Genomic DNA, 57,671 nt, shown 5'->3' with positions numbered 1-57,671 from the left:
TACTTCCTATACTTTTAAAATGGATTATTACTGGATGATGGGTGATAACCGTCATAAAAGCCAGGACAGCCGTTTCTGGGGATTTGTGCCTGAAGATCATATCGTGGGCAAGGCTTCACTGATCTGGTTCAGCTGGGAAGGCGGACCAAGGTGGAAGCGCATATTCAGGTGGATCAACTAGCGTGAGTGGTGAGTAGTCAGTGGTGAATGGTGAGTGGGAAAACCGGTTACAATAATTTTTTGTATATTTAATGAACTGAATCCTTACGGCAGCAATGCGGTGAGGATTTTTTATCTGCAATAAAAAACGATACTACAATGCGCCAGCAATATAATTTTTCATTTGAAGTGTATGATTCGCTTAATGATCTTCCCATGGCCGACCAGGAACTGGTACAACAAGCAAGGCAGGTAACGGCCAATGCCTATGCACCTTATTCGCATTTTAATGTGGGCGCTGTGGCCAAACTGGCCAATGGTCAGATCGTTACCGGTACCAACCAGGAAAATGCCGCTTACCCGGTGGGCATCTGTGCCGAAAGGGTTTTACTATCGGCAGCGGCTACACTATTTCCCAACATTGCTATCAACACCCTCGCCATCAGCTACGATAATAAGAATGGTAAAAGCAATCACCCTGTGTCGCCCTGCGGCATTTGCAGGCAAACGTTACTCGAATATGAAGAGCGTGTTAAGCAGCCCATCCGCCTTATTTTGAGTGGCCTGGAAGGAAAGATATTTGTGATCAGTAAAGCAAGCCAGTTACTGCCTTTGTCTTTTCGCGGAGAGGACCTGCAGGGGTGAGGAAGAAATGTTCAATGTTGAACGTTCAATGTTCAATATACAAGTATTTAAAACACACTGGCGCAAGTCTTTCCAGCCAAAGGCGGGAGTGACTTGTGTCTATTAATTTTAGCGGTTTGTAACCGCGGCACTACCTTGCCTAAAATAAAAGACCGTCTGTATCGTTAGTGATTTAATGTTCAATGCTCAATATTCAAGTATTTAAAACAGCCCTGCATTTACTTGAGCATTGCAAATTGAACATTGAGCATTGATCATTTGTATTCTCTTTAAAACAGCGTTTGCACCCCGCTGCCATACCTTGCTTCATGTTCCAACAGCCATTTCTTTCTCCACAGATCGCCGCCATACCCAACCAAACTGCCATTGCTGCCAATAACACGGTGGCAGGGCACAATAATAGAAACATGGTTGCTGCCATTGGCTGTACCCACCGCACGGATGGCCTTTACATTACCAATACGTTTGCTCAGCTCCATATAGCTGATGGTTTTTGCATAGGGGATATTACATAATTCGGTCCACACGGTATGCTGAAAGCCGGTGCCTTCCTGTGCAATAGGTATGGTAAATACCATCCTGCTACCGGCAAAATATTCATCCAGTTCCTGTATGCACTGTTGTAAAACTGCATCCGGCGGAATGGTAAATGAAATATTGCTTTCATCCATGGCCGTGCCCTTCCAGCTGTTCACAAACAGTAAATGTGTCAACGCTGCGCCATTACTGCGCAGTTCGAGTATGCCTACGGGTGAGTTGTAAAATATTGTGATCGTTTCCATTACTTAAATTGTTTACCCGATCTTGCAGCCATTCTTTACAGGTAATGAAGGTTGCAGCAACACCACATCATTTGCTTCGTTGTACACGCCCAGTACCAGGCATTCGCTGAAAAAATTGGCAATCTGTTTTACAGGAAAATTCACCACCGCAATTACCTGTTTGCCTATCAAAAGTTCTTTTTGATAAAGCGCCGTGACCTGTGCCGATGATCTTTTAACGCCCAGCTCACCAAAATCTATTCTTAACTGGTAAGCGGGTTTACGTGCATTAGGAAAATCATTTACCTCAATGATAGTACCTACCCGCATATCTATTTTTTCAAAGTCGCTCCAGCTGATCATTTTGTATTTTTATAGCCGTAAATAAATTATAATTGTTATCTAAATTAAGTAAAATGCCTGTAGAAATAAGAAAAGCCCTTACCGCTGATGTAAAACTCGTTACCCCGTTGTTTGATGCCTATCGTGTATTCTATCAACAGCCATCTAATGTACAGGCGGCTGCGGATTTTTTGCAGCAAAGACTGGACAATGCCGAGTCAGTTATTTTTATAGCAATGGTTGATGGTGTTGCAGCAGGTTTTTGCCAGTTGTTCCCGATCTTTTCTTCAGTAGGATTAAAACGCACCTGGCTTTTGAATGACCTGTATGTGAATGAAACGGCTCGTGGCAAAGGTGTGGCATCAGCATTATTGCAACAAGCAAAGGAGTGGGGATTGGAGACTAATTCAAGATGGTTGTTGCTGCAAACAGGTGCTGATAATATTACAGCGCAATCTGTTTATGAAAAGAATGGCTGGAAGAGAGTAGGGGATTATTTTTATGAGTTGCCTTTGGAATGATTTTATACAGTAAACAGCTTATAATATTTTCTGGAGTTTTACGTATTTCGAAATTCCGTCTTCTGATCGTATCGCCATCGTATCTTTAATTAAAAATACCTTCCCGGATAATTCGAAATCCGGGTAAAAAATATGTATGGAATCGCCTTTGAATACATACTTGTAAGATTCAAAATGTTCAGTATAAAATATCGAATCGTAAGTGAATTTAACTGTAACAAATTCTTTATCGGTAGTACCCCATACACCCATTACCTGTTTTTTAGAAACAACAGCAATAGCATCAACCGGCGTTGATTGTTTATTGTTTGCTGTATCGATCTTCTTTGCAGCATCTTTTTTAACCGGCGCAATGGGCTGAGCAGTATCATTGCTGCTGCAGCTACAATAAATACAACAGCAGATGAAAGCAAAAAGCAGGGAATGTTTTTTCAAGCTGTTGAGATGAAGGTGATTTTTATATTGCGTGAATCTTTTAAACGCTTACCACTCCGTTACATCCACCACCGCATCTAAATTTATCCTGCCATAAATATGCGGAAACTCTTCATTAATAGATGGAGCCAGTTCAAAAATATGGGGCGATTGCAATTTGCCTTCATCAATATGCAGTATCAAAAGATCGTCCTGGCCGGCATAATATCTTTGTATCACGCCTTCCACCTGCTCCCGCATGCTGGCATGTATAAAGCCTTCTGCAGCCAGCGAAGGATGTTCGTAATAACCCAGTTGCCGGGCTTCTTCCCATTTAGGGGCATTAACTACGTGATATATCATTGTCTAACAGGTTGGCAAGGGTTAATAATTCATCCATTTTGTAACGGTTGCGGTCGTTATCAAAACATTTACTCAGTTCTTCCAGTAAAAACTGTATCACCCTTTTATTACCCAGTTGCCTGAAATAAGAAGTGGTGGGAGGAACGGAGATGCGTTTAAAATAATTCTCTACATCCTTATGGCTGTACATCTGCCCATTGAGCGGATCGATGTAAAAATTTATTTTTTCAGAAGCGTGCCCCTTGGGATTTAAAAGATCGTGCTGCTGATCAAAATAAGCCATAATGAATTGGCGGGGAATATTGATGGCCTTTACAGGTACATCCAGCATTTCACAAAGCACCAGGTAAATGATACCATTGCTCACTGCATTGCCTTTTTTACTTTCCAGCGCTTTATTGATCAGGTAATCGTCGGGGTTATTGTATGCAAATTCAACTCCTTTCTGTTTGTAGTAATTATACAGGATGCTGGTGATAACGTTGATCTGTTCCAGCGGTGTAAGATAACTGTTCAGCTCCAGCCAGATATTGCGTTTTAATTTTTCTATTTCCTGGTACACTGTTTTATTATCCAGGTCCGGGTAATGATACCTTGCCACCAGCAAAGCACCCTGCAAAAGATCTGCATCCCCGGCAGCCCATGCCGTAAAATCATTGGTAAGATCGCGGAAATGTAAACGGTGTATTAATAGTTCTATTCGTTCCTGCAACTCTTCATTGGTAGTGGTTTCCCAAAGATTTTCTAAGTTGGGGATGATGGCTTTACCGAAAGAGATGATCTTATCGCTTACGGTGTTGTAAACATATTCATCCGGGTCATCAATCAGGTGGAGCAGGGCCGATATCTCTTTGTTTTCCTTCATTTATAAAATGAATTTCGGAAAATGCTGGTGAACAAGGAAGTTAAAATTTTCCACAGGGGTGATTAACTTCCTTTTTATTATACATGCTTGATTATGTAACGCAGCAGCTGCAAAAATGTTGTAGACCATTATTCATAAAAAACGCTGCTTCTTAAAACAGAATTCCCTCCCGGGAACGGGAGGGAATTTCTTTAACCCTTAAAACAACCAACATGAAACATGTTGATGATTAAACTGTACTTACGGTGTTTTGTAAAAAAGGGTTTTAATAGTTTTGTTAAAAAACGAATCTTTATTATACCAATGCCAGGTCCAGCACCTGTTGCATGGTCTTTACAAAATGAAATTTAATGCCTTTTATATACTGGCTGTTGATCTCTTCCACATCTTTTTCATTCTGCCAGCACATAATGATCTCTTTTAAACCTGCACGTTTTGCGGCCAGTACTTTTTCCTTGATACCACCTACGGGCAATACCTGTCCACGTAAAGTGATCTCACCTGTCATAGCCAGGTAAGGTTTTATCTTACGGCCTGTAAATGCACTCGCCAATGCAGATAACATCGTAATGCCTGCACTCGGACCATCCTTGGGCACCGCACCTTCGGGTACGTGTATATGTATGTCTTTTTTATTGAACTCGGCGATATCAATATTCACTTTTTTACTGTTGGCTTCCAGGTAGGTCAATGCAGTAGTAGCGCTTTCTTTCATTACGTTGCCGAGGTTACCGGTTAACTTCAGTTCGCCTTTACCTTCGCTCAATTGTGTTTCTATAAAAAGAATATCGCCGCCCACGTAAGTCCATGCAAGACCCACAGCCACACCGGGCATGTTAGCGATCTTGTACAGATCGTTGCTGTACCTTGGTTTGCCCAATATTTTTTCAATATCGTTATTGGTGATGGTAGCTTTTAATTTACCACGGGTCACCAGTTCTTTTGCCTGGTAGCGCATTACGCTGGCCAGTTGGCGATCCAGTTCCCGTACACCACTTTCACGTGTATAATCCTCGATCACTTTTTCTAAAACGGTATCTCCAATTTTAAATTTAGAAGCGGTAAGACCATGCATTTCTTTTTGCTTGGGTACCAGGTGCCTTTTAGCGATCTCGATTTTTTCTTCCACTGCATAACCGCTCAGGTCAATGATCTCCAGCCTGTCGCGTAAGGCCGGTTGTATATTGCTGATGTTATTAGCTGTTGCAATGAACAATACTTTACTCAGGTCATATTCCAGCTCCAGGTAATTGTCATAAAAACTATTGTTCTGCTCAGGGTCCAGTACTTCCAGCAATGCAGAAGATGGATCGCCATGCACCGTGTTGCCCACTTTATCAATTTCATCCAGTATCATTACCGGGTTGCTCGATTTTATTTTTCTTATCGATTGCACAATGCGACCGGGCATAGCACCGATATAGGTTTTACGATGGCCACGTATCTCGCTTTCATCATGCAAACCACCCAGGCTCACTCTTACATACTTACGATTAATGGCTGCTGCAATACTTTTTCCCAAGCTGGTTTTACCAATACCGGGAGGGCCGAGAAAACACAATATCGGCGATTTCATATCGCCTTTTAATTTCAATACAGCCAGGTATTCCAGTATCCTTTCTTTTATCTTTTCCATGCCGTAATGATCATGGTCCAGTATCTTTTTAGATTTCTTCAGGTCATACTGATCTTCGGTGTATTCGCCCCAGGGCAGGTCCAGCATCAGGTCCAGGTGATTATAAGTAACCGAATAATCAGGTGTAGAAGGGTGCATGCGTTCCAGTTTCTCAATGCCCTTGTTGAACATTTCTTTTGCAGCAGCCGTCCATTTTTTTGTTTCGGCTTTCTTCTGCATCTCTTTTATCTCCGCAATATTATCGCCACCTAATTCTTCTTTAATGGCTTTCATCTGCTGTTGCAGAAAATATTCCCGCTGCTGTTTATCCAGTTCATTGCGGGTTTTGTTGGTCACTTTATTTTTCAATTCCGCATACTGCAGTTCGGTCTGCATCATATTCATCAGCAATTCGGCCCTTGCTTTAATATTGCTGATCTCTAGTAATTTCTGTTTCTCTTTAATATCACTGTTCAGGTTGCTGCTTACAAAGTGTATCAAAAAAGAAGGGTTCTCAATATTCTTTAAAATGATCGCTGCTTCGCTGGGCAGGTTGGGAGAGAGGCCCACAATTTGACCGGCAAGGTCTTTAATGCTGCCCACCATGGCTTCAAAGTCGGCATCGCCTTTTAAATTCTCTTCTGTTAAAACCTTTATCCGGGCTTTAAAATAAGGGTCTTCGCTGGTGATCTCTTCTATCTTAAAACGTTTTCTGCCCTGTATGATGATGGTGGTGCCGCCATCGGGCATTTTGATCAGCTTTACAATTTTTGCAACGGTACCGATATCTTCCAGGTCGCTTACCACCGGTTCTTCCACCGTACTGTCTTTTTGCGCCACCACGCCTATCAATTTGTCAGCCTTATAAGCATCATTTACTGCCTTAATGCTCTTGTCCCTACCCACCGTAATGGGTATCACCACACCGGGAAAAAGTACGGTATTCCTTAAAGGCAGTATCGGTAATTCGGCTGGAATAGCCTGTTCATCAGCATTTGAGTCTTCTTCTTCGTTCAGCGGAATGATGGGCATAAACTCCATTTCATCTTCCACACCCTGCATATAAAATTTCTTATCCATAATTATTTAAATATAAAGTCAATTTGTCAAACTACACAGTTAAAAGCATATAAAAACTGCGGGGGTCTATATGGGCAATATTAATGCCATTTTAGTACCAGGACATTTAGTGCAATGGAAAGTATTTGGCTTGTGTGCAATAAAAATAGAAGTCTTTTAGCTTTTTATCACTAAGGGCTTCTGATGTTTTCTTTACTTCAATAATGCATCCATCGCAGGTACAAATGGCGTCATCGGATTTTCTGATTTTTTCAAAAAGAAAGATCTCTTCTTTAGTAAGAGGTTGCCTGGTTTGTTTCAACAAATACAAGCCTAAGGCTCCATAAGCCCTCACAGCGGATAATAAAGATTTGCATTGCCGGAGCAGGGCAGTATGATTCTTTTGCTTTACATCAGCTATAATATTTAAAAGTGAGTTATTTTCCCAAAGCGCATTTGCCCCCCAGGAATATCCAAAACAGGCTGTGGAGTCTTTATAAAGATCCCGCCATGTAAAATCAGTTTTATTACTCAGGTTATAAGGAATTAGTAATGAATCAATAAAAACCGAATCAATGTATACAATTTCAATGTCATCAGGACTGCGTGAAAGTAAGTCTGGAAAATGAGGGCCAGAATCGTCATTGTATTCTGTGAGCCTATACCAAAATATTTTATTATTGATATAATTGATTACAATTTCAAATACCTGCTTATCAAAATTATAACTTGTTGAAAGCAGTCGTGTATCAAGGTCATACAAAGTGTCTTTTTCAGCCTTTCTTTGAAATTTGCTATAAAGCTCCAGTTCTTTCTTAAGATCACTATAAGAGGGCGGCTGCTTAATTGAAAAAATATCCAGGAATTGCTGGGCATTTTGGCCAATGCCGGTTTGAATAGAAAAAATTAACAGGGTAGTTATTATTTTTTTCATACCTGAATTTACCTATAAATTTCCAAAACAGGTCAATGGAAACAAAACTATAAGTTAATTTTACGGCTTATGTATATCAATTGCAGTGATAAAGAACTTTTAATGCTGAACAAGATCGCCGCAGCCGCAGAAAAAATGCAGGTGCCCAGTTATTTGATCGGCGGCTTTGTGCGGGACAAGATATTGGGCAGAAAGACCAAGGATATGGACGTGGTTTGCGTAGGCGATGGCATTGAACTGGCCGCTGCTGTAGCTGCATTGTTTTCACCGGAACCGGAAGTACATTTCTTTAAAAACTTTGGTACGGCACAGATAAAGATCGATGACCTGGAAATAGAATTTGTAGGCGCCCGCAAAGAAAGTTACAGCCGCAACAGCCGCAAACCGGAAGTGGAAAAAGGTACAATAGAAGATGACCAGAACCGGCGTGATTTTACCATCAATGCCATGGCCATCAGTTTAAATAAAGATGATTTTGGTGCACTGGTGGATCCATTCAATGGATTGAACGACCTGGATGCAAAGATCATACAAACGCCTTTGGAACCCGGCATTACTTTCAGCGATGATCCACTGCGCATGATGCGTGCCATACGTTTTGCAGCACAATTGAATTTTGTGATTGAAGCAAAAACATTTGCTGCCATTGCTGCGCATGCAGATCGTATCAAGATCGTAAGCGGTGAAAGAATTGCAGATGAATTGAATAAAATACTCTTGTCGCCCAAACCATCTATTGGTTTCGACCTGCTGTATAAGAGTGGTTTGCTTAAACTCATTTTTCCGCAGATGGTGGCGCTGGCCGGTGCCGAATACGTGGATGGCTTTGGGCATAAGGATAATTTTTATCACACTTTACAGGTGGTGGACAATATATCCCGTAACACCAACGACCTGTGGCTGCGCTGGGCTGCAGTATTGCACGATATAGCCAAGCCCGCCACCAAAAAATTTGAAGAAGGCCATGGCTGGACCTTTCATGGTCATGAGGCATTGGGCGGCAAATGGGTACCGAAAATATTTGCGCAACTAAAACTGCCGCAGAACGAAAAAATGCGCTTTGTAAAAAAGCTGGTGGAACTACATTTAAGGCCCATCAGTCTTACCAAAGAAAATATAACCGACAGTGCCATCCGTCGCCTGTTGTTTGATGCCGGTGAAGACTTTGATGCATTGATGACCCTTTGCGAAGCAGACATCACCTCCAAGAACAAACAGAAAGTACAACGCTACCTCAACAATTTTGAAATAGTGCGCCAACGCTGTGCAGAAGTGGAAGAAAATGACAATCTCCGCAACTGGCAGCCACCCATTACCGGCGAGATCATTATGCAAACCTTTAACCTGCCGCCCAGCCGCAGTGTGGGAGATATCAAACTTGCGGTAAGGGAAGCCATACTGGATGGCATCATCCCCAACGATTATAATGCGGCTTACGATTTTATGCTGCAAAAAGCTAAAGAGTTGGGAATTTATGCCGTGAATTCCTAATTATTGTACATAATGCTTAATTTTACTGTATGGCTATCTTACGTTTCAGGGTTTACTGGGAAGATGACGACAGCATTTACAGGGATATCGCTATCCGTCATACACAAAATTTCTTCGACCTGCATGGTTGTATTCTAAAGAGTTTTGAATTTGATTCAAAGCACAAAGCAACATTTTACCGCAGCAATGATAACTGGTTGCGGGGCAGGGAAATTTCATTGGAAAAATATGATAAGACTTATAAAGCCGAGCCATTGATCATGGCTGATACACCTTTAAGTTCCGAGATCAGCAACCCCAACCAGAAATTCATTTACGAGTACGATTTCAATAAGTTCTGGCATTTTATGATAGAACTGATCAATATTGATAAGGAAGAGAATAAAAAGCTCACGTACCCTGTTTGTGTGCGTACAGAAGGCATTGCGCCATCGCAGTACGGTACCAAGGGATTGGTGGACAGCAGGCTGGCAGAAATGGAAGAAAAATACGATCTGCAGCCCGATGCTATGCGGGAAGGTTTTAGTGAAGAAGGCGACGATGATGAACTGGGTGGCGGCGAGGAAGAGGAAGCAACCAGCACCGATGAGGGCAACGATGGTTTTTAAAGATTGATCAAATTTTACTCTTAATAAACCTTAGCACCGGTATGAAACAACTGTTTTTAATGTTGGTGTTTGTTATTACCTGCAGTGTAAGTTTTGCGCAGTATGTAATACCTACTCAGCCCAGCAAAACTCCCAAAAAAATAAAGACCGTAAAACCAGTTGTTAACCAACCCAGTTATATTGTTATTTTCAGGGGAGGGCAGTTGGGCGCTGCGCTGAGCAATTACAATATTTTTGTAGATGGCAGAAAGATCTGCAAACTCAGCAACGGCCGATATTTGAAATACAAGGTAACTCCCGGCAAGCATGAAATTGAAGCCAAAAAAGCCGGTGTGGATCTTTCTAAAAAAGAAGTGTATGTAAATGTAGTGACCGGCGCCGGCAGAAGCAGTTATATCTCCTGCAATGTAAAGACCAACCTGCTCCGCGAAAAAGTAGAGATGCTGGAAGTGATGGAAAGTTCAGGTAAAAAATCGGTGAGTGATCTTAAAGAAGATAACTGCCAGGATGATATCAACAACAAGTAGTAAAGCACATCAATAGAATCGCACGTATTTGTATTGTGAGAGTTCTGCACAAACTCAATAATTTTCAATGACAAAAACCTGTATCGTTATCTGCGGCCCCACCGCAGTAGGTAAAACATCATTCGCCATTCAACTGGCGCAGCAACTCAACACCGAGATCATTTCAGCCGACAGCCGGCAATGTTTTAAAGAACTGGATATTGGCGTGGCCAAACCATCCGCAGCAGAACTGCAGCTGGTGCCGCATCATTTCATCAGTTCGCATTCCATTCATGAAGAAGTGAATGCGGTAGTATATGAGGCTTATGCGCTGCAAAAGGCCCATGATATTTTTAAACAGCATGATACACTGGTAATCGTGGGAGGCACGGGGTTGTACATCAAAGCATTTTGTGAGGGTATTGATGAATTGCCGGCAGTAGATCCAACTATAAGAGAAAATATTGTTGCTGATTATGAACAGAACGGGCTTGAATGGCTGCAAAACGAAGTGGCAGCAAATGATCCTGTTTATTATGCCAAAGGTGAAATAAAAAATCCGCAGCGTTTAATGCGTGCGCTGGAAGTAAAATTATCCAGCGGCAGGTCCATCACCGAATTTCAGACACAGCAGAAAAAGCAGCGTAGTTTTAATATTGTGCAATACGGTCTGGAATTACCCAAAGAGCAATTGCATAAAAATATCCATGACCGGGTAGATATCATGATGCAACAGGAACTATTACACGAAGTAACACAACTGCTGCCTTACCAGCAACTGAACGCTTTGCAAACGGTTGGTTACCGGGAACTCTTCGATCACCTGCAAGGAAAACTATCGCTGGACGAAGCGGTGGAAAGAATAAAGATCAATACCCGCCAGTATGCCAAAAGGCAAATGACCTGGTTCAAAAAAAATAAAGATGTTAAGTGGATTACTCCTCACTCACTGGCGCAAGTCTTTCCAGCCTAAGGCTGGAGTGACTTGTGTCTACTAATTCCAGCGGTTTTTAACCGCGGCATTACCTTGCTAAAACAAATAACTTCTCTACCTGCACTTGCAACCCTATAAAATAGAAACCAGTCTCCTCCACTGGCGCAAGTCTTTCCAGCCTTAGGCGGGAGTGACTTGTGTCTAATAATTCCAGCGGTTATTAACCGCGGCATTACCTTGCCAAAACAAATAACTTCTCTACCTGCACTTGCAACCCTATAAAATAGAAACCAGTCTCTTTACTTTAAAGCAATTCATGTCCAGTAAATATAAAGTCGGGGAAGATGCCCTGCCTCATTTTGTCACTTTTACTGTCGTAGGCTGGATAGATGTATTCAGCAGGGAATGGTACAAAGAGATATTTATAGAAAGCCTGCAATATTGCCAGGAAAACAAAGGGTTGGTCTTGCATGCCTGGATAATTATGACCAATCATGTACACCTTATCATCAGCAGCAACAGTAATAAACTCGAGCACATTGTACGGGACCTGAAAAAATATACCAGTAAACAGATCATAAAAGCTATTATGGAGAACAACAACGAAAGCAGGAAAGAATGGATGCTGAACCTGTTTGCATATGCCGGAAGAACCAACAATAACAATAAGGATTTTCAATTCTGGAAACAGGATTATCATCCTGTAGAACTAAATTCAGTGGAAAAAGTACAGCAACGGCTGAATTACTTACATGAAAATTCGGTGAGAAGTGGCTTGGTTTGGAATACCTGGCATTATAAATACAGCAGTGCGATTGATTATTATACTAAAGAAAAAGGATTTTTGAAGATTGAATTATTGTAAGGTGTTGTTTTTATTAGCTACTACCTGCCGCGGTTACAAACCGCCAGAATTAAGAGACACAAGTGGTCCAGCCGCTGGCAGGAAACACTAGCGCCAGTATATTTAAGCTGGATTACTCCTCACCTTCCAATAGCGGCATTGCCGGTAAATTTTTAATAGGGAAGGGCGATTCATAGATCGGTAAAGGAGTGGCGATGTTTTCTTCTCTTTCCTGCCTCTTGCCTTCAATAGAAACACCTTTCACTTCTATTTTAATGCCGGTTATCTTTTTAGCATCATTCCTTACAAATACCGCTGTACCATGATAATTAGGAATGGTAAAATGGTCAGGCGTTGTTTTTTTAATAGGAGAAGTGCCGATGGTGGAACTTAAAGAAAGCTCTCCATTAGCGATCACAACGCTTACCTCGGGGATGATACTGCCCTGCGGAAATTTATAAGTAGCAGTATACTCATCCAGCGAAGGCTCTGTAGAAGCTTTTAATGATAAACAGGAAGAAATAAGAACAGCTAGTAAAAATGTAACTCTTTTCATGGCGGGGGAGTTTGGTAGTACTATAAAAATACGTTATACTTTACAAAAAAGTTACATTTTAATAAATTTCTTACCAGAATTTTTTATCAGGGTGTTTTTTGGATATTTCCCCAGCTTTTATAAAAATGGTGACTTGAATTTGCACTTAAAGTAAAATAAAGCCGGTATTTACCAACAGGAATTGCCGGGTTAACTAACACAGCATTACTTACGGAAGGGTTTTGCGGCAGTTGCGGATACGATACACCCAGCAAACGGATCGTTTTTTTCTCAACCGGGCGCATCAGGCTGTCAACAATTACCGATTTGTAAAGTATGGTACCATTAAATCCATTCGTAAACCTGAAACTCAGCTGGTAATTTGTCGAAAACGAATTCGGTATAATTGCATTGTATCTTATTGGCGCATCGAATACCGAATCGGGTTTAAGTGTACCGCTAAGATCGGCGGTATCAAGACTGGTAAAAAGATTCAGTTCCTGTGTGGTGAATGCTGTAGCCTGCCATTGGCCATCACCCTGGCCCTGTATAACATTGCCGGTACCATCAACGATCCATTGTTTGGAAACATCAATTTTTGTTGGCTGTTCATCTGCAGTATCCGCTTTATTGCATGATAAAAGTATAATAACCGATAGGGCTAAAAAAGAAGCAGTTAGTTTTGGATTCATAGATTACGGAGTTGCTTATAAAGCTGGTATATAATAAATTATAACGCTGATTTAATTTAAAATTTAAAACCCAGTGTTGCCACCACATTTCCTCTTTGCTGCTTCAGGCTGGCGTAGGTACTTGCCCTGTCCTGCAGGCGGTAAGGCAGGTCGATATCCTTAGCGATATTATGCACATAAGTAAGATCGATGAACATGCCTTTATCCCTGTAACCCAGGCCGCCGCTCAGCAGCATTTTGTTGATCTTGGAAGGTGCATCCTGGTAAGGATTACTGTAATAAGCAAAGCCAAGTCGGGTCATAAAAACGTTGAACTTTAATTCTCCGCCCACACGGAAATTGAAATTGCCTTTATATTCATCTTTCACCACATCATTCAGTTGGTTGTAATACGCTTTTTCACCCGGTGTGGGGTTTTCATTACCACTGCGGAAGCGGGAGCCGTTATAATGCACGTATTCAATATCGGCGCTGATGAATGCCCGTTGTTTTTTAGTGTTGGATACCTCACGAAAAACATAGGAACCACTGATGATGGCTTTAAAAGGGGTGCTTTGGGTATAGCTGCTTTCTCCCGGTTGATCATTAGTAAATGTTTCGGAACTGGTTTTGAAATCACCTGCAGGATTTTCCACGATCGTATGCAGGGTGGTGGTGCGTTTATCAGTCAGTATCATAATTGATGGCGTATGCACGGCCAATCCTAACCTTATATATTCCTTTGGTTTATAAATAACACCCAATTTGGCATTGAACCCAAAACCGGTAGTGGTATAATGATCGTTGTACTCAAATGATTTAAAGTAGTTGGAATTGTTGTTGGAAGTATCAAACTCCTGGAAGTTGGTATTGCTTGTATAATTCACCAGCGGAATACCAACTGTGGCGCCCCAATAAAATTTATCGTTATTGTTCTGTGCAAAAGCAAAAGCCACTTCGGTAATAGCACCCTTGGTGGTCTTGTTCATTTGCTGGCGCAATGCCTGGCCTGCATCTAAAATATATTCTGGCGCACCTTTTACCTGGTAAATGCCATTAACTTTTACAGTATCGATCAGGTAGGTGTACAAGGCAGGGGCAGAGCCATAAGGCAATGGTGAATTCACATTCAATACTTCATCGATGGTATAACCGCTTTTTGCAAACTCTTCTGCAAACTGCTCGCTGAACGAACTGTAATTGTTCAACCCTTTATATTGAATGCTGTTATTGAAATTGGCAGTTTGTGTTACCGCAATACTGATGGCATTGCTTATTTTGGGTTTATACCGGTTGCCAAAACCCCATATCAAACCGGTTGGTCCAAATGCAAAAGCATTCTTCCGGTTCTGGTTGGCCGTACCCCTGAAATCGGCCTTGTTATTATTGAGCATCAAACCGGGCGTAAGCACCACTTCGCCTGTTTTATAAAAACCAAGCCCGGCAGGGTTTACGAAAGTGGCATTCAGGTCGCCGCCCAGCGAACCCATGGCACCACCCACAGCCAGGTTACGTGCAGTACCGTTTTGCGGGTAAAACGAATAGCGAAGGGCATCTTCAGGTACCTGTGCTATAATGGTAGTGCAAACAAAGAGATTTATAAAGAGTAAATATTTTTTCATACATAATAAATTTTACAGTCCAATAATTTTTATTGGGGAATCGTTAGTTGCCATTGATCTTGCCGGGCAAAGCTTAGCCTCTTCCTGGCCTTGAAACACTGCCGCCCGAACTGCTGCCACCGGATGAACCGGATGAGGAAGAAGAACTGCTGTTTGTTGAAGGAGTGTAGGTCCTGGTATTGTTGTTGGAAGAATTATTGGTGTTGCTGTTGGTATTGCTCGAAGGCGATGGTGTAATTACCTGCCTCAATAAATTACCCAGCCTGCTGCCATTGTTATTGCTGTTGTTGTATTGCCTTGTATTGGAAGAGCTGCTGTAAGAAGTACCTGTTTTGATATTGTTGATAGCCGCAGCGCTGTAATTTTTATAACTGTTCAGGTTCACCATTCTTGGAGTGGTATTAACCGGGGCAGCGGGAGTAAAGCGGCAATAATACACCGGTTTTGAATAATACAGTGGGTTGTAATAGTAACCGTAACTGTTGTACGAAGAATAGGAATAACGGTAAGGACTATTGTTGTAACTGTAATCGTAATCATCATCAAATTCCCTCCACCTGCGGTCACGGATCGTCATTCTTATCCGGTTGTTGGCCGTGGTGTTTTCATCAGGCCTTGTTTCTTCTTTTTTACGGTCGTTATCGTTTCTTTCTTCAACGGGTCTTACCGGGCTGTAATAAACATCGTCGGGTGTTTGACCACTTTTATAAGCAGTACTGCAACTGCTGATGGAGGCTGCCGCAATAAGGATAAGTAAAATTTTAGGGTTCATGGCGTTTTGTTTAATGATTTAAAAATGAAGTTACTACTTTTGTGCTGGTTTTAAAAGCACGCAATTGTTAAAAAGGCATCAAACCTTTTGCCATAAGACACTTAGGTTTAATGGTTTGCTGTTAAAGATGTGCTAAACCCGTGATAAAGAACGGAAAGACCGCATCATCTATTTTTAAATACATACAAACGATCCGGAAGGATCAGGGAAACATGGCAAAAGAGTTAACATCAAGGAAAGAAGATTATTCGCAATGGTATAACGACCTGGTGATAAAGGGCGGACTGGCCGATTATTCGGCCGTGAGGGGCTGTATGGTGATAAAACCCTATGGCTTTGCATTGTGGGAAAATATGCGTGACCAGCTGGACAGGATGTTCAAGGAAACAGGGCACCAGAATGCCTATTTCCCTTTATTTGTTCCTAAAAGTTTGTTTGAAGCAGAGGAAAAGAATGCAGAAGGATTTGCAAAGGAATGCGCCATTGTAACGCATTACCGTTTAAAAGCGGATCCGGCACAGAAAGGGAAACTGGTGGTGGATCCCGAAGCAAAACTGGAAGAAGAACTGGTGATACGCCCTACAAGTGAGGCCATCATCTGGAATACTTATAAAGGTTGGATACAATCCTATCGCGATCTGCCGATACTGGTGAACCAATGGGCCAACGTGGTGCGCTGGGAAATGCGTACCCGTCTTTTTCTGCGTACTGCCGAATTCTTATGGCAGGAAGGACATACCGCACATGCCACCAAAGAAGAAGCGGTGGAAGAAACCGTGCGCATGCTGGATGTATATGCAACATTTGCAGAAGAGTATATGGCGGTACCCGTGATAAAAGGTGTAAAAACAGCCAACGAACGTTTTGCAGGTGCAGAAGATACTTATTGCATTGAAGCGCTGATGCAGGATGGTAAAGCATTACAGGCCGGTACTTCCCATTTCCTGGGACAGAATTTTGCCAAAGCGTTTGATGTAAAATTCAGCGATAAGAATAATACACTGGATTATGTATGGGCAACATCATGGGGTGTTTCCACACGATTGATAGGTGCATTGATAATGGCCCACAGTGATGATGAAGGATTGATAATGCCGCCAAGAATAGCTCCTGTGCAGGTGGTGATAGTACCTGTGTATAAAGGAGAAGACAGCAAGCCGGTGATAGATGCCAAGGCGGATACCATGATCAAACAACTGAAAGCGCTGGGCATAAGGGTTAAATACGATAACAATGATAACAGCCGCCCCGGATGGAAATTTGCCGAATACGAATTAAAAGGTGTACCGGTGCGTATAGCCATGGGCCTGCGTGATATTGAGAACAATGTAGTGGAAGTAGCCCGTCGTGATACAAAAGAAAAAAACAGCATGAGCATTGATGGCATTGCAGATGCCGTTGCAAAACTGCTGGAAGATATTCAGCAGAATATTTACAACCGTGCGCTGGCCTTCCGCGATGAACACATCACTAATGCCGACAGCTGGGATGAATTTGTAAAACTATTAGACGAAAAAGCCGGCTTTATTGCAGCACACTGGGATGGTACCGGCGAAACAGAAGAAAAAATAAAAGAACAGACCAAAGCCACCATACGCTGTATTCCTTTAGATAACAAACAGGAGAGTGGTGTATGTATATTGACAGGCAAGCCCAGTACCCAAAGGGTGTTGTTTGCAAGGGCTTATTAAAATAATGTAACTCAAAAAAAAATGCAAGGCGTTGAAATTATTTCAACGCCTTTGTTTTGCCGTTTCAGGAAAGTTCCACATATTCGTATTGTACAAAAACTAACTATGGAAGAATTTCACTCTGATTTTTTAGAAAGCGTTGACCTTGAAGTTGACGGTGGTGCCGCCAATGCACTCAAGGAAGGCTCCAAATGGGCCAAATTCATCAGTATATTAGTCTTCGTTTTTTGTGGTATTGCTATTTTGATATTTGCAGCGGCTGCCAACGAAAATGTCAGAGATTCTGATGGGGTCTTTAAGGAATTTGACTTTTTCAGTCGCGGAGAGGCTTATTCATTGATGATAGGAATTGTTATTGTTGCTGTATTACTGGTAGCTGGTTTATATGCACTCTTAATGAATTTTGGTGTTAAAACGGGCAGGGCGCTGGCATCAGAAAATATTGAGCAGCTGAACAAGGGGCTTGGTTCCCTGAAGCTGTATTTTATTATATATGGGTGTCTGAGCCTTCTCACTATACTCTTCAGTATTTACTCGCTTATTAATTCATTCCTTTTATGATAGACGAAGATAAAAGCCCGCTAAAAGCTAACCTGTTTAATTTTACCCTGGATGATACAACCAAAGGGCATTTGAAAGGTATTGCCCAATGGACAAAGATCACTGCGATACTGGCTTTTGTATCCATAGGCGTATCCCTTCTCACGATAGTGATCACTGTGGTCAATTTCAGTACTTATGGACTTGGCGGAACCATCACCGGGCAGGTGATCGTGTGGGTGCTGTCTATCCTGTTGAATGTTTTGCTTTATAACAGTTCTGCCAATATTCAAAAAGCGCTGGCAACAACCGATCAGCAGCAACTGAACAAGGGGCTATTTCAAATGGCCCGGTATTTTAAAATAATAGGTATACTTTTTATTGTAGCGATCATATTGGTGATACTGGCCTTCCTGTTCTACCTGTCGTATGCAGGTAGCCGTGGCTTCTGATCACAGCATCATTCCCTGGTGGCGAGATAATTATAATCTTCCAGTAATTTTTCTAAAAACCTTTCGGGGTAAAGGTCGGTGGTGATCTTCAATACATCTTTCACCTTCATGGCCACCCGGTTGCACATTTCGTAGTTGCCGGTCTTATTGGCCTGTGTTACCACACCCTTAATGGTATTGATATCACGGTCGCTTAAGCGCATTACGGTGGGGAACATTACCTTGTAATCGGGTTTGTTCACTTCCATAAAAATGGTATCATCAATAGTAAGCTTGGTCTTGGTATTCACCACTACGGTGCCAGCTGCCAGGTCGCCCAGGCGTTGGTTCCTGGGGGTAACTGCAATGGTGATGATAACAGCGATACCGAAAAGGCCGGTTATAAAAGCATAAGCAAATAAGGCATCTGCATTAAAGAATATAAAACCAAATAAAAAGGGCCATTCAAAGAATTTGGTGATCCAGCGCAGGATGTACTGGCCCAATGTGGGTTCGCCGCCTTCCAGGCTTATGACACGGATGCCCATTATTTTTTTGCCAACAGTTTGCCCGTTCATCCATAACTCGGTGAGCAGTGAATACAGCAGCATGGGAAGGGATATTACCAGTATATCGAGGCCCTGGTTGGAACCGTCCCGCCATTCCAGTTCAAAACCATAATAGAGCAGCGATTTCATGCTCCACAGGTAAATGATCAGCAGGATATAATCGATGATATAGGCCAGCAGCCTTTTATGAAATTCGGCAACCTCAAATTCCAGGTCGATATTAAAAGCGGTATTGATCTGTATGATGGACATGTAATATGCAAAATACAAATTGCTTTTTACAGAAAACTGCAAACATGAATTTTTTTATTTATAAAAATTTCATCAAATTGTAGACTAAATTGGTAATTCGTAACTTTAGGTGCATGAGAGAAGCAATGTTTATTAAAAAGAATGCCGAGAAATGGAAAGAGTACCAGCATTCACCCACCGATAACCCTGATGAAACTGCAGAACGTTTTATTACGCTTATCGATGACCTTTCTTATGCCAAAACTTTTTACCCCCGCAGCAAGGTCACCCGCTGGATAAATGGCATTGCCGCCGGAATCTATCAAAGCATTTACAAGAATAAAAAAGAAAAATACAGCCGCATCTTCGACTTCTGGAAGTTTGAACAACCCCTGTTGTTTAAAAAATACCACCGCGTTTTTTTATTTACTACCATCTGTTTTTTGCTTTTTGTGGCCATCGGTGTGTTCTCCTCTATGTACAACGAAAATTTTGTGAGAGGTGTATTGGGCGATGGCTATGTGGATATGACGGAACGCAATATCTCAAATGGCGATCCCTTTGGTGTATACAAGGATGATAATCCTTTTTCGATGTTCATCACCATCGGGTTCAATAATATCAAAGTGGCTTTCCTGGCTTTTATATTTGGCTTTACGCTGGGTATTTTCACAATGTGGATCATGTGGACCAACGGTTTGATGCTGGGTTGCTTTCAATACATGTTCTTTTCCAAAGGATTGGGTATTAAATCGGTGCTGGTGATATGGATACACGGCACGTTGGAAATTTCATCTATCATCATTGCGGCCACGGCCGGTATGATACTGGCCAGCGGCATTCTTTTTCCCGGCACTTTTTCCCGCATGGATTCTTTCCGGCGGGGCATCAAAGATGCAGCTAAAGTATTACTGGCGTTGATACCGTTTTTTATAACAGCGGCTTTTTTCGAAAGCTATGTTACCCACCTCATGAGCCAGACCTATGATAAAGATAACAATGCCGGGCTGCCGGTTTGGGCAAGCGTAAGTATATTGGCGCTATCATTTATATTCATCGTCTGGTACTTTATCATTTTACCTATCCGTTTGAATAAAAAAGGATATTATATTCAGCCTGATGGCATTATTCACCGGCTGAAGGAGGAACATGCGTAGATACATTCTTATATCAATACTAGCCCTTTTATCTTTTACTGCTGCGCAGGCACAGGACAGGGATACACTGACGTATATCGATACCAGCCTTTATTACAGGCAGCTGGCCGTATCGCCTGATAGTGTAGCGGCCTGGAAAAACATGCGGGGTTTTGAGTATGTAAAATACCTGGACAGTGCATTGATGGCAGAAAAAAAGAAACAAAAAAAAGAAACAAAGCAGGAAGAATATACAGCACCCAGCGGCCCCAGCTGGATCGACCGGTTCTTATCATCGGGTGGTTTGCAGGGTACTTTATGGGTACTGGCCGGGCTGTTTGTATTGTTCATCCTGTACAAATTATTTTTAACGGAAGGAGCTTTTAAAAGAAAGCCGGCTACTTTAAATAACAACCGCTCTGTAGTGGTGGAAGAAGAAGTAACCAGCGAAAGTGATTTTGCACAATTGATCAGGCAGGCCGTGCTGAGCGGCAATTACAGGCTGGCAGTGCGTTACCAGTACCTGCAAACCCTGCACAAGTTGGCCGACAGGAACTTTGTACAACTGGCAGTTGATAAAACCAATTACCAGTACGTACGGGAAATTAATAACCTGGACTATCAGAATAATTTTGCGGCGCTTACCCTTAATTACGAATATGTGTGGTATGGTGAGTTTGCCATTGAAGAAAACATTTACCGCAATATTGAAGCAGGCTTTAACCAGCTGAACAGTAAATTATAAACCGGCATTGAAAAATAAAATAACACATATCTTTTTACTGTTGATGACAGTGGCTGGCGTACTTGCAGGCTGTTCAAACAATAGCCGTATACCATCGCTGGAAGAAACTTTTTCACGTACCGATAAAAAACCTTTTGGTGCTTATATTGCTTACAAGCAGCTGGAGAATATATTCAGTAGCAATAGTATAAGAGATAAAAGGCAGAGCTTTGATAAGACCTGGGATGATATTTCTGATACGGCCTCACTGTATGTTTGTTTTGCATCCATTCTTTATACCAATGAGGAAGAGGTCAAAGCCATGCTGGATTATGTGTATGCCGGCAACAGCCTTTTTATTGCTGCCGATTATTTTGATGACAACCTGTTGAAAGAAATCGGCTGCCAGGAAAATTACAAAGGTTACCGGCAAATTAATTTTTTTGATTCGCTGCGCAATACGGATACAAAGTTCAGCAGTGATCCTTATAGTTATTATTATAAACCTTTTGCCAATTCATTTGCAAAATACAACGAGGCCTTTACCCGTGTACTGGGGGTAAATGAAAATAACGATCCCAACTACATTGTATATTTTCATGGCAAGGGAAAACTGTTCCTGCACTGCGATCCACGGGCATTCAGCAATTACTTTTTGTTAAAGAATGATAATTACAAGTACCTGCAGAATGTATTTTCCTATATGGGGAATTCTGCTGATCATTATTCATCAGGTTCCCCCGATCATGTATACTGGGACAATCATTACTGGACGTTGAACAGGCGGAAGGATCCATCAAAGAAAAAAGATGATGATGGTAATAGCAATAGTTTTTCTTCATTGGGTGAAATATTATCTCATCCAGCTCTTGCATGGGCATTCTGGTTATTGCTCCTGTTACTGCTGTTATATGTTCTTTTTGAGGGTAAAAGGCGCCAGCGCATTATTGAAAAACGCAAACCCAATGAGAACACCACGGTAACTTTTACCGAAACCATTGGCCGCCTGTACCTGCAGAAAAAAGACAACAAGAATATCGCCGAAAAAATGAGTACTTATTTCAACGAATATGTGCGGAACAATTATTTTTTGAATACCAGTATGGTCAATGATGATTTTATTACCACGCTCAGCCGTAAAAGTGGTGTGGAAAGAGAAAAAGTGGATTCGTTATACAGAGCCATGCAGCATGCGCAGAATAACCCTGAGGTGGATGATTACCAATTATTATCTTTAAATCAGCAAATACAGCAATTTTTTAAAAAACAATAAATTAACAGCACCCTCCCGCAGTTCTATCAAACGGAGTAAAATAAAAACCAATGGAAGAAAATATTTTTCAGCAACGCATCGATCTGAGCGGACTTAACAGGGCCGTATTCGAAATAAGGAACGAGATTGGCCGTGTGATCGTTGGCCAGCATAAAATGGTGGATCTTCTACTGATCGGGCTTTTATGCGACGGTCATATATTGATTGAGGGCGTGCCCGGCGTTGCAAAAACATTGACCGCAAAACTGGTGGCCAAAATAATCGATGTGGATTTTTCCCGCCTGCAGTTTACCCCCGACCTGATGCCGAGCGATGTGGTGGGTACTTCGGTATTTAATCCCAAAGAAGGTGATTTCCGTTTTAAATCGGGTCCCATTTTCAGCAATATTGTATTGATAGATGAGATCAACCGTGCCCCTGCCAAAACGCAGGCAGCTTTGTTTGAAGTGATGGAAGAAAGACAGGTTACCGTAGACGGGTACACGCACGTGATGCGCATGCCATTTATTGTACTGGCCACACAAAACCCCATTGAGCAGGAGGGAACTTACCGCCTGCCGGAAGCGCAGCTGGACCGTTTTCTTTTTAAAATTGAAGTAAAATATCCCACGCTGGCCGAAGAAGTGAACATACTGCTGGCACAGCAGGGCAAAACACAGGGGCAGATGCTGCAGGATGTGCGCAAGATATTGTCGCCTTCAGATATACAGCACTTCAGAGACCAGATACAATCGGTGATCATTGAACCCAAACTGATAGAATTTATTGCACGCATTGTAAACGAAACCAGGAATAATCCTGCGCTTTACCTCGGTGCATCGCCCAGGGCTTCGCTGGCCATATTAAAATCTGCCAAAGCCAATGCAGCCGTTAAGGGCAGGGATTTTGTAACCCCCGAAGATATTGTTGAAATGGCACCGCATGTATTGCGCCATCGCATTATTCTTACCGCCGAAAAAGAAATGGAAGGCATTACTGCAGACGACCTGATTGATAATATCTTAAAAGCAATAGAAGTACCGCGTTAAAAACATCAACGATCTAAAACTGTAGCAAATTGAGATCACTGGCCAATTATATTTTTATCAAACTCTTTCTTACACTCCGGTTCTATATCAGCCTCTGTGTATGTATCGTGCTGTTCATCGCGTCATTCTTTTATACGCCGCTACAGCAGTTGCCCAAAATATTACTGGCCATACTTACCGCACTGGTGCTGATAGATTATGTATTTCTTTTCCTGGTCAGTAAAAGCCCTTCGGCAAAGCGTTTAACGGCAGACAGGCTGAGCAATGGCGACGAGAACAGGGTGGAACTGCAGGTAGTAAATCGTATGCCCTTTACCGTTACTATGGAGATCATTGACGAATTGCCGGTGCAGTTCCAGAAACGCGACTGGAAACTGGTACATCGTTTTAAAGCCAATGAGCAAAAGAACATCATTTATAAATTAAGGCCGATAGAACGGGGGGAGTATAATTTTGGAAACATCATACTATACGTCCGTTCGCTGCTGGGACTGCTGATGCGCCGCCATGATATCGATGCAGAAGTAACGGTTCCGGTATATCCTTCTTTTTTACAATTGCGTAAATACGTATTGTTATCGCACACCACTATACAGACCGAGCATGGTAATAAACGCATGCGTAAGATTGGTCACAGTATGGAATTTGAACAGATAAAAGAATACGTACGGGGAGATGATATCCGCACCATCAACTGGAAAGCCACAGCACGCAAGGGCGGTCTGATGGTAAACAGTTATACTGATGAAAAATCGCAGCAGGTTTATTGTATCATTGATAAAGGCCGCCTGATGAAAATGCCTTTTAATGAATTGACGCTGCTGGATTATGCTGTGAACAGCACCCTGGTATTGAGCAATGTGTGCCTGGAAAAGCAGGACAGGGTGGGCGTAATTACTTTTGGCAGCAAGATGGGATCCTTGCTGGCAGCCGATAAAAAACCCATACAGCGGGAAAATATCCTGCAACTGCTCTATAACCAGGAAACTGCTTTTTTGGAAAGCGATTACGAAATGCTGTACATGCAGATACGCAACCGCATTAAACACCGCAGCCTGTTGATATTGTATACTAATTTTGAATCATTATCTGGTTTGCGCCGGCAACTGAATTACCTGCGCAGTATAGCAAGACACCATTTACTGATGGTGGTATTTTTTGAGAATACAGAATTGCACCAGCTTTCCCGCCTGGAAGCCAATAATATCGAAGAGGTATATATTAAGACCATTGCCGAAAAATTTGAGTTTGAAAAAAGACTGATTGTAAAGGAGCTGCAAAAGCATGGTATCTTATCCGTATTGACTGCGCCGGAACAACTGACGGTAAACGCTGTGAATAAATACCTGGAACTGAAAGCAAGGCAGGCGATATAAATCTTCATTAAATTTTTATGCCATCCCTGGTTTATACCACCGCACAAACAACCGACCTGCAGGGTATTATTGAACTACAGCAAAAAAATCTTGCCATTCATCTTACACCTGAAGCGATCTCTACACAAGGCTTTGTTACAGTAGTGCATAGCCTGCACGATCTTAAAAAGATGAATCATATCGAACCACATATTATCTGTAAAGACGGAACAAAAGTGGTGGCTTATTTATTGTCGATGACGGTGCAATCTCAAAACGATATCCCGGTATTAAAACCGATGTTCGAAATGTTCCGCCAGGTGATGTTCAATGGAAAAACAATCGCGGAATACAATTATATGGTGGTGGGGCAGGTTTGTGTAGATAAAGCATACAGGGGAGCAGGTATACTCGATAAATGTTATGACTTATACAGGGATACTTTTAAATCCCGGTTCGATTTTGCCATTACTGAAATAGCCACCCGCAATACCCGGTCGATAAAAGCACATGAACGTATTGGATTTATACCCGTACACCAGTATACCGACCCTGCCGGTGAGGAATGGAGCATTGTAGTATGGAACTGGTAAAATAGCTGCATGAAGAATATATGCTTTAAGTTTGCAGCAAAATAGCGTTCATTTTGGCAAGAAAACAAACATACCGCAAGCGGTTTACCAACGAGATAATTGCTGCCGGCGGCGAAGCACCTGTAAGAAAACCGAGAGAGAAAAGACCTCCGCTGGACCCCTTGATACAGGAGCCTTACCTGGAAGGGAAAGTGATACTGATCGATAAACCCGTGCACTGGACCTCGTTTGATGCAGTGCGTAAATTGCGGGGATTGCTGCAGATAAAAAAGATCGGCCATGCCGGTACCCTAGATCCACTCGCTACCGGATTATTGATCATCTGCACCGGTAAATTCACCAAAAAGATTACGGAGTACATGGCGGCCGAAAAGGAATATACCGGCTCCATTACACTGGGTGCTGTTACACCTACATACGACCTGGAGAGTACACCGGAACAGCAAAAAGAAATTCCTTTGCTTACCGAAGAAATGCTGCGGAAGGCAACAGAACCTTTTATCGGTGAAACAGACCAGTTCCCGCCGGTTTATTCTGCCATAAAAAAAGATGGGGTGGCATTGTACCAACTGGCGAGGAGAGGAGTGGATGTGGAATTGGAAGCCAGGAAGATTACAATAAGTTCCTTTGAATTAACGGAGATCGCTTTGCCTGTGGTGTATTTTAAAGTAGTATGTTCAACGGGAACGTATATACGCAGTTTAGCCAATGATTTTGGCGCTGCTCTTGGTTGTGGTGGTTACCTGAGCAGTTTACGCAGAACCAGGATCGGTGATTTTAATGTGGAAGATGCCTTGAGTTTTGAACAGTTAGAACAATTGATAAGTCAATAAATAAGTCATTGGTCATTGCTGCGCAGGTCATTGGGCATTAAGTCATTTGAGGTCATTAGTCATTGGTCATTAAGGTTGCGGCTTATTAAATTATTTTTACAAATTACAAGCTGCTAATGACTGCATGACCAATGACTTGTTCTCTAAAATGGATAGTTGATACCAATGGTGAAATTGAAATTCTCGTAGCGCCATCTCCGGTATTCATCGTTGGGGCCTTTGGTAAATACTTTTTTAAATACATCATTAAAGCTTAAAGGCGGGGCTTTCCAGCCGTCGTTGATATAACTTAATTCGGGCCGTTTAAAGCGGAAGCCGAAATCAAAACGCAGTACAAAATAATTAAAGTCAAGCCTGAAGCCGGTACCTGCATTGATACCCATTTCTTTCCAAACATTTTTGAATTTGAATTGTGCGCTGTCGGTACCGCCGCTTGGCTTGGTATTGCGCAGGTTCCAGATATTGCCGGCGTCAGCAAATAAGGCCATCTTCAGCGTCATGGTATTAGGTATCAGTTGTGCTACAGTAAAACGGTATTCCAAATTGGTCTCAAACTGCAGGTCTCCGGTACGGTCGTTAAAACGGTTGTAACCATAGGGTGCCAATGGTTGCGAACCACGGCCGATACCACGTACGGGCCAGCCCCGCATGCTGTTACTGCCACCACCAAAGTACTGTTTGAAAAACGGGAGCGTGGTATCCTTTTTTGAAGAGAACCCAACGCCACCGAATACACGAAATACAAGAGCCGATTTTTGGCTTCTGCTTGTACGTGTATGGGAGTATTCCACATCCATTTTAAGATATTGGCGTAAATACTTCGTAAAAACATTCATTTTTCTTAAAGGCAATGGTATCGGGACAAAAGGAAAGCCCGATTCTTCCAGGTTTGCTTTAAAACCATGCTGATGGTTAGGATTCTTTAAGTTTGCCTTTGCATTGCTGTAGCCAATACTTGCGCCGGCCACCAGTGCGGTATTAAAGGAATATCGCAAAAATGGATTATCAATTAATGTGTTGTCAAAATCTGTACTTTGATTATACAGTTTTGTAAACTCAATATTGATGGGCTTGAATATCAATTGCGCATTTCTTCTGTTAACTGCGCTGTAGCCAAGACTTAAATTAAATGACTGAAGGTTAAATAAGTTGATGCGGTTAATATAGGAAGCATTGGTATTGATAAAAGATTCAGTCGATTTGAAATGCGGATTTTTATTAAGTTCTTTAAACGGATAGATAAAACGCGGAAATACAATGCTGTTGGATAAACTCAGGTCATTGGAGTTGATAAGATTTTTTGTATTGCTGCTGTCGCTTTTAAGATTGAACTCAACACCCGCCCGCAAAGAAGTGGTCATTTTAATAGCTTCCTTGCCAAGGTTGCGGTTGGTATGAGAAACAGTTCCGGAAAGCCCCAACAGGTTACCGGCACTGGCTGCTGTAACTGTATTGGTATTGCTGGTGGCTGAATAACTGGCTTCCACACCGGCTTCAAAACTGTATTGTGGCGTAGGTATCAGCTGTACTATCAGGTTCAGTTTATTCACACTGTCTTTTTCCTTTATCTCCACCACTTCTATATTAGCACTTTGCCATACTCCCGCCCGGGCATAATTGTTCAGGCTTTTATAAAAATTTTCCTGGTTGTACAGTTCTCCTTTTTTTAATAACATATTGCGTGTCAAAAAACCGGTACGAAATCTTTTGTTGTGATAACGGATGATATAATGTGTCCTGGCAGTAGTTCTTTCCGTTAGCGTGGAATCATTCAACCGGTCGCCGGGCCTATAATCGGGTAAAATATAAATGTTGTTGATATAGTATTGTTTCAGCTTATTACTGTCTGTTGGTGGATTTAACACCAGCGCCAGTTTTATCTTAGGCGAATCCTTTTTTTGCTGCGCCTCGGCCAGTAAACGCAACTGTTCAAACGGATCATCGGTAATATTGGTCAACACTTCCAGCGTGGTATCGCCCCGCATTCTTAATTCTTCGGAAGTAAATTTGTAATAACCCTGGTTCCTGTAAATCACCACCAGCCGGTCTATCTCGCCCAACACCGCTGCTTTTGTTACAGGCCTGCCTTCTTGCACCAGGCTGTTATCGCTGTTGTTTATTGCTATCTGCTGCAGGTCGGGCTTTTTTAAATAGTAGCCAAAAGTATCGATCAGTGTTGGCGGACCGGGTTCAACAACATATTTTACATGCACCCGTAATTGATGATGTTTGAGGTTGGTATCAGCAGTAAAATAGGCATTGGCTTTATAATACCCCAGGTGCACCATTGATAACTTCATGTTCTTTGCAGAACGGGCAGCAGAAAAAGAATCATAAACGGGCGGTTTGTTATAAACATGCCGCACAAAATAGTGGTCCACCACGTTGATCTTGGAGCTGTCGTCTAATTGAGCATTGAGCCGCGACTTTAATGCGATCAATTCGTCTTTGGTAAATTTTCCTCCCTTAACTTCGATGCTGTTTTTAGTGACAAATGGCTTGCCTTTCTGGTAATTTTTCTGGATGATACCAAAAGGCCGGCAGGAACTTAAAAAAACGGAAAATAATATAAGGGAAAGAAAAAATACATTCTTTATTTGCGGTATCAATAGTGTTTTAGAAGGGGCGCTAACCGGCATAAATTTAATTAGTCTGTAATGTTTAACAAAACGCATACCAAATATATCCAAAGTTTGCACCATAAAAAATTCAGGGATGAAAATGCTGTATTTATTGCCGAAGGAACCAAGGTGGTGCTGGAGCTGTTGGACAGCAGGGAATTTGTATGCCAGCAATTATTTGCTTTGAACGAATGGCTCAGTGATCATGCAAAAACATTGCAGCAGTATTCGGGTATGGAGCTGTTTGCAGTAAAAGATTTTGAGCTGGAAAAAATATCCATGCTTACCACGCCCAATAATGTGCTGGCTGTTTTTAAAAAGAAAGAACCTGTGCAAACCTTGCCAGTAAAGGGAAAGATCACGCTGGTGCTGGATACTATACAGGACCCCGGCAACCTGGGCACCATCATACGCACCGCCGATTGGTTTGGTATAGAGAATATTGTTTGCTCCCATGCCTGCGCCGATATGTATAATCCCAAAGTGGTACAGAGCACCATGGGCAGCTTGGCAAGGGTAACTATTTTGTATACTGACCTGGAAGCATGGCTGCAGGAAAACAGCGCTATAAAAAAATATGCCGCTGCTTTACATGGTAAAAATACCAGCGAACTGCGGGGTGTTAAAGAAGCTTTAATTATTATCGGCAACGAGGGCAGGGGCATCAGCGATGCGGTGATGCAACTGGCGGATGAAAAAATAACGATACCGAAAAGGGGAGAAGCGGAGTCTTTGAATGCAGCGGTGGCGGCGGGGATCATTATGTCGGCGGTTGGTTAACCGAAATTGTATATCGAAATTTTATTTCGATCAAAATACACCGAAATAAAATTTCGGTTAACGAAACTGTATCGCCTTAACCGGTCTTATTTTTTTAATGAGCAACGTGGGGATAATAAGCGTTGCAAAACAAACCGCCAGCGTAACAGCGCATACCAGCAAAACCTGCCACCACACTACATTTGCATGCGCCTGGCTCATATAATAGGCGTCTTCATCCAGCTTTATAAATCCATATTTTTCCTGCAGCCAGCAGGCGGCCAAACCAAAGATGGCGCCCAGCGCAATGCCTGTAACAGCAATAAAGGAAGTGTTGTATAAAAATATCTGCTGCAGGCTCCAGTCGGGCGTGCCGATGGCTTTTAAAATACCTGTCATCCGGGTGCGTTCCAGTACCAGGATCAATAAGCAGGTGATCAGGTTAACCACAGCAATCACCAGCATAATGATCAGCAGCACATTCTTATTCTGTTCCTGCAACGCCAGCCAGTCGAATATATTGGGATAGGTTTCCTGAATCGTTTTACTGTACCAGGTTTGCGGCAGCACATCTACGTCATGTATCACCGCATTGATCCTGTCTGTTTCTTTATAATCCTTTAAAAACACCTCGTAACCGCCTATCTGGTCGGGTTGCCAGCCGTTCAACCTCCGTATCAGGTTGATATCGCAAATGCCAAAAGCTTTGTCGTATTCTTCAATAGAAGTTTTGTAGATACCGGTTACCTGTAGACGACGGCGGCGGGCATTGGCGATACCGCTGGCATCAATAAAAACCACGTCCACACTGTCATTGATGGAAAGGTTCAGCTGGCCGGCGGTGTAAGCTGATAAAACGATCTCTTTGCTGTAGCCGCTGTCCCTGGTGTGCATCCATCTTCCCTGTTTCAGTAAATTATTCATGCGGCTGAAATCGAAGGAGGAGTCGATGCCTTTTAAAAGCACGCTTTCAATATCGCTTTTATATTTTACGATGGCCGATTTGGTGGCAAATCTTTCAACACTTTTTACTTGCGGTATCTTTCTTAAGTTGTGTTCTACGGTATCATTTTGTGTAATGGGATATTCTTCGGCAATACTTACTTTATTTTCCAGGTCCTGCTGCACCCTTATATGACCCCAAAAGCTGAACACTTTATCGCTGATCACCTGTTGAAATCCGTTCACAAAACTCATGGCAATGATCATTACTGCTACACTGATGGCCGTGGCTGTAACTGCCAGCCGGATGATAAAGCGGGAAAATGTTTTCTGCCGGTTAAATGCGATTCTTTTTGCTATAAAAACGGATATGTTCAAATGGCATACTTTTGGTATCTTACAAATGTATTTTATTTAACTTAAACATCGCCATTAACATCATAAAAGTTGAATACTGCAACGGCTTGCTTTATTTTGCTTTTAAGGATTCGATAACGCCATAAACCTACAATGACAAATTACAAGCGATTGCGTGCAATCAGGAAACAATTATTCTTTCTTTTAATAAGCTTTATTACCGTACCGGCTTTTGCACAACTGCCCGATATGGTGTATAAACCCAATATTAAATGCGTGCGCTTTCACATGTACGGCGACCAGTTGTCACTGCCCGTTTATACACTCAACAGCAGCGATCAACTGGAACTGAATTTTGATGATTTGGATGCGAATGTTAAAAGTTATTATTACAGCTTCCAGTTGTGCGATTATAACTGGAAACCGGTTGACATCAATCCATTTTTGTATACCAAAGGGTTTATTCAGCAGCGGATCTCCACTAACCGGTATTCATCTATTGCATTTACAAAATATACACACTACCAGGCAATCGTACCCGACAGGACCACGACCATTACCTTATCCGGTAATTATTTGCTGAAAGTTTTTTTAGATGGCGACACTTCCAAACTGGCATTTACCCGGCGCATGTTTGTGCTCGATTCCAAAGCGGCTATTGCTGCAAAAGTGGTACAGCCTTTTACACCACAATTTTTTAATACACACCAGAAGATACAGTTCAATGCCAATATCACCGGCTTAACGGCTTTCAGCGCTGCGCAGCAGGTAAAAGTGGTGATACTGCAGAACAACCGCTGGGATAATGCTATTAAGGATATTCCCCCCACTTTTATCAGGGGCAATTCGCTTGAATACAGTTCGGAGAGTAACAGCCTTTTCCCGGGTGGTAAAGAATGGCGCTGGCTGGACCTGCGCAGTTTTCGCCTGCAGAGCGACCGGGTGGACAGCGCCTGGTATGGTAAAACCAGTACCGATGTTTTTGTAAAACCAGACAGGGACAGGAGCGGGGAGCGCTATGTTTACTTCCGTGATTACGATGGCATGTTCGTGGTTGAAACCTACGAAACCATCAACCCCTACTGGCAGGGTGATTTTGCAACGGTACATTTTACTTTTACCACGCCTGACAGTAAACCTGTGAACGGGAAGGATATCTATCTTGCCGGGCAAATGACGGATTATGCATTGAATGATAAAACGAAGATGCAGTTCAATGAAGCAAAAGGAGTGTATGAAGGCACTGCTTTTTTAAAGCAGGGCTATTACAGTTACACTTATATTTCGGTAGATAAAAATAACCCGCAGTCGAAATGGGATATGGAAGGTAATTATTGGGAAACAGAGAACAGCTATACGATACTGATGTATTATAAAGGTTTTACCGACCGTGCAGACCAGTTGATAGGGATCGCAAAGATCAACTCCCGCAGCGACCGGGCGGGCGTGAGTTTTTAAAGAATGTGATTGATATTCAATATTTCCACATTCGATATTTTATATTTTAAATTGAACTTTTAATTAGCCATAAGTGCGTATATTTGCGGCGGCAAGTCTTATACGGCCAGCTCCTGCTGAACTCCCCCAGGGCCGGAAGGCAGCAAGGGTAGGTGGTTGAGCGGTGCGATGTAAGTAACTTGCCATTTTTATTTTATCCCCTCACTTTAAATATAAGTTTGCAATGAAATTTTTTATCGATACAGCCAACCTTGCGCAGATCAAAGAAGCCAATGACCTGGGTATTTTAGATGGTGTTACCACCAATCCTTCCTTAATGGCCAAAGAAGGTATTAAAGGAACTGAGGCAGTAATGGCGCACTACAAAGCTATCTGCGAAATGGTGGATGGTGATATCAGTGCAGAAGTAGTATCTACAGATTTTGATGGTATTGTGGAAGAAGGTAAAAAGCTGGCGGCCATTCACCCGAATATCGTGGTAAAAGTGCCGATGATAAAAGATGGTATCAAAGCGATCAAATGGTTCACTGATAACGGTATCCGTACCAACTGTACATTGATATTCTCTGCCGGCCAGGCTATACTGGCTGCAAAAGCAGGCGCCACCTATGTTTCACCATTCATTGGAAGGATCGATGACACAGGTTGGGACGGCATGGACCTGATCCACCAGCTGCGCCAGATATTTTCTATACAAGGCTATAAAACAGAAATTTTAGCGGCTTCTATCCGCAATCCGAATCATATCATTAAATGTGCTGAAGCAGGTGCCGATGTTTGTACCTGTCCTTTAGCTTCTATTCTTGGACTGTTGAAGCACCCACTAACTGATAGTGGTTTAGCACAGTTCCTGGAAGATGCGAAGAAATTTGCTTAACACATGGTCTGACGCCCTCGTCTGACCATGTGAAAAATGCCCGGTTCATCAAAGATTAACCGGGCATTTTTGTATTATTATTTTAGCCTTTTCTCTTTTTCTGCCTGGTGGAAGGCGTTGCACTATTCATGATCTCATCCACTGTTCTCAGGTTCTCATCATCCGGTTTTTTCTTGATGTAGATGATGAACTCTTTGTATAAAGCAGGATTGCTTTTAAGCACTGCTTTAATGCTCACCCTTTCAGGCGCAAAATCATTTTCAATAAATAGGTTATTACCAAAGAATTTTCCCCCGGAAGAGGAGAATTTGATATTGCTGGTATCAAGTGGCAGGTAACGGCCATTGTGCAGCAGCCCATCGATATTGATATAATTATAAGTACCTTTTTTCAGGCTGTCTGTGTACAGGTGAACGTAAATGCTGTCGATCTGCTGCGCTTTGGCGGCAAAAGAAAGGAGGAGTAAAATAACGGGTAAAAATCTTTTCAATTTTTCTGTTTTGTATAAAGATGGAAAAAATTATGCCAGCGTTGTAAAGCAGTGTTGCAATTATTGTTAAAATACTGTTTATCCCATAATGTCATTCAGTTGCATGTATTGCAGCAGCATGATGGTCTTGGCATCTTTGATGGTACCATCCTGCATCATTTTTAACGCTTCAGTAAAGGGTAATTCCAGCACTTCAATATCTTCCTGCTCATTGGCAAGCCCGCCACCGGCAGCCACTTTCATATCGCTGGTGTAGACTGCAATAAAAAAATACAGCATCTCAGTAACAGATCCCGGTGACATGTATGCTTCAAAAACTTTTTTAACATCGCTTACACGGTAGCCGGTCTCTTCTTCTGTTTCTCTTTTAATACAATCTTCCGGGTTATCCTTATCCAGCAGACCGGCACAGGCTTCTATCAGCATGCCATTTTCATTGCCATTTACAAAAGTAGGCAGGCGGAATTGTTTGGTAAGAATAACAGTGCCATAGATCTTATTATACAATAAAATGGTGGCGCCGTTGCCGCGGTCGTAAGCTTCTCTTGATTGCCGCTGCCAGCTGCCATCCTGTTTTAAATATTCGTACGTGATCTTACGTAATGTGTACCAGTTGCTGGAAAGTACATCAGTGGAAATGATCCTGATATGGTCTTGATTCATGAAATTTCTTTTGAAGTTTATTTTAAATGCTTTCTTTTCAATACTAATTTATTGGAAGCATTCCATCCATTATCGATGGCAATCGCTTCGTTCAATAATTTTATAATGGCTGCACCATCTATATCATCTGCATGATGATAAATTTTATAAAAGATCTGTTTATTGCTGCCGTGTGTAAGATAATGATCGGTATCTGCAAGGCGGTTGCCATACCAGAAGCCCAGCAATACCCCTTTATCGATACCGCCGCGGGGTATAGCAGAAGGCCAGATGATACAGATACCCTTCTTACCATAAAAGAACGGTACGTTGTACGATATTTTTTCTTTACAATGCGCAGGTAAATGAGCAGCGATCAGCTCCCGCAGTACATCTACAATGATCTTTTCTTCTGTCGGCAATAATTCATACAGCTGGATAATACTTTTGATCTTGATGTAAGCAGCCTTCATGCGATAAAGATAGGATTAAAGAAGAGCAAATGTCTGAAGGTTATTGTAAAGTTGCAGCAGCAAGGGTGGTATGTGTGATGGCATTTACAGGACAAACCGTTTGGCAGAACATGCAGGCGATAGAGCAGGGGGTATTGACCGCGATGGTATCGAAACTGCTGGTGAATCCTGCCTCCTGCGGGCATACTGCCACGCAGGCGCCGCATTTAATGCAGGCATTCCAGGCAATATCAAATACTACGGTTTCTTTGTTGCTCATGCTTATATTTTTTTATACTCCGAATCCGGGCTGAAATAGCTGGACATTACTTTGTACAATTGTTCATCACGTTTTGCAATATCGGGGATCTCAAATATTGTTCGTTTTTCCCGGTACAGCTTCCACATATTATTACCCAATACCTTTAACCATTCATCCTGGCAGGCTTTTAAATTTTCTTTGTTAGCTGGCTTACCACTTTTGATAAAAGCTGCTAAAAATTCTCCTGTTATCTTGCCACCGGTCAATGCGGTATGAATACCACCACCGGTAATGGAATTTACATGCCTTGCTGCATCACCGGTTAAAATTAAATTATCGGCATACTGTGTTTTTAAAGGCGCTGTCAATGGTACACCGCCACCCTGTATCTCCAGTATCCTGCAATTTTTAAACCGTTCTTTAAAAAAGGAGTGCTTTAAAAAATGATCGAGATAGAACTGTGCAGTGTGATTGCACATAGTGGTGGTGATACCCAGGCCGATCTCTGCATAGCCATGTCCTTTTGGAAACACCCATGCATACCCACCAGGCGCCCATTCATGCCCGGTGATGATCTCCAGCAGGCCGTTCGTTTCAACACCATCCACCACAAACTGCAGGCAGCTGGCCAGTTCACTTAACTTGATATGTGTTTTAACACCCGCCCATTTGCCCACTTGTGACTGTACACCATCGGCGCCTACCACTACTTTTGCCTTTACCGTTACAGCTTCGTTGAATTTTTTAAGGTCCACTTCGCAACTACCGTTATCGAGTACACGATAACTGACCGCTTCTGTTTTTAGCCAAAGCGTGGCACCGGCACGTTCGGCCTGCGTGGCAAGGTAACGGTCGAAGCGCCGGCGGTCAACTACATAACCCAGGGGTTTGCAACCTGCTCCGGCGCCGTATTCTCCCGGCTTCAACTCACGGTAGTCCACCAGCTTTTTTTGCCCGGCGGTATTATAAATGGCAAAGCCATAAATCGCTTCCTGCACAAATTCAGCGGACGCATCTACTCCTGCCTGTTCCAGTGCATTGTGACTTACAGCACCGGAACATTGGATGGGAGCGCCCAGTTCCTGTTTCTTATCCACCAGTAATACCTTTAAGCCATTTTTTGCAGCAAAGAATGCAGTAACGGCACCGGCGGGTCCTGAACCAATAACGACTATATCATATTCATTCATTCCTGTATTTTAAAATGACTGCATCCTGCTATTGATGCAGCAACGATGTTATTGCTATATACGCAACTTTAGGCTGCAGCGTTGCCCGCTGCTTTGTTAACCGGTTGTTTAAAGGTACTCCATATCACACTTGTTATGCACATTTTTTAAGAATGGCATTTTTTTTGTCTCTTCATGAAAGATCAAAATCCATACTTATTTTCTAAGTCTACTTTTTATTTACGGCCATTAATTTTTGAAACCTTTTAAATGAAGACTTATGAAATCTGCTACAAGGACCCCGCTGTGGGTTGCAGCTATTTTTTTGTTTGCAACCTCCCTGTTTTTTTATGCCTGCCAAAAAGAAGTATCTACCGCTGATGATGGCAATATTCCTCCCGGTACTACCAAGTATGCTGTTTATCTTACCGACGGACCAACGGATTATCAAAATGTATTTGTAGAGATAAAAAGTATCGCGATAAAGATAGATACCTGCGAACGGAATCATTTTCCCGATCATAGTTATCCCGGCTGCGATGATGATCATGACCAGATCAACAGTCATTGCGAACTCTGGGACACTTTGGATATAAGACCCGGTGTGTACGACCTGCTTACTTTACGCAATGGCCTGGATACTTTGCTGGCAAGTGGTTTTGCACTGAACGGAAAAATTGAAAGGATCAAATTTACGCTGGGTGATAATAACAGTGTGGTGGTGGACAGTGTATCGCACCCGTTGCAGCTGGTAAGCAACCAGCACTACGTATTTGTAGATATTCACCGGGAACACCTGGATTCTATTTCTTCCAATAATTTTCAATTGTACCTCGACTTTGACCTGAACCGTTCCATCTGGTATGCCAATGGTAAATACTGGCTGAAACCTGTACTGAAACCATTTGGCAAACACAGCACCGGCTCTATTGAAGGTAAGATAAAACCCTTGCACACATTTGGCATTGTGAAAGCGTACAACGCAACAGATTCGGCATTTGCACTGCCCTGGTTCACGGGAGACTTTAAGATTCGTGGATTGAAAGAAGGTACGTACAATGTGTTGATCGATGGTGTGAACGGGTACAAGGATTCAACGGTGACTAATGTTGTAGTTATCCGTAATAAGGAAACCGACCTGCATACGATACAATTGCATCAATAAACTCCCCCATATATACAACAAGTGCTGCCTGTTTATACGGGCAGCATTTTTATTTGTAAAAGCTGTGATAATTTTTGAGTAATCCATTTTTTACGGCATAAATTTGCGGCATCAGCCTATCCATTTAAAATTAACAGATGAGCATTTCTTTTAAACAAGCACGAAAAAATTCTTTATTTATTTTTTTATTCTCCGCAGTATTATCCAGTAATAGCAATGCACAGACCAACCTGCTGCAATATGCCCGGCCCATCATTGGCACAGAAAAAATGGGTCACACTTTCCCGGGTGCTACCGTGCCCTTTGGTGCAGTGCAGTTAAGTCCCGATACGGATACCATACCTTTTCAATCGAATGGTAAATACAACCCGGATGTATATAAGTACTGCGCCGGTTACCAGTACAACGATAAGACCATTGTTGGTTTCAGTCATACGCATTTCAGCGGCACAGGACATTCGGACCTGGGAGATTTCCTTATCATGCCTTCAACGGGACCATTACAATTGAATCCCGGCACAGCTGATCATCCTGAAAGCGGCTACCGCTCTACATTTTCGCATGACAATGAAGTGGCGGAACCCGGTTATTATAAAGTAAAACTGGATGATAATAATATTCTTGCAGAGATGACGGCCACCACCCGTACCGGTTTTCATCAATATACTTTCCCTAAGTCCGATCAATCACATATTATTTTAGACCTGATGGCAGGCATTTATAATTACGATGAAAAAGATGTGTGGACCTTTGTACGTGTAGAGAATGATACGCTGGTTACCGGTTACCGTCAAACCAATGGATGGGGGCGTACCCGTACGGTGTATTTTGCTATGTCGTTCTCCAAGCCAATACAGAATTATGGTTGTAAGGAATATGCAAAAATGCCTTACCGTGGTTTTTGGGGCAAGTTCAATCAAACCAAAAACTTTCCCGACCTGGCAGGTAAGCAGTTGCGTATGTATTTTGATTTTAAAACCGAAGAAGGTGAAAAGATCAAAATAAAATTTGCACTATCGCCAGTGAGTACACGAAATGCAGTACAGAATATGCAGACCGAAATTCCGCATTGGGATTTTGACAGAACAAAACAACAGGCGCAGCAGGCCTGGGTAAAAGAATTGAGCAAAGTAACGGTAACCGCAGGTTCGGAAGAAGAAATGATCAATTTTTATACGGCGATGTACCATGCGGCTTTAATGCCAACAGTGTACACCGATGTAAATGGAGAATACAAAGGATTGGATCAGAATATACACAAAGCTGCAGGTTTTACCAATTACACATCTTTCTCTTTATGGGATACTTACCGTGCATTTCATCCATTGCAGAATATCATCAATCCATCGCTTAACAGGGATCTTGTACGATCGATGCTGGCGCATTACGACCAGAGCGCCTTGCACATGCTGCCGATATGGTCGCACTACGCTAACGATAACTGGTGTATGAGTGGTTATCACAGTGTATCTGTAGTGGCGGAAGCCTATTTAAAAGGCACACTTACAGATGGCGCTGATAAAGCGTTGGATGCCTGTATAACAACTGCCCGCCAACGCAATTACGAAGGCATTGGGTATTATATGGACAAAGGTTATATTCCGCAGGATAAGAACGGCGTATCTGTATCCACTACGCTGGAATATGCGTATGATGACTGGGCGATTGCGCAGCTGGCAAAGAAACTGGGCAAGCAGGCTATTTACGATGAATTCATCAAACGTTCGCAGAACTGGCGCAATGTATACGATGCTTCTATTGGATTTATGCGGCCAAAGTTGAGCGACGGTACTTTTAAAAGTTCTTTTGATGTGTTGAAAACAGACGGACAGGGTTTCATTGAAGGTAATGCCTGGAACTTTAGTTTATATGTACCGCATGATCCTGCAGCAATGATAGAGGCCATGGGAGGGAAGAAGCGTTTTACTGCACACCTCGATTCTTTATTTACCATGCACCTGCCGGATGAATTTTTTGCAGAAACAGAAGATATTACCCGTGATGGTATCATTGGAAATTATATACACGGCAATGAACCGGCGCACCATGTTGCCTATTTATACGACTGGACGGATGCACCCTGGAAAACACAGGAAAGAGTGCGTATGATATTAAAGAACCAATACCACAGCGGCGCTGCTGGCTTGGGTGGTAATGATGATTGCGGGCAAATGAGTGCCTGGTATATTTTCAGTGCATTGGGTTTTTATCCTGTGGCACCGGCATCCGATCAATACTGGTTTGGAAGCCCTGCTGTAAAAACTGCATTGGTTCATTTGGAAAACGGTAAAGATTTTTCTGTGGAAGCCATTGATCAGTCGGATAAAAATGTGTACGTGAAGAAAATTACATTGAACGGACAGGTATTGAACAGGCGTTATATCACACATGATGAAATAATGAATGGCGGTAAACTGGTTTTTTATATGGCTGCAAAACCCACTAAATAACATGTTATTTAATTTGTCAAAAATACTTCGTTCTGTTATAGTGATCACCTGTTGCTGTTACGCAACAATTGTAACGGCGCAAAACCAACCAACTGCTATTAAAGCAATTGGTTTTTATACTGCTAAAAACGACCTGGCGCATATCAGTTTTGTGCATGAGGCCAATAAATGGTTCAGCCAGATGGGAAAGATGTATGGTTTTGAATATGACTCCACGAATAACTGGAACAACCTGAATACCACTTTTCTTTCGGGTTATAAATTGGTGATATTCCTGGATACCAGGCCGGATGCACCGGAGCAGCGTGCAGCATTTGAAACCTATATGAAGAATGGAGGCGCCTGGATGGGATTTCATTTTTCGGCTTTTGCATTAACCCCTTCTGCTTTTCCTCAAAACTGGGATTGGTACCACAATGAATTTTTAGGTTCGGGCGAATATGTGAGTAATACCTGGCGCCCTACCAAGGCCATATTAAGAGTGGAAACAAAAAAACATGGTGTAATGAAAGACCTGCCGGCAACTTTTACGGCAGCACCCAATGAGTGGTACCGCTGGCAAAATGATCTGAGCAAAAATCCTTCCATCAAAATTTTAGCAGCGATCGACAGCAGCAGTTTTCCTTTAGGCACAGGACCCAAACAAAACGAGATATGGCATAGTGGATATTATCCTGTAGTATGGACCAATACAAAATACAGAATGGTGTATTTCAATATGGGACATAATGATATGGATTACGAAGGCCATACCAACAAAGAATTATCTTCAACTTTTAGTGAACCCTACCAAAATAAAATGTTCATTAATGCTTTATTCTGGTTGCTGAAGCCAAGGTAAAATATTACATCCCTAAAGAAAAAATAAAAAAATGCTGCCCTTCAAAAGTTTTAAGTGCAACATTATTCTTTCCCTGTACTTCGGTAAAGTTTGTCAACCCTTTTGCTTTTAACGCTTCAATACGTTTTGCAGTGTTGATGCCAAAATAAGTTACCGCAGGATAATCAAAATGTTTGGTCTGGTGCAGGCCAATGATCATCAATCCATCCGAAAGTATCACATGCGGGTAAGGTTCTTTCATTTCGGCGCTTGCTTTAAAGCCTAATTTTTTCCAGAATGCTACAGATACATTGATGTCTTTTACAGGATGCGCAAATTCGCCAAACGCACCGCATTGTTTGTTGGGATATTTATCTGCAGTATTAAAATCTGCCTGGTTCATGGTAAGCAATGTAGTACCGGTGGGTTGTGTAAATGCGCCAAGATTAGCAGCGAGCATGATGTTGAAACCATCAGGACTTTTAAAATAATATCGTTTGATCGGGTCGCCGGGTTTTGGTTTTTGATAAAATACGATGCTGTCTTTTTCCAACGCTGCCACCACTTTTTCTATATCGGTAACATAATAGGTAAGCCCGATATAGGGTGTGGGGTCTTTGCGCATCATTATGATCAGGCTGCCATCGCTTACCTGCACCCAGGGCACAGGAAATTCGTTGGCACCTGTTTTTGCGAAGCCCAGTTTTTCATACACAGCCAATGAAGAGTCCAAATTCGATGTTGTAACATAGATACAGGCTACTTCACCCAGTTTTGATTGTGCGGATGTCTGTGCTGACAGCAGGAAAGCCGCGATCAGCCAACTGAAAAACTTATTCATACAACTATTATTTGCAGAGCAAGATATAAATTGGCTATTTATTTTAATAGCTTTTTAATGTAAAAACTTTTTTTACCACTCATCCCCAAAAATTAAACATTTGTTTAAAAAATTTGTTGCTGTTGGATAAATAATTGATACATTTGCATCTTTCAATGTATTTAAGGTGGATATTAAACAGGTAGAAAAGATATCTAAAGCGCTGGCAGATACAACCCGGTTACAAATACTGAAGGATATGTATAAGCGTAAAGGCTGCATCCAGTGCTCCGAGATCATGAATATTACCAATCTTGCACAACCTTCTGTGAGCCATCATATAAAGACATTAATAGAGGCAGGACTGATAGACGCTGAAAAAGACGGCCGTAATCATTCTTATAATCTTAACCAAACTGTGCTGAAGGCTTATGCAAGCTGGATCAACAATGTTGCCGGTTAATACCATACCTGCCCGGTAACGATACTTGCCATGATGAATAAGAAAAATCTTTGCAGAATTATGCTGCAGGGGATATGCTAATGGAACAAACAAATTTTATGGACTTTTTTTTCAGAAGACGAATACGGATCATAAGCGCTTCTTTATTGTTATCGCTGTTTTCATCATTTGTACATGCACAAAACGCCTCGTCCGATAGTGTGTTGAGCGAAGTTACTTTGAAGAGTGCTGTTGAATATGCCATCAAACACCAGCCCCGTATACAACAGGCTTTGCTGGATGAACAAATCACTGCTTCGAATATCAAAAGCAAACTGGCCGACTGGTATCCGCAAGTAAATTTCAATTACAGCCTGCAGCATAATTTTTTACTGCAGTCAACTGTTATTGGCGGTAATCCCATTAAACTGGGTGTGAATAATACTTCATCGGGGCAATTCACTGTTACGCAAACCATCTTCAATAAAGATGTATTACTGGCAAAGCGTACCAAGGGTGATGTGCTGCAGCAGGCCACACAAACCACGTCCAGCAATAAGATAGACCTGGCGGCCAATGTATCGAAAGCATTCTACGACGTGCTGGCTACAACACAGCAGATAAAAGTAGCTGAAGAAAATATTGTACGTATAGAAAGAAGCCTGAAAGATGCCACCAGTCAATATAAGGCGGGTGTTACCGATAAAATAGATTACAAACGTGCAACGATCAGCCTGAATAATATCAAAGCATCCAAACGCAGCAATGAAGAAATAGTGCAGGCAAAAGTTGCTTACCTGAAATCATTGATGGGATATCCCGATTCTGCCGCATTCAATATTGTATACGACAGCCTGGCAATGGAAAATGAAATTACGATCGACACAACGCAGTTGCCAGATTATAAATCAAGGATAGAATACCGTTTGCTGGAAACACAAAGGAACTTGCTGCAATCAAACGTATTGTATAATAAATGGAGTTATTTACCCTCTGTTGCAGCCAACGGCGCTTATAATCTTAATTTCCAGAACAATGATTTTGGTAAACTGTATGGTACCAATTATCCCAATTCATTTGCAGCGTTGACGTTATCGGTACCCATTTTCCAGGGTGGAAAAAGAAAGGCCAATTTAAAGACTGCTACTTTGCAATTGCAGCGTAATGAACAGGATATCTTTAATCTTAAGAACGCAGTGAATGCACAGTATGCGCAGGCGCTGGCCAGTTACAAAAGCAGTCTTGAAAATTATTTAGCATTAAAGGAAAATGTGACCATTGCAAAAGAAGTGTATGATGTGATACAGCTGCAATACCGTTCGGGCATTAAAACTTACCTGGAAGTAGTAACAGCAGAAACAGATCTCCGCACTTCGCAGATCAATTATTTCAATGCATTGTACCAGGTACTTTCTGCAAAAGTGGATGTGCAGAAAGCTTTGGGACTGATCAATTACTAAAACAACTTTTACTCACCGCATTTTAATTACACAATATATGTACAGCATTACAGGAAGGCAAATGATTCAGTATACCGCGGCAGCAGCAATGATATTTATGAGTGCCTGCAGCAACCAGCAGGCGGCGCCTGCGGCACCACCACCGCCCAAAGTAACCATCAGTGAAGTGGATGTTACAGCAGCAACTTATTATGATGAATATCCCGCAACAGTGACCGCATTGAACCAGGTAGACCTGCGGCCACAGGTAAGCGGTTTTATCACCGGCGTTCATTTTACTGACGGAGCAAGGGTAAGAAAAGGACAGTTATTATATTCTATAGACGAACAGTTATATGCTGCTAATTACCAGCAGGCGGTTGCCAATTTAAAAGTGCAGGAAGCCAATATCAATAAAGCGCAAAAAGATGCGAACCGTTACCATGAACTGGATAAAGCAGACGCTGTTGCCAAACAATTAGTGGATAATGCAGACGCAGCGCTGGAAGTAGCTAAAAAACAGGCCGACGCAGCAAGAGCAAATATACAGGCCGTACAAACCAGTGTGCGTTATACCAAAGTATATGCACCGTTTGATGGTATCATCGGTATATCGAATGTAAAAACGGGTGCAGCAGTTACCGCGGGGCAAACATTGCTGAATACCGTTTCCACCGATGGAGATCTTGCCGTTGATTTTAACGTGGAACAAAAAGATATTTTCCGTTTTTCCAATTTGCTGAATGAAAAAGCGCATCCCGGCGATTCCACTTTTACATTGGCATTTGGCGAAGATGTTTATCCTAATCCCGGGAAGATCATTTTACTGGATCGTGCAGTCAATCCGCAAACGGGAACATTGAAAGCAAGATTGAGTTTTCCCAATAAGAATAATGTATTGAAGGCAGGTATGAACGGAACAGTGCGTGTGAAGAATAATTCTTCCGGTGCGCAGGCCATAGTGATCCCTTACAAAGCCATTACAGAACAACTGGGTGAATTCTTTGTGTATGTACCCGGTGACAGTAACAAAGTGTCACAACGCAAAGTGGTGCTGGGTAAACCATTGGGTTCAAACATCATCATTAAAGATGGTTTAAAAGCAGGCGATAAAATTGTAACAGAAGGCGTGCAGAATTTAAGAGAAGGCATCAAGGTTACCATTGGTACACCCGGCGCGGCAGCACCCAAGAAATAGTTTGTAAATGATGGCTGCATTGATGCAGCATAAAGAAATTGAATAATGATAGCAGAAACTTTTATAAAAAAGCCCGTAACGGCCATCGTGATATCGGTTGTGATAGTGCTGGTAGGTATTATTTCTATGATGAATTTACCGATTGCGCAATACCCGAATATCACGCCACCTACTGTAACGGTATCGGGTAACTTTATTGGTGCCGATGCACAAACAGTGGAACAGACCACTACTACTGCCATTGAAACACAGATCAACGGTACACCCGGCATGACCTATATGAGCAGTAACAGTACCAGCAGTGGTCAAAGCAGCATCAACGTGAATTTTGATATCGGTACCGATGTTAACATTGCTGCACTGGATGTGCAGAACAGGGTGAGTGTGGCGCAGCCTTCACTACCGGATGCGGTTAAACGCTTAGGGCTTACCGTTCGTAAACGTAACCCGAGTATTATGGTGGCGCTGGCATTGTATTCGCCGAACGGTACACACGATGCTACCTTTTTAGGCAACTATGCCAATATTTATTTAAAAGATGCCTTGCAGCGTGTAAAAGGTGTGGGTGATATTATTACCAGGGGCGATGACTTTGGTATGCGTATCTGGATCAATCCATCAAAGCTTGCTGCATTGGAAATGACCACTACGGACATTACCAGCGCACTGGCGGAACAGAACCTGCAGGTGGCAGCCGGTACTGTTGGCGGTAACCCGCAGCCCAACACACAATCTTTTGAATACAGTGTGCTTACTAACAGCCGCCTGAATACAAAAGAACAATTTGAAAATATCATTGTACGTACACAACCATCCACCGGTACCATTGTGTACCTGAAAGATGTGGCCAGGGTGGAATTGGGAAAATTTGATTATGGCACCAATGCCTTTGTAAATGGTAAGCCTGCAGCATTTGTATTGATCTACCAGGCGCCCGGTGCGAATGCACTGGATACATATGACGGCCTGATGTCGACACTGGCGGATCTTAAAAAAGTATTTCCCAAAGATGTGGATTACCTGATGCCGCTTGAAACAGTGACCGTGGTAAAAGTATCTATTGAGGAAGTAATGCATACTTTAATAGAAGCGCTGATACTGGTGGTACTGGTGGTATTCTTATTTCTGCAGAACTGGCGTGCAACATTGATACCTGTATTGGCGATACCCGTTTCACTGATAGGTACGTTTATATTATTCATACCATTTGGATTTACGATCAATACACTCACACTGTTTGCATTTGTACTGGCCATCGGTATTGTGGTGGATGATGCCATTGTGGTGGTGGAAGCGGTGCAGCATTATATCGATAATGAAAAATTATCTCCTAAAGAAGCTACCCGCAGGGCAATGAAAGATATATCAGGTCCTGTAATTGCGATCGCATTGATATTGGCTGCGGTATTTGTACCGGTTGGTTTTATACCGGGCATTGTAGGAAAACTGTACCAGCAATTCGCTATCACTATTGCTGTATCAGTAATGATCTCTGCATTTGTGGCCTTGTCGCTTACACCGGCATTGTGCAGTATTATGCTGAAACCATCTAAGGATGAAAGTGCAAAAAAGAATGTGCTGGAAAAATTCTTTGCATGGTTCAATAAAGGCTTTGGTATTGTGAACCGGTCGTATGCCAAGGGTGTGGCAAGATGGATCAAGGCAACTCCTGTTGTACTGGTAATGCTTGTGTGCCTCTTTGTAGGATTGTTCTTTATGTTCAAAAGCAAACCATCCGGCTTTATCCCTTCCGAAGATGAAGGCCGCCTGTACATCACATACGAAATGCCCGAAGCAGCTTCCACAACAAGAAGTAAGAACATGCTGCTGGAGATTTTGAAAAGGGTACAGCAGGTGCCTGGCGTACGTACCGTGGGTGGACTTGCGGGATTGAACATCATTACTTTCTCCAACAAATCGAACGTGGGTACATTGTTTGTGATGCTGAAAAAATGGGATGAACGTACCAGTAAAGAAATGCAGCTTCAGAATATTATTGCAGAGATACAGAAACGTACCAGTGATATTAAGGAGGCAAGGGTAATGGCCATTGCACCACCGGCAATACCGGGACTTGGGCAAACAGCAGGCTTTACATTTGAACTGCAGCAAACCACCAGCACGGATAATATCCAGCAGTTTGAGACTGTTGCAAGGTCGTTCCTCGCAGAAGTGAATAAAAGCCCTGAAATTGGTGCTGCTTATACTTTCTTTACCACACATACCCCGAGCTATAGAGTAGATGTAGATAAAGAACAGGCGAAAAAAATGGGTGTTTCGGTAGCGGATGTGTACAGCACAATGTCAACCCTGCTCGGTAGCAGTTATATCAATGATTTTAACTTGTATGGTCGTAATTTCCGTGTAATGACGCAGGCGGATAGTGTATACCGGTCATCCATAGACGAACTGGGAAAATACTATGTGCGCAATAATGTGGGTAGTATGATCCCATTGAGTTCGCTGGTAACAACGAAAGTAGAGGAGAGCCCCACTTTGATATCGCACTATAATATTTACAGATCAGTAGAAATCAATGGTTCGCCCAAACCGGGCTTCAGCAGTGGCCAGGCCATTGAAGCATTGAAACGGGCTGCGGACAAAGTATTGCCAACCGGTTACAGTTACGAATTCTCCGGCCTGAGCCGTGAAGAGATTGCTGCAGGTAATGCAACAGTGCTGATCTTTGCGATCTCCATCATTTTTGTATTCCTGTTCCTGGCAGCATTGTACGAAAGCTGGTCCATACCATTCTCCGTATTGTTCGCCGTGCCGATTGGGGCCTTTGGTTCTATACTTACTTTGTTATTGCTGCCCAAGATCACCAATAATGTGTATGCACAGATCGGTTTGATCACCCTGATAGGGCTTGCGGCCAAGAATGCGATTTTGATCGTGGAATTTGCCAAAGAAAGGGTGGATCATGGTGTGGAAATAGTAGCTGCCACTATACAGGCTGTACGTTTACGTCTACGCCCCATCGTTATGACGTCGATGGCATTTATACTGGGTGTATTGCCGCTGGCATTTGCAACGGGTGCTGCAGCAGAATCCCGTAAAACCATTGGCTGGACCGTATTTGGTGGTATGCTTTCTGCTACCACGCTGGCGATATTTGTGGTGCCCGTATTGTTTGTACTCATCACAAAGATATCTTACGGTAAAAAGATAAAACGACTGAAAGAAGAACAACAAAGGATTGAAGCCGTAGATAAGGCAATTATCGATGAGGGTAGGATGTAAGCAGCATTTTGAAGATCGTTTATATTTAGAAGGGTTTCGCAGCAATGTGAGGCCCTTCGCTTTTAAATAGGATGTTAAACCCGTATTGAAAACCGTATAATATTTTTACATTTACGGTGTTGCTATCATAATTTATTAGAATTACCAGTTTGTGGTATGCCTGTTTCCATCTGAAAAACTAATTTCGCATTTTTAAACCTGTGCTATGGTAAATTTCATTGAGCGTGTACTTAAATACCCCGATTATTCCCGCCAGTTCAGTTGCGGCAATTCCATGATCACTGCATTTGACTGCCCTATAGAAGCCAGGCTGATGCAGAACCGCTATACCGACCTGTGGAGCCAGCACAATTATATTTTTTACGTGGTGGATGGCAGAAAAATATGGCATACTGCACATGGTTCCTATGACCTGCAGAAGGGCAGTTGTGTTTTTGTACAGAAAGGCGCCAGTATCATTGAACAATTTTTTGATGTCGGGTTCTGCCTGGTATGTTTCTTTATTCCGGATGAATTTATTTGTGATACTTTAAAAAAACGTTCCGCACCTATTCAAAGCAGTGGCAAAAAATATAAACCGGTAATGCTGCTGGATAACAGCGAAACCTTGTCTGCTTTTTTTCTCTCCATGTCTTCTTATTTCGCTAATACGAAAGAGCCCGATCAAGCTCTACTGGAACTGAAATTCAGGGAACTGGTACTTACGCTTGCGGATAATACTAACAATGCCGAACTGCTGTGCTACTTCTGCTCATTGGTAAATGAGCCACAAACCATAACACTGCAAAGGGTGATGGAAGATAATTTTTGTTTCAATCTTAAATTGGAACAGTATGCAGAACTCTGTAATCGCAGTCTTTCGGCTTTTAAACGGGATTTTGAAAAAGTATTTGCAACCAGTCCCGGGAAATGGTTGCTCGAAAAAAGATTGCTGCATGCTATGCACCTGGTAAGCAACCTGAACAAGCCCGTAAGTGAAGCCGCTTTTGAAAGCGGTTTTGAAAATCCGTCTCATTTCAGCCGTTCTTTCAAAGAACGCTTTGGCATTCCGCCAACCGGTGTAAAACAAAAGAACCCGGCTTGAGCTTACTGCAGAAGATAGTTAGTGTGGCAGGGTTCCTATCGTAGCGATAACTCACGAGGCGTTCCGTAGGAACGCAGGGCAGTCTCATTGGTTGGGAAGTTACCAATAAAATGTTCCTACGGAACAAATGAGAATCATGTGTAGTTCAATCTTAAAAAAATACTACTACAAAAAAGGCTACAAATCTTTTTTCTTATTCCGTAGGAATATCTCGTCGGTAGCACAAATGAAATTTGTGCATTCGTTCCGTAGGAACGTTTCGTTGGTGGATGTCCTGGCATTAAGGACAGGTTGCTAAATGTTCTGCGGTAACCCCGGTAAAACCATTCACAGTTAACTGATCCTCAAAATAATAATTGCTCAACGCAGTACCGGCTTTGATACAGGTCAGGTACATCAACTCGCCACATTTACAGATATGATGCCCGCTATTGGTGGTGGCCTGGATGCGGTAATAAAATTTTATATTGGTATTCGCCAGGTTAGAGGCCAGCCAGCCCTGGTTCATTACATTTGTCGTGTATACAATACTGTTAGATTCATCGTATATGCTGAAGCTGATGGCTGCAACGTTCAATGTAAGCGGGCGGCAGATGTCATTCAGGCCATCATAATTAGGCGTAAAGGCATTCGGCATATACACCCTGGCATTATCGCCGGTGCCGGTTGTGTCAGTTATAAGCCCATCGCAATTAGTGATACTTGCCGTAGTACTGGACTTTTTGCAACTGATCAGCACTATTATAAAAGCAAGCGAGAACAGGAGGGATGTTACTTTCATATTGTAAGGTTTGATACAATAAAAATAAACAATCCTGTTTTGAAATCAAACCACATTATCAGCCATTATACATTTCCATCTGCAACCTGGTCTCTTCCAGGTCCAGTTCTCTTTCTATTTTCCGCAATACCTCTTCGCTGGCTTCACCGGCACGGTGCATTTTTTCCAGTGAGTTTCTTTCGATACCGATCAGGTCGATCTGCAATTGCGTGAACTCATTAAAGATATTACCCGCAAGGGTTTGCCCTTTACCAAAATAATTTGCAGGAAGATCTGTTTTTTGCAGGCGGTTGTATTTTACTTCGTACTTGCTCTTGATATTGTGCAGCAATTCATCCTGCAGCAAGGAAAGATTTTCTTCGATGTGTGTGATGATATGCGTGGCAACCTGTGTTCGTACTTCATATTCTTCCAATGCAGCAGAATAAGGCTCGATACCGAGTTTTTTAATGATCCATGGTAAAGTAAGCCCTAATAATAATAAGGTAGATAATATCACGCAAAATGCCAGGTAGATAATCAGGTTGCGGTGCGGAAATTGCACGGTATCTGTCAGCATGATCGGCAATGCCAATGCTGCGGCCATCGAAACCACGCCCCGCATACCGGCCCATCCAAACACCACCATATTACGGGGATCAAAAGGTTCTCTTTCGCGGATGCGTTTGCTTAAATAACGCGGTAATAAAGCTGCAGGTACTATCCATACAAAACGAACGATGATCACCACGAAACTGATCACCAGCCCGTATAAGATCAATGCACTGGCAGGGTATTCACTGATGCCCGCCATTACACTGCGAAGCTGTAGGCCGATCAACACAAAGATCAATCCATTCAGGATATAGATCACCACTTCCCAAACAGAATACGCCATGATGCGGCTTTGATTACTGAATATTTCCCCGGAGCGGAAGGAGAGATACAAGCCCGTGGTAACCACTGCCAATACACCGGAAAAGTGAAATTGTTCTGCGAGTAAATAAGAAGCAAAAGGCGTAAGGAAAGTAAGCGTTACTTCGATCACAGAATCACAAACAAATCTTTTATGCACCTGGTACATGATATAACCGATAGCAAGCCCGATTGCAATACCGGCAGATGCGATCCATAAAAAATTCAATCCTGCTTTCCACAATACAAAATTACCTGCAGTGATAGCCGTGAGTGCATATTTATAAGCTACCAGTCCGCTGGCATCATTCACCAGGCTTTCGCCTTCCAGTATGGTGATCATGCGTGGCTGTAGACCCAACCCCTTGGTTACAGAAGTGGCTGCCACTGCATCGGGTGGCGATACAATAGCACCGATGAGAAAAGCAGCCGGCCAGCTCAGGTCATCTATCAGCCAATGAGCAGCCATTGCAACCAACACCGTAGTGAATATCACCAGGCCAATCGCTGCAAGCCCAATGGGACGCAGGTTGGCTTTAAATTCATGCCAGCTGGTATTCCATGCAGCGCCGTATAACAAGGGCGGCAGAAAAACAATGAATACCACTTCTGGATTGAGTGCGATCACCGGCAGGCCGGGTACCAGGCTGATACAAACACCACCCAGCACCAATGCAATGGGCAAAGGAAACCGGTAACGGTTGCTCAATAATCCAAGAAATGCAATACCAAATAAAAGGAAGATGATGACAGCTATATTCTCCATAGCTGTAAAAATAAGCAAGGCCGCATATTCAGGTAAATATTTTTACAAACAGTGCTTAATATACTACCCGGAATGTTTTTTCCTGATCCATACCCACCGCCTGCAAAGTATAAATGCCTCTTGCTGTATTGGCTGGTAATGGAATATTCAATAAGGTCGATCCTTGTGTTACGGTGATATCTTTAACCATTATTTTTTTACCGCTGATATCAGTCAGCAATAGCTGTAGCTTACCTGTTGTTGCAGCGGTTATCTTTATTGCAATTTGATCGTTGGTAACAGGATTGTTCACCAGGCGGATATCATTCTGCATACCATCCTTAAATACCAGTATATTACTGTAGGTGCTATTGCCGTTGCCTGCTACCAGTTTAAGGCGGTAATATAAAACCGGTGCAATTATACTGTCCGTAAAATCATACTGGCTGGCAGTGCTGCCTTTAACCGTAGCGATAGAGGTGAACTGGCTGCCGTTAAAACTTCTTTGTACTTCAAATTTATCGCCGGTGCCCTGGTTAGCAGTGATCCAGTGCAGTTGTGTAGTGGCCGTATAACGATTACCATTAAACGAAATTAAATTAACGGGCAATACACCGCTTATCAAACCCATCTTCATGCCATTGCCAAAACTGCTCACCCATATCTCGTTTAAATTAAAAGGATTGAAGAAAACCCTTTCCGGCTGGCGGAATGGATAAGCTGTAACCAGCGACCAGCTTGGGGTTGCAGCATTCATATTGTTACTGATCCACAAGCCCTGTGTTTCGGTAGTAAGATAAGCCTGGGTTTGCAATGCAGGATTGAATGTAATGGAAGTTACCCGGTCGAATTGCGTACCAGTTAATTTTGTCCAGGAAGCGCCGCGGTTGGTGGTCTTGTATAAACCACCCTTACCATTGGGAGCACCGCCCCAGCCACTGAACACACAAACATACCAGGTGTTCTGTAACGCATCATTGGGATCGATAATGATATCTTTTGTCCAGTACTGCATACCGGCATCCGACACATCCGTCCAGGAATTGCCCACAGGATCATATATAAAAACACCGGAACTGGCAGTAAAAGTGCCGCCCGAATTTCTTCTGCCCGAATACGTACATATCATCTTACCATCATTCAATACCACGATACTTGCAGGATGCCCTTCTGTACGGGGAGGATTGGCGAGTTTTGTCCAGGAAGATGCAGCAAGATTGTTCAGATCATTTGTCATCCAGATACCGCCCTGGCCGGCACCTGCAGCATAGTGTATAACGCTGGCGTACATACGATTTGCATTGCCGGGATCAGTAGCCACCCAGAATACCGGGTGATTGAACAGGTGCAACACATTCCATGCAGCGCCATTGTTGGTGGAATAAATTATTTTTCCGCCGGCATCGGTATTATCCAATGGATTATCCTGCAACCTTGTACTCTGGTACATATCATGTATGCCTGAGGTGGCTGCAAACATGGTGCTGTTACTGATATGCTTTGCAATGCGGTACATGCTGTTAACAGTATGCCCGGTAAAATCAAAACTCCAGGATACACCTGCATTCACACTTCTTGAGCCGTTGATATCGGAATAAGCTGCAAACATATTGTTCGCATCCTGCCAGTGCACCTGCCAGCAGGTAGTATTTTCCAAACCAATACTGCGGTAATATTGTTTAGGCGGAGTAGGAGCGTTGGCAGGATGTTCATCGGCTGCATTTACATAGGCCTGTTGCCAGTTGCTGCCGCCATCACTTGTTTTATGTACAAAGCCATAATCACCAAATAAAACCTTGTTGGCATTATTGGGTGCCACTGTAATTCCAAAACAGCTTTCGCCATAACCCCAGCCGCGGTCGCCACCCTGGCCCGACCAGCCTGTTTTTATATTCTGATTATTGGAGGTTAAAAAAACTTTACTCCAGCCGGTACCGGCGTTACTGGTCTTCATTACAAGATTACCACCGGTATTATCATCGCTGCCGCCCAGGTATACCGTATTGATATCATTTTTTGCCATGCCCACATACATCACAAAATCGGTGGAGAAATTGATGCCGGTATTTTTTGCGGTCCACACATTGGCGCCAGCATCCAGACTGTATACCGCTTTTGCAAATCCATAATATTCCCAGGGAAAAATGCCGTTGTATACATCTGCAACATCTGCCGCCACACAAAAAAAGCGGGTAGTACCACCCACTTTTGCACCGGCAAAAGAAAAAATGGTTTGCGAAGCAGGCATACCGGTAGTTGCTAATATGCTGAACGATGTTCCACCATTGGATGAATATATAATACCATCATTGGTGCCGATATAAATATTATTGCCATCGAAAAATACACCGCCTACTGCAAGCCCGCTGCCGGTTGCTGCATTTCTTATCAACGTAAAACTTGCGCCATAATCGTTGGAGATATAAAGCGCATCATAATAGCCAATGATAACACGGCCGGGATTATTATAATCCGCTTTAAAAGAATATACATCTTCACCATCCAAAGGATTGCCCGGCACTGCTGCCCAGGTATTACCGCCATCCATAGTGCGTACGGCGTAATTGATATTGCCGTCGTTGGCAATGCAATAAGCAACATTATTATTATTGGTGAATTCGTAAGTGGAGATATTACCGGTCTGCAGTTTTGTAAAAGGAACCTGTGTGTAACTGCTGCCAAAATCTGTACTGTGAAAAAGCTGGCTCATATCGCAGGTCACGTAAAACTCGTTGTCGTTGGCAGGATTGATAGTAGGGTAGAACATGCTGCCACCGCCGCCCACTCCACGGGGCAACCAGTTTGTTGGTTGCGCCATGGAGCAAACACTTAACAGGAAAAAGCACAGCGAAAAAAGGACAATGGATAATAAAGCAGTTTTTTTCATAGATAATGGCGAAGACGGCGGTTCTACGGCTTTTTTGAAGCAAAAATTTTGCCACACTCTTTTTTAAAAGAGGCAATTTTGGCATTCCCCGTTCAAAACGTATTTTTTCTTAGTAAAAAATCATGGCCCCCGCAGCTACTAACCGGTCGTTAAAGAGATCATTGAAGGAATATTTTTCTATTCCGCTTCTTCCATTATAAAAATAGCATTGCGGTTCAGATCGAAAAAACCAAATTCGTTGGTGCCCCAGGGTGTATTCATCCGGAGGTCTTTTTGTGTAACGGTGCCTCTTTGTACCATTTCTTCAAAAAGGTCTTTTATTTCTTTTACATAGATCCTGATCACTGATCCTCCAAGCAAAGGATCACCGGGCGTATCAGCATGCCATTGCAGGTGAATGCAGAGATCCCCCCTTAACAACACTGCATACATATTATCGGCAAAGCGGGTTTCAAAACCCGTTTTTTCGCTGTACCATTTTGTATCCCTGGCAATATCTGCCGAAGGCAGTACGGGTATGATCCCTAAAAGTTTTGTATTCATCTTGCTGATCAATGATTTTATACATCCAGTCTTTTTTCGTAGGGCACTTCTTCGCCCGATTCAACGTAGCGTTTTAAAATGCGCAGGTACATAGCCCAGCAATAACTCGATATCCTGTAATGTTCATTATTGGCCGGCCAGCCCTTGTGATAAAAATGCACCTGTGTGCTGCCTTTTTTATCATCCAGTACAAAACCCACTTTAGTGTCAATCCAGTCATCATCCGCATCCGTCAGCTGGAATTCCAGCGCTTTGTTGGCAATACATTTGGACACCACGGCTTCCCATACATAACCCGGTCCAAAATTAAGCGTGAACATTTCATTCAATTCCGGTTTGCCCTTGGCATCCAGCGTCCACCATTGGTTAAGGCCTTTTGCAGTAGAAATATTTTTAAATACATTTTTAAGCGGGGCTTTGATAACAAAGGAATGAAGAATGTCAGCCATAGTGATCTTTTTAGGTGTTAAGGATTGTAAGCTGCTGTAGCTTTTTAAAGTTACAATTTGAATAGAAAAACTGTTAGTAAAATCCACTCTTTTTTGATTGCTACTACAAATTTTTTTGCTGTATAAAAACTATGTTGCTTTTTTTACAGCCAACAGCTTATCTCTTATACGAAGAAAAGGTTTTTCAATACTGTACCTTAATAATATCGCTGCAAGTACGGTGGTGATAATGCAAAGCAGCAACATCAAATTGCTGTCCGTTTCCACACCCCATTTTTCAAACTGCTGCTGCGAAAGGTGGATGGTTATTTTATGGATAAGATAAATGGCATAAGATAAAATAGCAATGGAAGTGGTAAGTTTTAAACCGCGTTTGTATAAAAAGCAGGATGGTGTTATGGCTGCCAGTACTACAAAGCCATAGCCAATATCCACCAGCGGAAAACCAAATACCGAAGCGGTGAAAGAACGCTGGTCGGCAGATAATAAAAATGCGCTTGTAAAAAATACGAGGCTTGCTATCAACAGCCAGTTGCCATAAGGGGCGAGCTTTTCTTTAACCGCCGGTTTAAATTGCAGTAATGCCGCAATGGATACACCTACCAATAAACCATCCAGCCTGCTGAAAGTGGGGTAGTAGATCCATTTAGACCAGTAAATAGCAAATTCATCTGTGTTGAAATAGGGCGCCAATGGAACATACCAGGCATAGATCCTTGCTGCAAAGCCCAGCAGGAATAAAAGCAATAATAACCAATAACTTTTTTTAAAAGCTTTGTAGTATACCAAAGCGATCAGCAACAGCGGCAACACAAAATAAAACTGCTCCTCAATACAAAGCGACCAGGCGTGCGAAAAAGTGCCCTGCCTGGCCACATCCAATCCAATGTTTTGAGTGAACGTCAGGTATTTCCACAAAGGCGCCAATGCTTCTCTTTCGCGGAAAGAAGGCAGGAAAACATAGAGCGCCAGCACCACCAGGTAAGCAGGAATGATCCTGAAAAAACGCTTGATAAAAAATTCAGGGAACGATATTTTTCTACCGGCGTCAATTTTGCTGAACAGCTGCGAAGCAATCAGGTAGCCGCTCAATACAAAAAAAAGATCCACACCCGTCCAGCCGAATTTGCCTACCGAGATCACCCATTCCGGCGCATCGAATAAAATACCGTAATGATAAATGAACACCATCAGTATGGCCAATGCCCGCAGGTGGTCGAGCCCGTAAAGTTTATGTTGTGGTTGCAAGGTGGTAAAGGGGGAATATGCAGTGAGAAATGAAGATAATAAAATAACCAACACTGTTACAGCCCGGAATATTTTTTAAAGATTTTTTTGTGAAAAAGTCAGTGCCCGTGAATCTATCTTTTATACAACCGGATTATTAACAATTTATTTTCATTCCGGGCAGTATTTTGTATCAACCAACTTAACCAGTCTTATATGAGCAAGCTAACCACCATCGCCCTCCTGTTCGTATTATCATGCTCAGTTTTCAGCAGCCAGGCGCAACGCAATGCTTCCAAACGCACTACTGTAAAAAGAGCTTCTACAAAAACAACCAACCATGTACGTTCGTTAGATTACCTGAACCACCCGGTAGAGGCGGATGAAAGCGAACCTGTATGGCCAACGCCGGAGTGCACGCAAACCAAAAGTATCAATACTAAAAGTTGCGATGCCTATCCCTGGCTGTCAGCGGACGCTTTAAGGATTTATTACACCTCCAACCGCGATGGCGGCCATGGTAATATTTATTATACCGAAAGAACATCGGTGGATCAACCTTTCCCTCCCTCCAACAAATTGTTCCCCGATCTTGAAAATAAATACTACGCCGTATCGCTCACCAACGATGAGCTGACGATGATACTAACCCTGGAAGGTTATACGATCTATATATCGGAACGTAAGTCGAAAAAAGATGCGTTCAGTAAACCAAGACCGATCGATGAATTGCAGGACAATAACCAGTATGCTCCCGGTATATCGCCTGATGGTAAGGAACTGATGGTTATTACCGATGGTTCTAAAAAAGCTTCTGTAGGCTGGAAGGGAAAAATAACTGACTGGTACGAAAGAAATGCAGCTGGTGTGTTCGTTAAAAAAGGCAGCCTGCAGGTTCCTGAAGGTATGGTACCCGGCCCTGGCCAGTTTGGAAAAGATGGACTCACCTATTATTGCAGCCTGGAGAAAAAAGAGGGCGGACAGGAAAAATTGTATTGCTTTACACGCAAGGAAAAAGCTATGCCTTTTGAATTTGGATATGAATTGCCACAACAGGTGAATGTAAACAAAGCGAATTTACAGCCCAGTATGAATGAAGATGGTACCATACTGGCTTACTGCATTAATAATACCGGTATGTGGGATGGTGATGATATCCGGGTAGTGAACCTGGACCAGTCGCCTGATGAGGCAGAAAAAATGCTAGATAAACCGGTTGCTATACAACAAGCGCTTTTAAAGAGCATTGGCATTAATACCGTTACTGCACCTGTATTACAAACATCCGTGGTACCTTTTACAATCAGTTATGCAGCAGAAAAATATACAGTGGCTAATGAACCGCAACTGCTGAAACTGGCCGTTTATCCCAATCCGTTCAACAGCCAAT

The 57,671-nt window shown here is 42.5% G+C and carries 56 protein-coding genes and 1 other RNA gene (2 of these 57 running past the window's edge); 31 read left to right on the top strand and 26 right to left on the bottom strand.

All coding sequences use genetic code 11. The features are described from left to right. Positions 1-181, top strand: the final stretch of a protein-coding gene (gene lepB / locus QM738_RS21875; RefSeq protein WP_462278891.1) for a signal peptidase I. The gene continues 1,322 nt to the left of window position 1, outside the view; 181 of the gene's 1,503 nt are visible here — the last part of the coding sequence; its start codon lies off the left edge, out of view; it ends in the stop codon at positions 179-181. A gap of 137 nt (positions 182-318) precedes the next feature. Next, entirely contained in the window at positions 319-804 is a 486-nt protein-coding gene (locus tag QM738_RS21870; protein ID WP_462278890.1) for a cytidine deaminase, read from the top strand. Between the two features lie 269 nt (positions 805-1,073). Here QM738_RS21870 and QM738_RS21865 read toward each other — a convergent pair whose 3' ends face one another. After that, positions 1,074-1,586 (bottom strand): methylated-DNA--[protein]-cysteine S-methyltransferase, encoded by a 513-nt coding sequence (locus QM738_RS21865; RefSeq protein ID WP_462278889.1) that lies wholly within the window; start codon positions 1,584-1,586, stop codon positions 1,074-1,076. 12 nt (positions 1,587-1,598) lie between these two features. Beyond that, a complete protein-coding gene (locus QM738_RS21860) occupies positions 1,599-1,928 on the bottom strand; it encodes a tRNA-binding protein (protein ID WP_462278888.1) in 330 nt (109 codons plus the stop codon). A gap of 53 nt (positions 1,929-1,981) precedes the next feature. On the opposite strand from QM738_RS21860, the gene QM738_RS21855 reads away from it, so the two are divergent. Further along, positions 1,982-2,428, top strand: a complete 447-nt coding sequence (locus tag QM738_RS21855; protein ID WP_462278887.1) for an N-acetyltransferase family protein — start codon at positions 1,982-1,984, stop codon at positions 2,426-2,428. An 18-nt stretch (positions 2,429-2,446) separates the two neighbouring features. Here the strand turns inward: QM738_RS21855 and QM738_RS21850 are convergent, their stop codons facing one another. From QM738_RS21850 to QM738_RS21830, 5 genes are all read right to left on the bottom strand, one after another. Then, positions 2,447-2,863 (bottom strand): hypothetical protein, encoded by a 417-nt coding sequence (locus QM738_RS21850; RefSeq protein WP_462278886.1) that lies wholly within the window; start codon positions 2,861-2,863, stop codon positions 2,447-2,449. 48 nt (positions 2,864-2,911) lie between these two features. Continuing rightward, the gene (locus QM738_RS21845; protein WP_462278885.1) at positions 2,912-3,205 is read right to left on the bottom strand and encodes a DUF952 domain-containing protein; all 294 of its coding nucleotides are present in this window, start codon (positions 3,203-3,205) and stop codon (positions 2,912-2,914) included. Further along, on the bottom strand, positions 3,186-4,070 hold the full coding sequence (locus tag QM738_RS21840; protein WP_462278884.1) for a transglutaminase-like domain-containing protein: 885 nt from the start codon (positions 4,068-4,070) through the stop codon (positions 3,186-3,188). Before QM738_RS21840 ends, QM738_RS21845 begins: the two co-directional genes overlap by 20 nt. Positions 4,071-4,365: 295 nt before the next feature. Further along, positions 4,366-6,765, bottom strand: coding sequence for an endopeptidase La (lon, locus tag QM738_RS21835; protein ID WP_462278883.1), 2,400 nt, complete (start codon positions 6,763-6,765; stop codon positions 4,366-4,368). Between the two features lie 106 nt (positions 6,766-6,871). Then, positions 6,872-7,678: a hypothetical protein gene (locus QM738_RS21830; RefSeq protein ID WP_462278882.1), complete on the bottom strand. Its 807-nt coding sequence runs from the start codon at positions 7,676-7,678 to the stop codon at positions 6,872-6,874. Positions 7,679-7,747: 69 nt separating this feature from the next. Between QM738_RS21830 and QM738_RS21825 the strand changes: the two genes are divergently transcribed. From QM738_RS21825 to QM738_RS21805, 5 genes are all read left to right on the top strand, one after another. Beyond that, positions 7,748-9,169, top strand: a complete 1,422-nt coding sequence (locus tag QM738_RS21825; protein ID WP_462278881.1) for a CCA tRNA nucleotidyltransferase — start codon at positions 7,748-7,750, stop codon at positions 9,167-9,169. Positions 9,170-9,198: 29 nt separating this feature from the next. Beyond that, positions 9,199-9,777: an IS1096 element passenger TnpR family protein gene (locus QM738_RS21820; RefSeq protein ID WP_462278880.1), complete on the top strand. Its 579-nt coding sequence runs from the start codon at positions 9,199-9,201 to the stop codon at positions 9,775-9,777. A 41-nt stretch (positions 9,778-9,818) separates the two neighbouring features. After that, entirely contained in the window at positions 9,819-10,304 is a 486-nt protein-coding gene (locus tag QM738_RS21815; protein ID WP_462278879.1) for a DUF2846 domain-containing protein, read from the top strand. 67 nt (positions 10,305-10,371) lie between these two features. Then, positions 10,372-11,256 carry a tRNA (adenosine(37)-N6)-dimethylallyltransferase MiaA gene (gene miaA / locus QM738_RS21810; RefSeq protein WP_462278878.1) on the top strand — a complete coding sequence of 295 codons (885 nt, stop codon included), beginning with the start codon at positions 10,372-10,374 and terminating at the stop codon, positions 11,254-11,256. Positions 11,257-11,533: 277 nt separating this feature from the next. Further along, on the top strand, positions 11,534-12,082 hold the full coding sequence (locus QM738_RS21805) for an REP-associated tyrosine transposase (RefSeq protein ID WP_462278877.1): 549 nt from the start codon (positions 11,534-11,536) through the stop codon (positions 12,080-12,082). 112 nt (positions 12,083-12,194) lie between these two features. On the opposite strand, the gene QM738_RS21800 is transcribed toward QM738_RS21805, so the two are convergent. The 4 genes from QM738_RS21800 to QM738_RS21785 all read right to left on the bottom strand — a co-directional run bounded on the left by QM738_RS21800 (position 12,195) and on the right by QM738_RS21785 (position 15,661). After that, on the bottom strand, positions 12,195-12,617 hold the full coding sequence (locus tag QM738_RS21800; protein WP_462278876.1) for a hypothetical protein: 423 nt from the start codon (positions 12,615-12,617) through the stop codon (positions 12,195-12,197). An 86-nt stretch (positions 12,618-12,703) separates the two neighbouring features. Continuing rightward, positions 12,704-13,288, bottom strand: a complete 585-nt coding sequence (locus tag QM738_RS21795) for a hypothetical protein (RefSeq protein ID WP_462278875.1) — start codon at positions 13,286-13,288, stop codon at positions 12,704-12,706. 56 nt (positions 13,289-13,344) lie between these two features. Beyond that, positions 13,345-14,889 carry a hypothetical protein gene (locus QM738_RS21790; protein ID WP_462278874.1) on the bottom strand — a complete coding sequence of 515 codons (1,545 nt, stop codon included), beginning with the start codon at positions 14,887-14,889 and terminating at the stop codon, positions 13,345-13,347. Positions 14,890-14,962: 73 nt separating this feature from the next. Then, positions 14,963-15,661 (bottom strand): hypothetical protein, encoded by a 699-nt coding sequence (locus tag QM738_RS21785; RefSeq protein ID WP_462278873.1) that lies wholly within the window; start codon positions 15,659-15,661, stop codon positions 14,963-14,965. A 212-nt stretch (positions 15,662-15,873) separates the two neighbouring features. Between QM738_RS21785 and proS the strand changes: the two genes are divergently transcribed. From proS to QM738_RS21770, 3 genes are read left to right on the top strand one after another with little or no spacing between them, the layout of a single operon-like run. Continuing rightward, entirely contained in the window at positions 15,874-17,352 is a 1,479-nt protein-coding gene (gene proS, locus QM738_RS21780; protein ID WP_462278872.1) for a proline--tRNA ligase, read from the top strand. 21 nt (positions 17,353-17,373) lie between these two features. Next, positions 17,374-17,913, top strand: coding sequence for a hypothetical protein (locus QM738_RS21775; RefSeq protein WP_462278871.1), 540 nt, complete (start codon positions 17,374-17,376; stop codon positions 17,911-17,913). After that, positions 17,910-18,344, top strand: a complete 435-nt coding sequence (locus tag QM738_RS21770; RefSeq protein WP_462278870.1) for a DUF5362 family protein — start codon at positions 17,910-17,912, stop codon at positions 18,342-18,344. The genes QM738_RS21775 and QM738_RS21770 overlap by 4 nt, the downstream gene beginning before the upstream one ends. Positions 18,345-18,352: 8 nt before the next feature. Here QM738_RS21770 and QM738_RS21765 read toward each other — a convergent pair whose 3' ends face one another. After that, positions 18,353-19,186, bottom strand: coding sequence for an RDD family protein (locus QM738_RS21765; RefSeq protein WP_462278869.1), 834 nt, complete (start codon positions 19,184-19,186; stop codon positions 18,353-18,355). A gap of 71 nt (positions 19,187-19,257) precedes the next feature. On the opposite strand from QM738_RS21765, the gene QM738_RS21760 reads away from it, so the two are divergent. The 7 genes from QM738_RS21760 to truB are packed head-to-tail and all read left to right on the top strand — an operon-like array spanning position 19,258 to position 26,065. Next, on the top strand, positions 19,258-20,280 hold the full coding sequence (locus tag QM738_RS21760) for a stage II sporulation protein M (RefSeq protein WP_462278868.1): 1,023 nt from the start codon (positions 19,258-19,260) through the stop codon (positions 20,278-20,280). Next, the gene (locus tag QM738_RS21755; protein WP_462278867.1) at positions 20,273-21,004 is read left to right on the top strand and encodes a hypothetical protein; all 732 of its coding nucleotides are present in this window, start codon (positions 20,273-20,275) and stop codon (positions 21,002-21,004) included. The genes QM738_RS21760 and QM738_RS21755 overlap by 8 nt, the downstream gene beginning before the upstream one ends. 7 nt (positions 21,005-21,011) lie before the next feature. Next, positions 21,012-22,256 carry a DUF4350 domain-containing protein gene (locus QM738_RS21750; protein ID WP_462278866.1) on the top strand — a complete coding sequence of 415 codons (1,245 nt, stop codon included), beginning with the start codon at positions 21,012-21,014 and terminating at the stop codon, positions 22,254-22,256. A gap of 50 nt (positions 22,257-22,306) precedes the next feature. Next, entirely contained in the window at positions 22,307-23,284 is a 978-nt protein-coding gene (locus tag QM738_RS21745; RefSeq protein ID WP_462278865.1) for an AAA family ATPase, read from the top strand. A 29-nt stretch (positions 23,285-23,313) separates the two neighbouring features. Beyond that, complete coding sequence (locus tag QM738_RS21740) at positions 23,314-24,660, top strand: DUF58 domain-containing protein (protein WP_462278864.1); 1,347 nt, start codon at positions 23,314-23,316, stop codon at positions 24,658-24,660. A gap of 17 nt (positions 24,661-24,677) precedes the next feature. After that, positions 24,678-25,232 carry a GNAT family N-acetyltransferase gene (locus QM738_RS21735; RefSeq protein WP_462278863.1) on the top strand — a complete coding sequence of 185 codons (555 nt, stop codon included), beginning with the start codon at positions 24,678-24,680 and terminating at the stop codon, positions 25,230-25,232. A gap of 53 nt (positions 25,233-25,285) precedes the next feature. Then, the gene (gene truB / locus QM738_RS21730; protein ID WP_462278862.1) at positions 25,286-26,065 is read left to right on the top strand and encodes a tRNA pseudouridine(55) synthase TruB; all 780 of its coding nucleotides are present in this window, start codon (positions 25,286-25,288) and stop codon (positions 26,063-26,065) included. A 143-nt stretch (positions 26,066-26,208) separates the two neighbouring features. Here truB and tamL read toward each other — a convergent pair whose 3' ends face one another. Then, complete coding sequence (gene tamL, locus QM738_RS21725) at positions 26,209-28,704, bottom strand: translocation and assembly module lipoprotein TamL (RefSeq protein ID WP_462278861.1); 2,496 nt, start codon at positions 28,702-28,704, stop codon at positions 26,209-26,211. Positions 28,705-28,722: 18 nt separating this feature from the next. On the opposite strand from tamL, the gene QM738_RS21720 reads away from it, so the two are divergent. Continuing rightward, on the top strand, positions 28,723-29,466 hold the full coding sequence (locus QM738_RS21720; RefSeq protein WP_462278860.1) for a TrmH family RNA methyltransferase: 744 nt from the start codon (positions 28,723-28,725) through the stop codon (positions 29,464-29,466). 57 nt (positions 29,467-29,523) lie between these two features. Here the strand turns inward: QM738_RS21720 and QM738_RS21715 are convergent, their stop codons facing one another. After that, positions 29,524-30,765, bottom strand: coding sequence for an ABC transporter permease (locus QM738_RS21715; protein WP_462278859.1), 1,242 nt, complete (start codon positions 30,763-30,765; stop codon positions 29,524-29,526). Positions 30,766-30,915: 150 nt separating this feature from the next. Between QM738_RS21715 and QM738_RS21710 the strand changes: the two genes are divergently transcribed. From QM738_RS21710 to fsa, 3 genes are all read left to right on the top strand, one after another. Next, positions 30,916-32,202 (top strand): type IX secretion system plug protein, encoded by a 1,287-nt coding sequence (locus QM738_RS21710; protein WP_462278858.1) that lies wholly within the window; start codon positions 30,916-30,918, stop codon positions 32,200-32,202. Between the two features lie 89 nt (positions 32,203-32,291). Beyond that, positions 32,292-32,390: signal recognition particle sRNA small type (ffs, locus tag QM738_RS21705), an RNA gene on the top strand. A gap of 35 nt (positions 32,391-32,425) precedes the next feature. Then, positions 32,426-33,079, top strand: a complete 654-nt coding sequence (gene fsa, locus QM738_RS21700) for a fructose-6-phosphate aldolase (protein WP_462278857.1) — start codon at positions 32,426-32,428, stop codon at positions 33,077-33,079. Positions 33,080-33,161: 82 nt separating this feature from the next. On the opposite strand, the gene QM738_RS21695 is transcribed toward fsa, so the two are convergent. From QM738_RS21695 to QM738_RS21675, 5 genes are all read right to left on the bottom strand, one after another. Then, positions 33,162-33,569 carry a hypothetical protein gene (locus QM738_RS21695; RefSeq protein WP_462278856.1) on the bottom strand — a complete coding sequence of 136 codons (408 nt, stop codon included), beginning with the start codon at positions 33,567-33,569 and terminating at the stop codon, positions 33,162-33,164. Between the two features lie 78 nt (positions 33,570-33,647). Beyond that, positions 33,648-34,232 carry a GDP-mannose pyrophosphatase NudK gene (nudK, locus tag QM738_RS21690; protein ID WP_462278855.1) on the bottom strand — a complete coding sequence of 195 codons (585 nt, stop codon included), beginning with the start codon at positions 34,230-34,232 and terminating at the stop codon, positions 33,648-33,650. Between the two features lie 17 nt (positions 34,233-34,249). Further along, positions 34,250-34,684 (bottom strand): DUF1801 domain-containing protein, encoded by a 435-nt coding sequence (locus tag QM738_RS21685; RefSeq protein WP_462278854.1) that lies wholly within the window; start codon positions 34,682-34,684, stop codon positions 34,250-34,252. 40 nt (positions 34,685-34,724) lie between these two features. Next, positions 34,725-34,943 (bottom strand): 4Fe-4S binding protein, encoded by a 219-nt coding sequence (locus QM738_RS21680; protein ID WP_462278853.1) that lies wholly within the window; start codon positions 34,941-34,943, stop codon positions 34,725-34,727. A gap of 2 nt (positions 34,944-34,945) precedes the next feature. Beyond that, a complete protein-coding gene (locus QM738_RS21675; RefSeq protein WP_462278852.1) occupies positions 34,946-36,115 on the bottom strand; it encodes a geranylgeranyl reductase family protein in 1,170 nt (389 codons plus the stop codon). A 259-nt stretch (positions 36,116-36,374) separates the two neighbouring features. On the opposite strand from QM738_RS21675, the gene QM738_RS21670 reads away from it, so the two are divergent. The 3 genes from QM738_RS21670 (at position 36,375) to QM738_RS21660 (ending at position 40,550) form a co-directional block, all read left to right on the top strand. Next, complete coding sequence (locus QM738_RS21670) at positions 36,375-37,259, top strand: DUF4382 domain-containing protein (RefSeq protein WP_462278851.1); 885 nt, start codon at positions 36,375-36,377, stop codon at positions 37,257-37,259. A 137-nt stretch (positions 37,260-37,396) separates the two neighbouring features. Further along, the gene (locus QM738_RS21665; protein WP_462278850.1) at positions 37,397-39,709 is read left to right on the top strand and encodes a GH92 family glycosyl hydrolase; all 2,313 of its coding nucleotides are present in this window, start codon (positions 37,397-37,399) and stop codon (positions 39,707-39,709) included. A gap of 13 nt (positions 39,710-39,722) precedes the next feature. Then, positions 39,723-40,550, top strand: coding sequence for a ThuA domain-containing protein (locus QM738_RS21660; RefSeq protein WP_462278849.1), 828 nt, complete (start codon positions 39,723-39,725; stop codon positions 40,548-40,550). A 4-nt stretch (positions 40,551-40,554) separates the two neighbouring features. On the opposite strand, the gene QM738_RS21655 is transcribed toward QM738_RS21660, so the two are convergent. Continuing rightward, a complete protein-coding gene (locus tag QM738_RS21655; protein WP_462278848.1) occupies positions 40,555-41,370 on the bottom strand; it encodes a hypothetical protein in 816 nt (271 codons plus the stop codon). A 166-nt stretch (positions 41,371-41,536) separates the two neighbouring features. Between QM738_RS21655 and QM738_RS21650 the strand changes: the two genes are divergently transcribed. The 5 genes from QM738_RS21650 to QM738_RS21630 all read left to right on the top strand — a co-directional run bounded on the left by QM738_RS21650 (position 41,537) and on the right by QM738_RS21630 (position 48,755). Continuing rightward, on the top strand, positions 41,537-41,812 hold the full coding sequence (locus QM738_RS21650; protein ID WP_462278847.1) for an ArsR/SmtB family transcription factor: 276 nt from the start codon (positions 41,537-41,539) through the stop codon (positions 41,810-41,812). A gap of 98 nt (positions 41,813-41,910) precedes the next feature. After that, positions 41,911-43,251: a TolC family protein gene (locus tag QM738_RS21645; RefSeq protein ID WP_462278846.1), complete on the top strand. Its 1,341-nt coding sequence runs from the start codon at positions 41,911-41,913 to the stop codon at positions 43,249-43,251. A gap of 61 nt (positions 43,252-43,312) precedes the next feature. Further along, positions 43,313-44,428, top strand: coding sequence for an efflux RND transporter periplasmic adaptor subunit (locus QM738_RS21640; RefSeq protein ID WP_462278845.1), 1,116 nt, complete (start codon positions 43,313-43,315; stop codon positions 44,426-44,428). Positions 44,429-44,473: 45 nt separating this feature from the next. Next, positions 44,474-47,671 (top strand): efflux RND transporter permease subunit, encoded by a 3,198-nt coding sequence (locus QM738_RS21635; protein ID WP_462278844.1) that lies wholly within the window; start codon positions 44,474-44,476, stop codon positions 47,669-47,671. 205 nt (positions 47,672-47,876) lie between these two features. Further along, complete coding sequence (locus QM738_RS21630; protein WP_462278843.1) at positions 47,877-48,755, top strand: helix-turn-helix domain-containing protein; 879 nt, start codon at positions 47,877-47,879, stop codon at positions 48,753-48,755. Positions 48,756-49,035: 280 nt separating this feature from the next. Here QM738_RS21630 and QM738_RS21625 read toward each other — a convergent pair whose 3' ends face one another. From QM738_RS21625 to QM738_RS21600, 6 genes are all read right to left on the bottom strand, one after another. Then, positions 49,036-49,536 carry a T9SS type B sorting domain-containing protein gene (locus QM738_RS21625; RefSeq protein WP_462278842.1) on the bottom strand — a complete coding sequence of 167 codons (501 nt, stop codon included), beginning with the start codon at positions 49,534-49,536 and terminating at the stop codon, positions 49,036-49,038. Between the two features lie 58 nt (positions 49,537-49,594). Further along, positions 49,595-51,196, bottom strand: a complete 1,602-nt coding sequence (locus QM738_RS21620; protein ID WP_462278841.1) for a Na+/H+ antiporter — start codon at positions 51,194-51,196, stop codon at positions 49,595-49,597. A 55-nt stretch (positions 51,197-51,251) separates the two neighbouring features. Beyond that, positions 51,252-53,993 carry a T9SS type A sorting domain-containing protein gene (locus tag QM738_RS21615; RefSeq protein WP_462278840.1) on the bottom strand — a complete coding sequence of 914 codons (2,742 nt, stop codon included), beginning with the start codon at positions 53,991-53,993 and terminating at the stop codon, positions 51,252-51,254. Between the two features lie 246 nt (positions 53,994-54,239). Next, positions 54,240-54,605 carry a VOC family protein gene (locus QM738_RS21610; RefSeq protein ID WP_462278839.1) on the bottom strand — a complete coding sequence of 122 codons (366 nt, stop codon included), beginning with the start codon at positions 54,603-54,605 and terminating at the stop codon, positions 54,240-54,242. Positions 54,606-54,622: 17 nt separating this feature from the next. Then, positions 54,623-55,054, bottom strand: a complete 432-nt coding sequence (locus QM738_RS21605) for an SRPBCC family protein (RefSeq protein ID WP_462278838.1) — start codon at positions 55,052-55,054, stop codon at positions 54,623-54,625. A 129-nt stretch (positions 55,055-55,183) separates the two neighbouring features. Beyond that, positions 55,184-56,302 carry an acyltransferase family protein gene (locus QM738_RS21600; RefSeq protein WP_462278837.1) on the bottom strand — a complete coding sequence of 373 codons (1,119 nt, stop codon included), beginning with the start codon at positions 56,300-56,302 and terminating at the stop codon, positions 55,184-55,186. A gap of 195 nt (positions 56,303-56,497) precedes the next feature. On the opposite strand from QM738_RS21600, the gene QM738_RS21595 reads away from it, so the two are divergent. Further along, on the top strand, positions 56,498-57,671 hold the 5' portion of the coding sequence (locus QM738_RS21595) for a T9SS type A sorting domain-containing protein (RefSeq protein ID WP_462278836.1). The gene runs 203 nt beyond the window's last position; only the first 1,174 of its 1,377 coding nucleotides appear in the window; it begins with the start codon at positions 56,498-56,500; its stop codon lies off the right edge, out of view.

The sequence above is a fragment of the Ferruginibacter sp. genome (genome assembly GCF_049840995.1).
Lineage (GTDB): Bacteria > Bacteroidota > Bacteroidia > Chitinophagales > Chitinophagaceae > Ferruginibacter.
This window is presented reverse-complemented; position numbering and strand designations above follow the sequence as displayed.

What these genes read in the sequence shown, in the direction of transcription:
- QM738_RS21870 (WP_462278890.1), top strand. Translation starts at nt 319, where the DNA reads ATGCGCCAGCAATATAATTTTTCATTTGAAGTGTATGATTCGCTTAAT.
- QM738_RS21865 (WP_462278889.1), bottom strand. Translation starts at nt 1,586, where the DNA reads ATGGAAACGATCACAATATTTTACAACTCACCCGTAGGCATACTCGAA.
- QM738_RS21860 (WP_462278888.1), bottom strand. Translation starts at nt 1,928, where the DNA reads ATGATCAGCTGGAGCGACTTTGAAAAAATAGATATGCGGGTAGGTACT.
- QM738_RS21855 (WP_462278887.1), top strand. Translation starts at nt 1,982, where the DNA reads ATGCCTGTAGAAATAAGAAAAGCCCTTACCGCTGATGTAAAACTCGTT.
- QM738_RS21845 (WP_462278885.1), bottom strand. Translation starts at nt 3,205, where the DNA reads ATGATATATCACGTAGTTAATGCCCCTAAATGGGAAGAAGCCCGGCAA.
- QM738_RS21840 (WP_462278884.1), bottom strand. Translation starts at nt 4,070, where the DNA reads ATGAAGGAAAACAAAGAGATATCGGCCCTGCTCCACCTGATTGATGAC.
- lon (WP_462278883.1), bottom strand. Translation starts at nt 6,765, where the DNA reads ATGGATAAGAAATTTTATATGCAGGGTGTGGAAGATGAAATGGAGTTT.
- QM738_RS21830 (WP_462278882.1), bottom strand. Translation starts at nt 7,678, where the DNA reads ATGAAAAAAATAATAACTACCCTGTTAATTTTTTCTATTCAAACCGGC.
- QM738_RS21825 (WP_462278881.1), top strand. Translation starts at nt 7,748, where the DNA reads ATGTATATCAATTGCAGTGATAAAGAACTTTTAATGCTGAACAAGATC.
- QM738_RS21820 (WP_462278880.1), top strand. Translation starts at nt 9,199, where the DNA reads ATGGCTATCTTACGTTTCAGGGTTTACTGGGAAGATGACGACAGCATT.
- QM738_RS21815 (WP_462278879.1), top strand. Translation starts at nt 9,819, where the DNA reads ATGAAACAACTGTTTTTAATGTTGGTGTTTGTTATTACCTGCAGTGTA.
- miaA (WP_462278878.1), top strand. Translation starts at nt 10,372, where the DNA reads ATGACAAAAACCTGTATCGTTATCTGCGGCCCCACCGCAGTAGGTAAA.
- QM738_RS21805 (WP_462278877.1), top strand. Translation starts at nt 11,534, where the DNA reads ATGTCCAGTAAATATAAAGTCGGGGAAGATGCCCTGCCTCATTTTGTC.
- QM738_RS21800 (WP_462278876.1), bottom strand. Translation starts at nt 12,617, where the DNA reads ATGAAAAGAGTTACATTTTTACTAGCTGTTCTTATTTCTTCCTGTTTA.
- QM738_RS21795 (WP_462278875.1), bottom strand. Translation starts at nt 13,288, where the DNA reads ATGAATCCAAAACTAACTGCTTCTTTTTTAGCCCTATCGGTTATTATA.
- QM738_RS21790 (WP_462278874.1), bottom strand. Translation starts at nt 14,889, where the DNA reads ATGAAAAAATATTTACTCTTTATAAATCTCTTTGTTTGCACTACCATT.
- QM738_RS21785 (WP_462278873.1), bottom strand. Translation starts at nt 15,661, where the DNA reads ATGAACCCTAAAATTTTACTTATCCTTATTGCGGCAGCCTCCATCAGC.
- proS (WP_462278872.1), top strand. Translation starts at nt 15,874, where the DNA reads ATGGCAAAAGAGTTAACATCAAGGAAAGAAGATTATTCGCAATGGTAT.
- QM738_RS21775 (WP_462278871.1), top strand. Translation starts at nt 17,374, where the DNA reads ATGCAAGGCGTTGAAATTATTTCAACGCCTTTGTTTTGCCGTTTCAGG.
- QM738_RS21770 (WP_462278870.1), top strand. Translation starts at nt 17,910, where the DNA reads ATGATAGACGAAGATAAAAGCCCGCTAAAAGCTAACCTGTTTAATTTT.
- QM738_RS21760 (WP_462278868.1), top strand. Translation starts at nt 19,258, where the DNA reads ATGAGAGAAGCAATGTTTATTAAAAAGAATGCCGAGAAATGGAAAGAG.
- QM738_RS21755 (WP_462278867.1), top strand. Translation starts at nt 20,273, where the DNA reads ATGCGTAGATACATTCTTATATCAATACTAGCCCTTTTATCTTTTACT.
- QM738_RS21745 (WP_462278865.1), top strand. Translation starts at nt 22,307, where the DNA reads ATGGAAGAAAATATTTTTCAGCAACGCATCGATCTGAGCGGACTTAAC.
- QM738_RS21735 (WP_462278863.1), top strand. Translation starts at nt 24,678, where the DNA reads ATGCCATCCCTGGTTTATACCACCGCACAAACAACCGACCTGCAGGGT.
- tamL (WP_462278861.1), bottom strand. Translation starts at nt 28,704, where the DNA reads ATGCCGGTTAGCGCCCCTTCTAAAACACTATTGATACCGCAAATAAAG.
- QM738_RS21720 (WP_462278860.1), top strand. Translation starts at nt 28,723, where the DNA reads ATGTTTAACAAAACGCATACCAAATATATCCAAAGTTTGCACCATAAA.
- fsa (WP_462278857.1), top strand. Translation starts at nt 32,426, where the DNA reads ATGAAATTTTTTATCGATACAGCCAACCTTGCGCAGATCAAAGAAGCC.
- nudK (WP_462278855.1), bottom strand. Translation starts at nt 34,232, where the DNA reads ATGAATCAAGACCATATCAGGATCATTTCCACTGATGTACTTTCCAGC.
- QM738_RS21685 (WP_462278854.1), bottom strand. Translation starts at nt 34,684, where the DNA reads ATGAAGGCTGCTTACATCAAGATCAAAAGTATTATCCAGCTGTATGAA.
- QM738_RS21680 (WP_462278853.1), bottom strand. Translation starts at nt 34,943, where the DNA reads ATGAGCAACAAAGAAACCGTAGTATTTGATATTGCCTGGAATGCCTGC.
- QM738_RS21675 (WP_462278852.1), bottom strand. Translation starts at nt 36,115, where the DNA reads ATGAATGAATATGATATAGTCGTTATTGGTTCAGGACCCGCCGGTGCC.
- QM738_RS21670 (WP_462278851.1), top strand. Translation starts at nt 36,375, where the DNA reads ATGAAATCTGCTACAAGGACCCCGCTGTGGGTTGCAGCTATTTTTTTG.
- QM738_RS21665 (WP_462278850.1), top strand. Translation starts at nt 37,397, where the DNA reads ATGAGCATTTCTTTTAAACAAGCACGAAAAAATTCTTTATTTATTTTT.
- QM738_RS21655 (WP_462278848.1), bottom strand. Translation starts at nt 41,370, where the DNA reads ATGAATAAGTTTTTCAGTTGGCTGATCGCGGCTTTCCTGCTGTCAGCA.
- QM738_RS21645 (WP_462278846.1), top strand. Translation starts at nt 41,911, where the DNA reads ATGGACTTTTTTTTCAGAAGACGAATACGGATCATAAGCGCTTCTTTA.
- QM738_RS21640 (WP_462278845.1), top strand. Translation starts at nt 43,313, where the DNA reads ATGATTCAGTATACCGCGGCAGCAGCAATGATATTTATGAGTGCCTGC.
- QM738_RS21635 (WP_462278844.1), top strand. Translation starts at nt 44,474, where the DNA reads ATGATAGCAGAAACTTTTATAAAAAAGCCCGTAACGGCCATCGTGATA.
- QM738_RS21630 (WP_462278843.1), top strand. Translation starts at nt 47,877, where the DNA reads ATGGTAAATTTCATTGAGCGTGTACTTAAATACCCCGATTATTCCCGC.
- QM738_RS21625 (WP_462278842.1), bottom strand. Translation starts at nt 49,536, where the DNA reads ATGAAAGTAACATCCCTCCTGTTCTCGCTTGCTTTTATAATAGTGCTG.
- QM738_RS21620 (WP_462278841.1), bottom strand. Translation starts at nt 51,196, where the DNA reads ATGGAGAATATAGCTGTCATCATCTTCCTTTTATTTGGTATTGCATTT.
- QM738_RS21615 (WP_462278840.1), bottom strand. Translation starts at nt 53,993, where the DNA reads ATGGCGCAACCAACAAACTGGTTGCCCCGTGGAGTGGGCGGCGGTGGC.
- QM738_RS21610 (WP_462278839.1), bottom strand. Translation starts at nt 54,605, where the DNA reads ATGAATACAAAACTTTTAGGGATCATACCCGTACTGCCTTCGGCAGAT.
- QM738_RS21605 (WP_462278838.1), bottom strand. Translation starts at nt 55,054, where the DNA reads ATGGCTGACATTCTTCATTCCTTTGTTATCAAAGCCCCGCTTAAAAAT.